The following is a 55,821-nucleotide window of genomic DNA, read 5'->3' as shown; positions in this document are numbered from 1 at the left end:
ACCCGTCGGTCCGGCCGGACCTGCGGGGCCCTGCGGCCCCGTTCCGCTGGCGGCGCTGATCGACAGCGTGCCCGCGCCCGGCGTGAGCGTGATGTTGCTTCCCGCCACGAGCGTCAGATCCCCACCCTGGCCGTTCAGGCTGTTCACGACGCCGAGAGGCGAGTAGTAGCCGTTCGTATCGAGGACGAGGTCGCCGCCCGACACGCCGAATGCCACCGAGATCGCTCCGGACGCGCTCAGCGGAACGACGGCCGCGTTCGCGACGACGTCGTTCGCGACGAAGTTGAGCGTCGAGACCGCCGGGAACGCGCCGCCCTCGGGGTACAGCGTCAGGAACCCGGGGCCGACGGGGTTCACCGCGGTCGCGTTCAGCGAGATCGCCTTCGCGTCCGCCGGGATGCCGCAGACGCCGACGAGCGTGTAAGTCCGCACCGTCGCGGCCGGAAGAAATCCGCCCGTGAGCGGAGCGCCGTTGCCGCGCGTGTCGACGAGGCGGCACGGCGTGACGGCCACGAACGGGAGCGGGGCGCCCGGCCCCGCCGCGAGCGCCCGGCGGCCTCCCGCGGCATGCGCAGCGGCGGGCGGCGCGAAGTAAGAGGGCGCGGACCAGTTCGCCGGCCCCTGCTCGAGCGCATCGGCGGCGCGGGCCGCGGGAACGGCGGTCAGAGCGAGAGTGAACAGAACGATGGTCGTGATCGTGCTTTTGAGGGCCACAATTTCTCCTGAAGGGGCGCGGAAGACCGCAGCCCTGCGCCCCTGCGGACCCACTTTGCAAGACACGGTCCACGGCAGGAGACGCTCGGATTCAGTCACTTACGCGCCATCAGCGGGAAATGCGGGCAAACTTTTGTAGTAGTGGAATCCGGAGCGACACATTTTTCCCGGAGTCTCAGGGCTCACGTCGCCGGGGGCGCATGATGCAGGGCGAGGGCCAACCCGATCGGCCCCGTTCGCCCCCCTCCTTCAACCATGAAAACATTCCGGCGGCGCAGCCGCCCCCCCACCGACGAGCCGATTCGAGGCGAACTCCTCAGCCTCGAGGGCCTCGACGAGCGGGCGAAGAGCCTCGCGGGAACGTTCACCCTCGCGCGGGATCCGAAGGCCGGCAAGCACGAGGTGCTCCCGCGGCTCGCGGAGAACCTGCGCGTTCTCCGCGCGGCCTACAGGTCCCTCGCGGGCGACGCCGCGCGCGGCGCGCCGCTTCCGCCCGCGGCCGAGTGGCTGCTGGACAACTTCCACCTCATCGAGTCCGAAGCCCGCGCTGTCCGCCACGACCTGCCTCTCGCGTACTACGAGAAGCTCCCTAAGCTCGCGGCCCGCGAGCTCTCCGGCCAGGCGCGCCTCTATGCAATGGCGCTCGCGCTGATCCGCCACAGCGACGGACGCCTCGACGCGGAGCGCCTGACGCGGTTCGTCCTCGCGTACCAGGCCGTCGCGCCGCTGACGATCGGCGAGCTCTGGGCTTGGCCCAGCATGCTGAAGCTCGCGCTCCTCGAGAACCTCCGGCGGATCGCCGAGGCTCTCATCGCGGGAAGCGACGCGCGACGCGAGGCCGACGAGATTCTCGCGAGGCTGGAGGCGGGAGAGCCCGCCCCTCTTCCGCGGGAGCCGCTCCACACCGCCTTCGTGACGCAGCTCCGCCAGCGGATGCACGAGGCCGACCCGCGCGTTTCGGCGCTGCACGCCGAGGTGGAAGGGGTGCTCGCCAGGAGCGGGACGACCTCCGAGGACGCCGTGCGCGTCGAGCATCAGCGGCAGGCGACGGACCAGGCCTCCACGGGAAACTCGATCACGAGCCTGGAGCTCTGCTCGACGCTCGACTGGAGCCGGTTCGTGGAGCGCGTCAGCATGGTGGAGCAGGTGCTCCGGCGCGACCCGGCGGGCGTCCATCCGCGGATGGACTTCTCCAGCCGCGACCGCTATCGCCAGGCCGTCGAAAAGCTCGCGGATCCTACGGGTGAGGCCCAGGTGCGCGTCGCGCTCCGCGCCGTCGAGAGCGCCCGGCAGGCCGCGGAGCAGAAGGGGAACGACAACCGCGCGGCGCACGTGGGCTATCACCTGATCGGGCCCGGGCGCCAGGGACTCGAGATCGACGTCGCGTTCCATCCGGGCCGCCTCATGAGGCTCCGTCGTTTCGCCTTCCGCCACGCGATCGTGGGCTGGCTCTCGGGAATCGGCTTCCTCACGGCGCTCGGCGTCGTGGCGGCGATGGAGTTCGTGCGCGCGCAGGGGCGCGAGGACATGGCCTTCACGGCAGGTCTCCTCGCGCTCCTCCCGGCCAGCCAGCTCGCCGTCCTGATCGTCCAGCGTCTCGTGAACGCGTTCGTGGCGCCGCGCCGGCTCGTGCGCCTCGACTTTTCATCGGGCGTCCCCGAGAACGCCCGGACGATGGTGGTCGTCCCGACGCTCCTCGGAAGCGTCGCCGGCGTGGAGCGGCTCATCGCGCACCTCGAGGTGCAGGCGCTCGGGAACCTCGATCCGAACATCCACTTCGCGATCCTGAGCGACCTGCGAGACGCGCCCGCCGCGGAAATGGAAGGGGACGCCGAGATCGTCGCGGCGGCGCGCCGGGGAATCGAGGAGCTCAATCGCCGTTACCCGGCCGCGGACGACCGCTTCTTCCTCTTCCATCGCGACCGGAAGTGGAATCCCAAAGAAGCGGTCTTCATGGGGTGGGAGCGCAAGCGCGGGAAACTCGAGGAGTTCAACCGGCTTCTCCGAGGGGGAGCCGCGGGAGCGTTCCCCGTGCAGGTCGGGAACGTCTCGATCCTGCCGTCGGTGACGTACGTGCTGACGCTCGACACGGACACCCGCCTCCCCCGCAACGCGGCGCAGACGCTCATCGGCATCCTCGCGCACCCGCTGAACCGCCCGGTGTTCGACCGCTCCATCGGCCGCGTGGTGGAGGGGTACGGCATCCTGCAGCCGCGCGTCTCCGTGATGCACGCGAGCGCGGCCGGGTCCCTCTTCGCGCGCGTCTACGCGGGGCACACGGGCGTCGACCCGTACACGACGGCGGTCTCCGACGCCTACCAGGACCTCTTCGGGGAAGGGATCTTCACGGGCAAGGGGCTCTACGACGTCGACGCGTTCCGCGCGTCGCTCGAGGCCCGCGTGCCGGAGAACGCGCTCCTCTCGCACGATCTCTTCGAAGGGCTCCACGCGCGGACGGCCCTCGTCTCGGACGTGGAGCTCGTGGACGACTTCCCGTCGAACGTCCTCGCGCACGCGCGCCGCCAGCATCGCTGGATGCGCGGCGACTGGCAGATCCTCGCGTGGCTTCTTCCCGTGGTCCCGACGCGCCGGGGGTTCGCGAAGAACGGGCTGCCGCTCGTCAGCCAGTGGAAGATTCTCGACAACCTCCGGCGAAGCCTCGTGGCGCCGGCGCTCCTCCTCCTCTTCGCCGCGGCGTGGACGATTCTCCCCGGCAACCCGCTGGTCTTCACGCTCGGCGGCCTCGCCGTCGCGGGCTTTCCGCTCGCCGACTCCCTCCTGAGGCTCCCCCGGCGGTCCCGCGACGACCAGCCCATGCGCGTCTACGTCCGTGGCGTCCTCGAGGAGATCGCCACGTCCCTCGCACAGGCGTTTCTCACGCTCGCGCTCCTTCCCTTTCACGCCTGGGAGACGGTTCACGCGGTCGGCCTGACGCTCGTCCGCCTCGTCGTCACCGGGCGACGCCTTCTGGACTGGGAGACCGCAGCGGCCCAGGCGAAGAAGACCGCCGGCCTCCTCGAGGGGGGAGCCCGCGCCTTCTTCGTCGAGATGGCGGCGAGCCCGGCCGCCGCCGCGGCGATCCTGCTCGCGGTGGCCACGCTTCGCCCGGCAGCTCTCCCGCTCGCGCTGCCCTTCCTCGTCCTCTGGACGCTGGCGCCGCTCCTCGCCTACTGGCTCAGCCACCCCGCGCCCTCGCGGCGGCTGGAGCTCACGGCCGAGGACCGCGAACGGCTCCGGGAGATCGCGGAACGGACGTGGAAATACTTCGACACGCTCGTCGGGCCGGAGGACAACTTTCTGCCTCCCGACAACCTGCAGGAGATGCCCGAGCCACGGGTGGCGCACCGGACCTCGCCGACGAACATCGGGATGGGGCTCCTCTCGATGCTCGCCGCGCGCGACCTCGGATTCCTCTCTCTCGAGGCGATGCTCGAGCGGGTCGAGCGGATGCTCGGCACGATGGAGGGCCTCGAGCGGCACGAGGGGCACCTCCTCAACTGGTACGACACCCGGACTCTCGCCCCGCTCCTGCCGCGGTACGTCTCCACCGTCGACAGCGGCAACCTCGCCGGGGCGCTCGTCGCGCTCGCCGAGGGGTGCCGCCGGCTCGCGCGTGAGAACGCGGAGCTCGCGCCGCGCCTCGACGACCTCGCGCGCCGCGCCGGCGCATTTGCGGACGGGATGCGCTTCGGATTTCTCCTCCACCCCGAGCGGCAGCTCTTCTCCATCGGCTACCGCCTCCCCGACGCGGCCGGGCCGGGCCGGCGCGACTTCGCCTCCTACGACCTCCTCGCGTCGGAGGCGCGCCTCGCGAGCTTCTTCGCGATCGCGAAGGGAGACGTCCCCCAGAGCCACTGGTTCCACCTCGGGCGGCTCGTCGTGAGCGTGGACGGCGTCCCCACGCTCGTCTCGTGGAGCGCCACGATGTTCGAGTACCTCATGCCGCTGCTCCTGATGCGGACGTACCCGGGAACGCTTCTCGACCAGACCTGCCGGATGGTGGTGAAGCGGCAGATCGACTACGCGCGGTCGCGCGGCGTGCCGTGGGGGATCTCGGAGTCGGCGTACCGCGAGGTGGACCGCGCGGGGGCCTACCAGTACAAGGCGTTCGGGGTGCCCGGGCTCGGCCTGAAGCGCGGGCTCGCGGACGAGCTCGTCGTCGCCCCGTACGCGACGGCGCTCGCCGCGCTCCTCGACCCGGCGGAGGCGGCGAAGAACTTCGGCCACCTTGCGGACGAGGGGGCGGAAGGCGAGCTCGGCTACTACGACGCGATCGACTACACGCCCCGGAAGGACGCCGAGCCCGAGACGGCCCTCACTCCGTCGGGCGGGGTCGTCATCCGCTCGTATCTCGCGCACCACCAGGGGATGACGCTCGTGGCCCTCGCGAACGTCCTCCTCGACGACCCCATGGTGGAGCGGTTCCACGCGGATCCCCGCGTGAAGGCGACGGAGCTGCTCCTGCAGGAGCGCGTGCCGCGCGAGGCGCCGGTCATCCAGCCTCGCCCTCCGGAGGAGACCCGCACGGCTCCGGCGCCCGCCCGCCCGCCGCGTCGCTATCGCTCCGCGCACACCCCGTACCCGCGGGCCCAGATCCTCTCGAACGGCGCCTACGTCGCGATCGTCACGAACGCCGGCGGCGGCGCGAGCCTGTGGCGCGACCGCGCGGTGACGCGCTGGCGCGAGGACCCGACGTGCGACCCCGGGAGCCAGTTCGTCTACCTGCGCGACGTCCACTCGGGCGCCGTCTGGTCCGCGGCCTGGCAGCCGGTGGGAAAAGAGCCGCTCGACTACAACGTCGAGCTCCTCGCGGAGAAGGTCGTCATCCGCCGCCGCGACGACGAGATCGAGACGCGCCTCGAGGTGGCCGTCTCGCCCGAGGACGACGCCGAGGTCCGGCGCGTCTCGCTGACGAACCTCGGCGACCGGCCGCGGGAGATCGAGCTCACGAGCTTCGTCGAGCTCGCGCTCGGCACGCTCGCGGAGGACGCCGCCCACCCCGCCTTCGGAAAGCTCTTCGTCGAGACCGAGTGGATCGCCGAGTCGACCGCTCTTTTGGCGCGGCGCCGGCCCCGCTCGGCGGAGGAGCCCGCTCTTCTCGCCTTCCACGTCCTCTCCATCGACGGCCGCCCGCAGGCGCCGGTGGAGTGGGAGACCGACCGGATGCGCTTCCTGGGGCGCGGCCGCGGGCCGGAGCAGCCGGAAGCGCTCGAGGGGCGCGCCCTCTCCGGAACGACGGGCGCGGTCCTCGACCCGGTCCTCAGCATAAGAACGCGCCTCAGGATCGCCCCCGGCGGTTTCGCGCGGCTCTCGTTCACGACCGGGATCGCGACCGACCCGGAGGCGGCGCGGCGCCTCGCGCAGAAGTACCACGACCCGGGCGTCGCGGCGCGAACCTTCGCCCTCGCGTACACGCACGCGCAGGTCTCCCTCCGGCACCTGGGCATCTCCCCCGAGGAGGCGCAGCTCTTCGAGCGGCTCGCCTCGCGCGTCTTCTTCTCGGACGCGTCACTCCGGGAGCGCGAGGCGGTCCTTCTCACGAGCACGCTCGGCCCGGGCGGGCTCTGGGGACACGGCATCTCGGGCGATCTGCCCATCGTCCTCGTCCGGGTCGTGGAGGCCGACGACATCCCGCTCGTGCGCCAGGTGCTCCTCGCGCAGGACCACTGGCGCCTCAAGGGACTGAGGTCCGACGTCGTGATCCTGAACGAACACCCGGCGACCTACCGCAACGAGCTGCACGAGCAGCTCGCCGCGGTCGTGGACGGAGGCCCGTGGGCCGGCTGGAAGGGGCGCCCCTCGGGCATCTTCCTCCTGCGCGGCGACACGATGCCCGAGGCCGAGCGCGTCCTCCTCGCGACCGTCGCCCGCGCGGTGCTCGATGGCCGGAGCGGGGAGCTCGAGCAGCAGATGGACCTGACGGAGCCGGAGGCGTTCGCCCCGCCGGCGGAACCGCAGCTCCTCCCCGACGACGCGAAGAACGACGCGCTCGAACCGCCCCCGCTCGTCATGCAGAACGGCCTCGGCGGCTTCACCCGTGACGGCCGCGAGTACGTCGTGATTCTCGCGGGGGCCAAGGAAACGCCGCTCCCCTGGAGCAACGTGATCGCGAACCCCGCCTTCGGCACCCTCGTGACGGCGACGGGGGCGGCGACCACCTGGTCGGAAAACAGCCGGGAGAACCGGCTGACTCCGTTCGCGAACGACCCCGTGACCGACCCCACGGGCGAGGCCGTGTTCCTGCGGGACGAGGAGAGCGGCGTCGTCCGGGGCGCGACGCCGGGGCCGCTCCGGCGGACCGGACGCGAGGCCCGCTGGGTGATCCGCCACGGCGCCGGAGTCACGCGCTTCGCGCGGCGGGCCGACGGCGTCGAGCAGGAGCTCGCGGTGTTCGTCGCGCGCGCCGAACCGGTGAAGCTGTCGATCCTCACGCTCACGAACGTCTCGGACCGGACGCGCCGCTTCAGCGTCTTCGCGTACAACGACTGGGCGCTCGGGCCCCCGCGTCCGGGGAGCCCCCGCTTCGTCGTGACGGAGCGCGACGCGGCGAGCGGCGCCGTCCTCGCGCGCGACGTGTACGACGCGGGGCGCGCCCGGGTCGCCTTCGCCGCCGCGAGCGGCGTCGTTCTCTCGGCCACGGCCGACCGCCGCGAGTTCCTCGGACGGAACGGCTCGCTCGCCCGCGCCGCGGGGCTGCGCCGTCCCCGGCTGTCCGGCCGCGTCGGGGCCGGACTCGACCCCTGCGCCGCGATCCAGGTGGCGGCCGACCTCGAGCCGGGCGAGACGCGCCGGATCGTCCTCCTCCTCGGGCAGGGAAAGGACGCCGCTGAGGCCCGCGCGCTCGTCGCGAAATACGCGGGCGCGGGCGGGCCCGACGCCGCCGCGGACGAGCTGCGCGCCGTGGAAGCGTTCTGGGACCGGACGCTCTCGGCCGTGAGGGTCTCGACGCCCGACGACTCCTTCGACCTCCTCGTGAACCGCTGGCTTCTCTACCAGGACCTCGCCTGCCGGCTCTGGGCGCGCTCGGGCTACTACCAGTCGAGTGGCGCGTACGGCTTCCGCGACCAGCTCCAGGACGTGCTCGCCCTCCTCTTCGTGCGGCCGGACCTGACGCGCGAGCACCTCCTGCGCGCCGCCGGCCGGCAATTCGCCGAGGGCGACGTCCAGCACTGGTGGAACGCGTCGACCGGAGAAGGGATCCGGACCCGCTGCTCGGACGATCTTCTCTGGCTGCCGTACGCGGCCGCCGCGTACGTCGCCGCGACCTCGGATCGCGCAATTCTCGACGAGGTCGTCCCGTTCCTCTCGGGCCCGCCCCTCGCCGCCGGAGAGAGCGAGGCGTTCGGCACGCCGTCCGTCTCGGCGGAAACCGGGACGCTCTTCGAGCACGGCATCCGCGCCATCGACCGCGGCCTGACGGCGGGCGCGCACGGGCTGCCGCTCATCGGGGGCTGCGACTGGAACGACGGCTACAACCGGGTCGGGCACGAAGGGCGGGGAGAGAGCGTCTTCGACGGGTGGCTGCTCTGCGACGTGCTCCGCTCCTTCACGGCCCTCTGCGAAGAGCGCGGAGACGGAGCGCGGGCGAAGCGGTACCGCGACGCACGCGTCCTCCTCGCGACGATGCTCGAGCAGGCCTGGGACGGCGACTGGTACCGGCGCGCCTATTTCGACGACGGACGGCCTCTCGGCTCGCATCAGAACGAGGAGGGGCGGATCGACTCCGTCGCGCAGACGTGGGCGGTCCTCTCGGGCGCCGGACGGAAGGAGCGCGCGGAGCGCGCGATGGACTCCGTGCGGGCGCACCTCGTGCACCGCGAGCCGCAGGTCGTCCTTCTCCTCACGCCGCCGTTCGACCGCACGCCGGTGGACCCCGGCTACATCAAGGGATACATACCGGGCGTTCGCGAGAACGGCGGGCAGTACACGCACGCCGCGGCGTGGGTCGTCCTCGCGATGGCGCGCCTCGGGCACGGCGACGAGGCGGTCGAGCTGTTCCACATGCTCAACCCCGTGAACCACTCCCGCACCCGGGCCGACGTGGAGCGCTACAAGACCGAGCCGTGGGTGCTCGCGGGCGACGTCTACGATCACCCGGCGCACCGCGGACGCGGCGGGTGGACCTGGTACACGGGCTCGGCCGGCTGGATGTACCGCGTCGCCGTGGAGGGGATCTTCGGGCTCGAGCGGCGCGGCGCGGTCTTCTCCGTGGACCCCTGCATCGCGTCCTCGTGGCCGTCCTGCTCGCTCGAGTGGACGTTCGGCCGGACGCGCTACACGATCGTCGTGGAGAACCCGGAGCGCTCCTGCCGGGGCGTCGCCAGCGCCACGCTGGACGGCGCGCCGGTCGCGCCCGACGCCGTCCCCCTCGTGGACGACGGCGCCGAGCACCGGGTGCTCGTCAGGCTCGGGGCGAGATAGGCGCGTCGCCCGTCGGCCGCGACTACTTTGCGTCGACCGGGCGGCGCGACGAGATCAGGCTCGGGTAGGCGGCGCTGAAGAACGCGAAGAGCTCGGCGACCTTCGCGTTCTCGCCCTGCTGCCAGCCGACGTCGCGGAACCGGTACTCCTCGTTTCGCGTCTTCACGACCCACTCGAAGCACTCGTTGCCGCCGGACTTTTTCAGGCAGGTGAGCTCCTGCTCGGTCGCCTGCGCCGCCGGCAGGAGGACGTTCTTCCCGGCATCCCGGGAGTCCACCCAGCGAATCGACCCGTCCTTGAACTCGAGGACTCCCGCGTCCCACCGGCTCTTGAGCAGCACCAGCCCGGAGTTCCGGCGCGTGAGGCCGTCCCAGCGGCGGGCGTCGTTTACTCCGGCGATCGCCTGCGGTGCAACCGCGGCCGCGCCGGCTTCCGATCGCCGCCGGGTGATCGACGTGATGAGGGTCTCGGGCACGCCCGCGCTCCGGAGGCGCACGACGTCGTCGGCGGTCAGGTCCCGGGCGAGATCCGAGTGGGCGACGTACTTGCTGATGAACTCCTCGGACAGATTGGCTCTCCAGAGCCGGGTGATGTCGTCGACCAGCGCGGAGTTCGCCGAGACGGCCGCCGGCGCGGCGACGGGCTCCGGCTGCTGGGCGTTGCTCCGCCCCCCGATGGACACGGTGGCGACGAGAGCGAGGGCGAGAACGGGTGTTTTCATTTGACGTCCTATTTCTTGATGGCGTTGCCGAGATTCGCGAGGGCCTCGCCGACCTTGCGGCGCGCCTTGCCGAGCCCCTCCTCGATCGCGCCCTCGGCGCGCTGGAGTGAGCCTTCCCGTTCCATCTTCCTGTCGCCGGAGAGAATTCCGACGGCTTCCTTGACGCTTCCCTTGACTTTCTTCACTTTTCCGCCGACTTCCTGCTGTCTCATGGTCGTTCTCCTGTGTTTTCTTCCGTGAAGGGACTACGCACTTCGTATGCCACGCGGAACGCTCTCAACCCTTGGGGCGCGCGAAGAGCAGAGCCCCGCCGGCCACGATCGCGCCGACGCCGACCCAGAGCGGCACGTTGACGGTCTCCTTCTCCTTGACCGCCAGCTCGATCGGTCCGATCTTGGTCTGATGCGTTTTTTTCGTGTAGGTGAAGCCCCCGTAGACGATGGCCAGGACGCCGGCCACGATCAGCGCGAGGGCGATGCCTTTGAGGTTGTTCATGCAGGTTCCTCCTTCAGGGGGACGACCGGGTCATTCGGCAAGGCTTGCCGATCCGATCGGCAATCCGTGCCGGGGACGAAGCGTCAGGACGAAGCCCCGGCGGCACGAGGGGCCCTAGGCTCCCAGCTTCACGGTGATGCGGCGGACCTTGTCGGTGCCGGTCTCGTCGGTGACCGTGACGCGCTTGCCCACCATCACCGCGCCGTCGACGGAATAGACGACGTCCTTGTCGTCGAGGCTGAAGTCGTGCATCTTCTTCTCGCCCGTCATCACTTCGATCTTCTTGCCGGCGGTGAAGACGGTGACCGTTCCGACGATCGTCTCGGTCTTCGAGGCGACGGCGCCGGCGGGCGAATCGACCTTGGTCTCGCTCTTGGCCTCGAGCGTCGCGCCGACCTGCTTGGTCTCGTTCGTGGTCGTGACGGTCCCTCCGGACGTCTGCGTCGTCGACTCGCTCTTCTTCGTCACGGTGTCGGACGACTGGCTGCAGGCCGTGGCGAGGGCGAGGAGTGAAGCGGATGCGAGGAATGCGAGCTGGCGGTGAATCATGTTTCTGGTCCTCCGTCTCGAGAGTGCAGAAGCCGTGCCAGCCCCGCACCGCGCCCTCGACTGGCATGAGGAGTGCTCTTGGGAGGGCGTGATCGAACCCCTCAACTCCCTCCTGCGTGTCGAGCTCGCCGCGGTGGCCGGATATCAGAAGGCTCTCGGCGTGTTGCGTAAGAAGGCCGCGGCCGACGGCAACCACATCCTGCGGCTCGCCTCCGATCACCAGCGAACCGTCACGGCTCTCCACGGATCCGTTCAGGCCCGGGGCGGGGTGCCCGTGGCCGCGGCCGACCCCTGGGAGGGCTCGGGCGTCGCGGCGCTCACGGGCAACGGCTCGCTGCAGGGGATGGATGACCGCGAGTTCGTGGGCGCGCTCCTCGAAGCCGAGCAGCGCGGCCTCGCGGAGTACGAGGCCGCGCTGCCCTCGCTCGACGAGGACGCCCGGGAGCTCGTCGAGCTCGAGCTGATCCCGCGGCAGCGGAGGCACGTCGAAGCGCTCTCCGCTCTGCTCGTCGGCCTCGCCGCCTGACCGGCCGCCCTCCGCGCAGCGAGCCGCACCCGTTGCCGCCTGTGCTAGCTTGGTCGACCTCCGACATGACCGCCTCGACGCCTCCCGACCCTGCCGGCGAGCCCGCTCGAATCCTGCACGTGCTGCGTCATGCCCTCGCGGACCCGCTCTCGGCCGCCGCGCTGAAGCTCGACCTCGTGGAGCGGCGGCTTCTCTCGCCGTCCGGAGCCGATCCCTCATGGGCGGTGGAAAAGGTTCGCGCGGTGCAGGCCGACCTCGGTGCGACGACCCGGCTCCTCGACCTGCTGCTGCGCCTCGCGGCGATCGCCGGCGAGCAGCCGGAAGAGACGACTCTCCGCGACGTTTGCCTCCGCGCGGGCGTTCCGATCGACGCGGCGGCCGCGGCCTCTCTGCGTCTGCCCTTGCGAGCCGTCGGGCTGGCCGACGCGATCCGGGGCGTCGCGGCCTTCGTGGCGGGGCCCGGCGCCGCCGCGCCGGCCGGACGGGAAGAATGCGAAGGCGGCCGGGTGACCCTGACCCTCGCGGGACCGCGCGGGACGGCTGACGGTCGTCAGGCGCGGCTCCTCGACCTCCCTCACGGGAGCGAGGACGCGGAAGCATTGTTCGTGGCCCGCGCGGTGGTCGCGGCCGACGGCGGCCTCCTCGAGCTGACCGGGCGCGAGGGACGTCTCTCGGCGCTCTTCTCGTGGCCTCTCCGGGCTGAAGGCGACGCCGGACGGAGGGACGACGCGTGAAAGTCCTCGTGGTGGAAGACGAGCCGCGCGTGAGGGCCTCGCTCGTCGAGCTCGTCGAGGAGCTCGGATACGTCTCCTTCGCCGCGGGCTCGGTGGCGGATGCGCGCGACTCCCTCTCGCGCGAGACGCCCGACGTCTGCATCACGGACCTCGGTCTGCCGGACGGGAGCGGGCTCGACGTCGTGCGCGCGGCGAAGGCCGTCCGGGCGGACTGCGCCGTCCTCGTCCTGACGGGCAAGGGCTCCATCCTCGCCGCCGTCGAGGCGATGAGGGCCGGCGCCCACGACTTCCTGCTCAAGCCGCTCAAGCCCGCGTTCCTCGCCTCGTCTCTCGCGCGCCTCGCGGAGAGTTGGACTCCGCACCCCGCGGCGCATCTCGAGCCCGCGACTCCGGGCCGGCTCGGGGAGATGGTCGGCCGGTCGGCCGCGATGCGGGAGGTCTTCCGCCTGATCGCCCGCGTCGCGGGCTCCGAGGCGCCCGTCATGATCACCGGGGAGAGCGGCACGGGCAAGGAAGTCGCCGCCCGAACCGTGCACGCCCTCTCGCGCCGCGCCCGGGGACCGTTCGTCGCGGTCAACTGCGGCGCGATCTCGCCGCACCTCGTCGAGAGCGAGCTCTTCGGGCACGAGAAGGGCTCGTTCACGGGCGCCGAGCGGCGCCGGGCCGGCACGTTCGAGATGGCGCACGGAGGGACCCTCTTCCTGGACGAGGTCACCGAGATGCCGCCCGATCTCCAGGTCAAGTTCCTCCGCGTTCTCGACACGCGCGCCTTCCGCCGGGTCGGCGGCAACGAGGAGCTGGACGTGGACGTGCGGCTCGTGGCGAGCTCGAACCGCGACCTCGCCGAGGCGGTGAAGAACGGGTCGTTCCGATCCGACCTCTTCTACCGGCTCAACGTCTTTCCGCTCTGGATGCCTCCGTTGCGCCTGCGCAAGGAGGACATCCCGGCTCTCGCGAGCCACTTCCTGTCGCAGGTCGAGCTGAAGGAAGGGCGCGGGTTCACGGCTCTCGAGGAGGGGGCGCTCGAGGCGCTGGGCGGACACGACTGGCCCGGCAACGTGCGCGAGCTGAAGAACGCCGTGCATCGGGCATACGTCCTGAGCGACCCGCCCACCGTTCCGCCCGAGGTCGTCGAGGCGGTACTGGCTGCGCCGCACGCGGCCGAGCGAGCGCCGGCGGCGGACGCGAACGCGGAAGCGTGGCCCGAGGTGCCGGTGCGTGTCGGAGAAAAGCTCGAGGCGGTCGAGCGCAAGCTGCTGATCGCCACCCTAAAGGCCGTGAACGGTGACCGCCGGGCGGCGGCGGAGATTCTCGGCATCAGCCTGAAGACCGTCTACAACAGGCTCAAGCAGTACGACCTCGACCACCAGGCGCCTCCAGGAGGACGAGCTCGAGGCTCTTGAGCTGAATCGGCTTGGTGAGGTGATGGTCGAAGCCGGCCTCGCGCGACCGGGCCAGATCCTCCGGCTGGGCCCAGCCGGAGAGAGCCACGAGGAAGACTCCCTTGAGCGCCGGATCCGCCCGGAGGCGGCGCGCCACCTCGTGGCCGTCGAATCCCGGCAGGCCGATGTCGAGGATCGCGGCGTCCGGGCGGAGCCGCTTCGCGGCGTCGACGGCGGAGGGGCCGTCGTGGGCGACGTGCGTCTCGTGCCCTTCGAGGGCCAGCAGCTCGGCGAGTGTGAGCGCCGCGTCGACGTTGTCGTCGACGACGAGAATCCGGCGGGGCGGCGGCGGCGCACCCGGCGAAGCCTGCGCCGCCGAAGGTGCGGCGGAGTCCTCGGCCGCGCACGCGAGGCGGAGCGTGAAGACGCTGCCCTTGCCCTCGCCCTCGCTCGCGGCGGTCAGCCTGCCGCCGTGCAGCTCGGCGAGGCTCTTCGCGAGCGCGAGGCCGATCCCGAGCCCTCCGTAGACCGGCTCGTGCGCGCGGTGCCCCTGCCCGAACATCGTGAAGACGTGCGCGAGGTGCACCGCCGGGATCCCGATGCCGGAATCCACGACCGACACGACGACGTCTCCGCCTTCGCGCACGGCCTCGAGACGGATTCGCCCGCCCGGCTCGGTGTACTTGGCGGCGTTCGAGACGAGGTTCGCCACGACCTGCGCGAGCCGCATCGGATCAGCGTGCAGGAACACCGGTGACTCGGGTACGCGCAGCTCGAATTGCTGCTTGCGGCGGAGAAGGAGAGGTCCGGCCGTCTCGAGCGCGCTCTCGATGACGGCCGCCAGCGACACGCGCTCGCGGCGCAGCTCCAGTTTTCCATGCGTGATGCGGGAGAGGTCGAGAAGGTCGTCGATCAGCCGCACCATGTGCGCGACCTGCCGCTCGATCACGCGCCGGGCGCGGTCGCGCCGGATCTCGTCCTCCGGCGTATCGCCCGTCCGGGCGAGGATCTCGGTCGCGCTCGTGAGCGGCGCCAGCGGGTTGCGGAGCTCGTGCGCCAGGGTCGCGAAGAACGCGTCCTTCGAGCGGTCCGCATCGCGCAGGGCGCGCTCGGCCAGGCGGCGCTCGGCCACCTCGGCCGCCAGCGCTTCGTTCATGGTCTCGAGCGCGTCCGCCCGCTCGGCGACACGCGCCTCCAGCTCGTCGCGGACGCGGCGGAGCCTGGCCGCGCGCCGCGACGCCTCCAGCGCATATCGGATCGAGCGCTCGAGTCGGGGCGCGTCGAGGCGGCCCTTCACGAGGTAGTCGGCGGCCCCGTTCTCCATCGCCGCGACGTCGAGCGAGCGGTCCGCCTCGCCCATCACGATCACCGGCGCGCCGTCTCCCGCCTCGCGGTACGCGCGCAGGAGGTCGAGGCCGCTCCGCTTGCCGAGCCGTCCGTCCACGAGGAAGGCGTCGTGCCGTCCGGCCGTCATCGCGGCGAGCCCTTCTTCGAACGTCCCGACCCACTCGAGCGAGACGGTGCCCGGCAGCTCCTTCACGAGGGCGCGAAGCCAGAGCCCGTCCTCTTCGCTGCTGATCAGGAGAGCGCGGAGAGGCTGGACTTCCTTCGGATTCGACATCGTTCGTCTCAGGCTACGGCACGAGTCGATCACAGGCAAACCCTGCCTCGTCTCGGGTCAAGGGGCGGAAAGAACGGGCGGGGCGCCGCGCGACCGCGACGCCTCTCCGCCCGCGAGCTTCAGTTGTAGATGACCTTCTCGTAAGACCAGTGACCCGGCGTGTAGCGCGTACCGCCCTTCACGTGCCTGTAGCTGGCCTTGACCCAGTGGGCGTGCCTGCGCGGCTTTTCGGCCCAGCGGCCGTCGCTCCAGGCCCACGCCTCGCCGGAGTGATGCCAGTAGCCCTTGATGTACGTGTGGTTCGGGCCCGGGCTCACGACTCTCTCTTCGTGCCGGCGCGGGGGCGGGGCCTCCGTGACGATGCGCACGTGCAGGTCGGGCATCGGGGGCATCGGGAGCGATCCCATCCCGGGCGGCATCGGGGGATGAGGCTGCGCCGAAGCAGTCCTCGCGAAGGACACACCAGCCGCGAACACGAGCATCGCGGCCGCTATCGTGAAATTCCTGGCATTTCTCATGCCGACGACTCTGCAAGTGGCGGGCCACGAGCGCCGGAGCGAGGTTGGTTCGGACGTGGCAAGGAGATTGCGGTGCAAGGCGCCATGAGCAGATCACAGACCCTCACGGAGAGAAGCGAGACCGGCACCGGGGCCACCACCATGAAGGCCCTCGTCTTTCACGGCCCCGGCCGGCGAGCCTGGGAAGACAAGCCGCGGCCGGCGATCCAGGCCGCCACGGACGCCATCGTCCGGATCACGACGTCCACGATCTGCGGCACCGACCTCCACATCCTCAAGGGCGACGTCCCCGCCGTCACCGACGGGAGAATCCTCGGTCACGAGGGCGTGGGTGTCGTCGAGGAGCCGGGAGCGGCCGTGACGCTCTTCCGCAAGGGGGACGCCGTCCTGATCTCCTGCGTCACCGCATGCGGCAAATGTGCGTTCTGCCGGAAGGGGATGACCTCGCACTGCGAGACCGGCGGCTGGATCCTCGGCAACACGATCGACGGGACCCAGGCCGACTACGTCCGTATCCCGCACGCCGACACGAGCCTCTACGCGCTCCCGCCCGGGGCCGACGAAGAGGCGTACACGATGCTCAGCGACATCCTCCCCACCGGCTTCGAATGCGGGGTTCTGAACGGCCAGGTGAAGCCGGGCGACACCGTGGCCATCGTCGGCGCCGGGCCCATCGGCCTCGCGGCGCTCCTCACGGCGCAGTTCTATTCGCCGGCCGAGCTCGTGATGATCGACCTCGACCCGAACCGTCTCGAGGTGGCGCGTTCCTTCGGCGCCACACGCGTCGTGGACTCGACGGACGGCAAGGCCGTCGAGAAGGTCATGTCCCTCACGGGCGGGAAGGGAGTCGACGTGGCCATCGAGGCCGTGGGCGTCCCCGCGACGTTCGACATCTGCCAGTCGATCCTGGCGCCGGGCGGGCGTCTCGCGAACGTCGGCGTACACGGCAAGCCGGTCACGCTGCACCTCGAGAAGCTCTGGGACCGGAACATCACCCTGACCACCCGCCTCGTGGACACGGTCACGACCCCGATGCTTCTCAAGGTCGTGGAGTCCGGCCGCCTCGACCCCCGGAAGCTCGTGACCCACCGCTTCGCGCTGGCGGACGTCATGAAGGCCTACGACACGTTCGGCGACGCTGCGAAGCAGCGCGCCCTGAAGGTCGTCCTCAAGAACACTCTTTCCACGACCGGCGCGTGAAAGGAATCTCCCATGACAATGTCTCTCACGACACTCCTGCTCCTCATCGTGATCGCGGCGGTCTGCGGCGCGATCGGCAAGGCCATCGCGGGGAGCGCCCGCGGCGGGCTGGTCGTCTCGACGGCCCTCGGCTTCGTCGGGGCCCTTGTGGGTCCCTGGGTCGCCCGGGCGCTCAAGCTTCCCGAGCCTTTCATGGTCGTCATCGGCGGGCATCCGTTCCCGGTTCTCTGGTCCATCATCGGCGCCGCCCTTTTCGTGGCGGTCATTCACCTCTTCTCCCGTCGGTAGGACGTACACGAGTCGGGCACTTTCTACACGGCGCGCTCCCCCGATCCGTCCCCGACGCATCTCCGCGGGTTGAAGACGCCCGAGACACCCTGCCGGCGCTGGCAGGGAACTTGCGCTCCGAGACCGGCAGGAGACTCAAATCATGAAGCACTCAGTTCCGGTCCTCGCGGCGACCCTCTCTCTCATGGCTACTCGGGGCGTCGCCCGCGAGCGCCGCAGCCAAGTCCACGGCGCCTTCCTCCGAAGTGACCGAGGCGCTCAACGCCATCTCCGTCAAGACCACGCTCATCGACAAGCTCGGCACCGATGCTCTTGGGATCGCGGTCTCCGTGTCCGGCGAGACGGCAACCCTCACCGGCGAAGTGACGAAGTCGCCCAGCCAGGGGCTCGCCGAGGAAGTCGCCCTTTCGGTCGCGGGCATCAAGAAGGTCGACAACAAGGTCACCGTGAAGAACGCCGAAGGAGCCGTCGCCGCGAGCGAGGCCTCGGTGAAGAACGTCTCGCTCGAGATGAAGGTGAAGAGCATCCTCCTGACCGAGATCGGCGCGAACGCGCTCAAGATCGAGGTCGAGGCCGTCGACGGCGTCGTGAGCCTGCGCGGCAAGCTCGACGACTCCAACACCTCGAAGGCCGCCGTCAAGAAGACCCGCTCGATCAAGGGCGTCAAGAAGGTCGTCGATCTTCTGAGCTGATTCCTCCCACCTCGGAACGAAAGAAAGGAATACACCATGCTCTGGACAATCTGCCTGATCCTCCTGGTCCTCTGGGCCCTCGGAATGGTGACCTCCACGACGATGGGCGGCCTCATCCACGTGCTGCTCGTCGTGGCGATCGTCGTCCTTCTCATTCGCGTCATCCAGGGACGACGAGTCATTGCCCTTCGACCGAGAACGCAAGAAGAGGCCTGAAATGACAAGCTGCCTCACCCTCGGAGCCTTCGCGGCGCTTCTCGTCGCCACCGCCCCCGCGGCCCTCGCGCAGAGCGAGCGCGAGAACTCGACCTTCACCGTGACGGAACCCGTCGACGTCGGGAGCTTCACGCTGCAGCCGGGCACGTACCTCATCAAGGTCGTGATGCTCGAATCCAACCGCAACCTGGTCCAGGTCACGAACGAGGATCAGACGAAGGTCTTCGCCAGCGTCCTCGCCACGCCGCACGCGATCGTGGCGAACGAAGCGGCGCCCACCAGCCGCTACGTCTACTACGCGACCGCGCCCGGCCAGCGCAAGGCGCTGCGGACGTGGTACGCACGCGACACGACGAACGGCCAGGACATCGTCTATTCGAAGCAGCGCGCGATGGAAATCGCCGTCGTCGCCAAGGCTCCCGTCATCGCGATTTCGGACGACGTCAAGGAGACGGAGTACAAGACCGCGACCCTCACGGTCGTCACGCCGGAGCAGCAGGTCAAGCCCTACGAGGCGCCTGCGCCCGTGGTCATGCTCGCGGAGGCCCCTCCCGTCCGGCATCTGCCTGCGACGGCGAGCCACGTCCCGCTCCTTGGCGCGCTCGGTCTCTTGTCCCTGGGCGGCGGTCTCGGGCTCCGGATTCTTTCGACCCGCGTGTCGTGAGTTCCGGCGTCGTCGCGAAGCGGCTCCGCGCTTTGCACTGATCACGGAGGAGCTGGCATGGAGTCCGCGAGCAGACCGCTCCACCTCTTCTGCCTGCTCCTCCTTCTCGCCTGCCCCGCGGGCGCGGAGGACGTCGCTCCCGGCACGCCCATCGTCGCCGTGCGCATCGACCGGCACGACGTCTTCGATCTGGACGATCCCTCCACGTCGGCGTGGCCGTATCGCTGGGTCGACGCCGTGCACATCATGACCCGCGAGTCGTTCATCCGCGCCCTGCTGCTCTTCAAGGCGGGCGACCGCCTCGACCCCATTCAGCTGGCCGAGAGCGAGATCATCCTCAGAGGCACGGGCTTCCTCAATCCCGTGCACATCTCGGCGCACCCCGTCCCCGGCGGGGCCGAGGTCCTCGTCGAGACCCACGACCAGTGGACCCTGGGCATCAACGCGAGCTTCGGCATGTCCGGCGATCGCCGCACCGTCAGTTTCGGCGTCAAGGAGGACAACGTCCTGGGCCTGGGGAAGGCCGTCCACGTCGACGTCACGTCGGACCCCGAACGGACGTCCTCGACGTTCCGTTACCGGGACATCACGTTCTTCGGCAGCCGCTGGCAGCTCGAGCTCGAGCACGCGTCTTCCTCCGACGGGTCGGCGGACCACTTCCTGTTCGAGTACCCGTTCTTCTCCCTGACGACGCCGCGGGCCGGCGGCGTCGACTGGAGGCGGGTTGAGTCCGTGGCCTATCTGTGGTCCGCCGGAGAGAGGCGCGTCCAGGGCGAGGTCAACGGTCGCAGCTGGCAGGTCTGGGGCGGGATCCGCCTGCCGGGCGGCGCCATCCGTACGAATCGTCTCCTCGTCGGAGCGTTCGGCGACCGAGCCCTCTTCCAGGACTGGCAGAGCCTGTACGGCCCGCCATACCCGCAACCGCTGGACCGAAACCTGGTCGGCCCGCAGATGGGCTGGAATCACGAGACGTTCCGCTGGAAGCTCGTGCAGGGGTTCCGCGCTTGGCTCCGGCAGGAGGACCTGCCGCTCGGTCCCAACTGGACGGTCACGACCGGTCTCTCCCTGCCCTTCTTCGGCGGCGACAGCGTGCGGCTCCGGTACCACCTGGCGTTCGAGTCGGGCCAGTTCTCCGGGCGCACCTACACCTGGCAGCGCGTGGACCTCTCGGGGCGATTCGAGAGCGGCGGCTTCGCCAACGCGATCACGCACCTCGAGGCCGGGGGCGCCATCACCGGATCGGCGGGCCTCAGGGTTCGCCTCGCCGCAGACCTCGGCCACAACCTCGACGGAGAGCGGCAGCTCACCCTCGGAGCCGACACGGGCCTGCGCGGTTACGACCCGAACACGTTCGACGGCACGTCGCGGGTCGTTGCCAACGTGGAGTGGCGGCACCGCATCACGGGCGAGCTGCTCCACATCGCCGCCTTGGGCGTCACGGCGTTTGCCGACGCCGGGAAATCGTGGGCCGCCCGTGTCGGGCCGTCGACCGAGGGCTGGCGCAGCGACATCGGGGCGGGAATCCTCGTGGAGCTGACCCGCGCGTCGAACGTGAAGATCCTCCGCTTCGAGGTGGCGCTCCCCGATCGCGGAGGAAAGCCGATCTACCTCGTCACGACCGACTCGCTCTTCTGAACGGGAGCCGCCGGGGAGACGTCGGCCCGGAAGCGAGCGATCCCACCCACGCCGAGCGAGAGGTCCGGCCAGCCCGAGGACGCCGAGTGCGAGCAGCCACGCGAACCGGCGGAGCGAAATTCCCTGAGACCCTGCTTCCGCAAAGGCGCGCCCGGGGGCCGACGGTGGAGGGCCAGCCGACGGGACGCGGGACGTACGCCCCGCCGGAAGAGGACCGCCGCACCGCCGGCCGAGATCGTAGAACGGGCTCACCAAGGCTCCCGGCACTCAGGCGGTTCAAAGACCAAGACGTTTGAATATTTGTCCACGGCTGCCATCCGATGACTCTGTCCGCAATCCGCGGGCCACCCTTGTCTCCGCTTCAAACCCCGCTGTAATTCGTACCGCACCAGGCCTGGCGACGGAGACGGAACGTGTCACCGGCAGTCGCCTGCGCCTGTTCCGCGCGGCTCCCTGGCTGGCACGGCCCCTGCTCCCTATCTTTCCGGAAGACGGCCGAACGTATCGGCACGCCGTCGCAGAAAGGAACACCCCATGAAAAAGCAGGAACTCCACGGGAAAGTGAAGAAGGTGAAGGGGAAAGCCAAAGAGACCGTCGGGAAGCTCACCGGCAACAAGAAGATGGAGAACGAGGGCTCCCTGCAGCGCGCCGCGGGCGCCGTGCAGGAGGGGTTCGGCAAGGCCGGCCGGATGCTCGGCGACGCCGTGACGAGTCTCGGCAACGCCATCAAGAGGTAGCGGACTAACGACAGGAAGAAGACGTCATGCCAGAGTTTGGCTCCCCTTTTTCCGGACTGGCGCACGGCAAGAAACTCACGGATGCGGAACTGGTTCGTGCCATTCGCTTCATGGTCGCCGCGGAGTACGAAGCGATCCAGATGTACACGCAGCTGGCCGAGTCGACCGACAACAAGCTCGCCATCGAAGTCCTCGAAGACATCGCGGACGAGGAACGTGTCCACGCCGGCGAGTTTCTGAGACTGCTCCACGAGCTCGCCCCCGAAGAGAAGACGTTCTATGCCCAGGGGGCGAAAGAGGTCGAAGATGAGATCAAGAAACTGAAATAGTTGGCGTGCCGAAGGGCGCGTGAGGAACACCGCCGGCACCCTAAGTACGACGGCCGCGCTTCCCGTCACGCTCGTCTCCGCCTCCTCGGAATCGTCCTGCTGCTTCAACCGCTGGCGGCCGGCGTCGCGCCCTGCCGAAGTGACGGGCTCGTCCCGCCCAGGCGAGTTTTCGGCCAGGTGGACGGACGATTAGACTCGGCGCGAAAGAGAGAACGCCATGCGCCGTCGGACACGGATTGCGCTCGCCCTGTCGGTCGTCATCGCCGCGCGGGCCTCCGCGCAGCAGCCCACGCCTCCCGCCGCGGCTCCCCTGATCACGGCCGTGAAGGCGGGGCGGCTCGTGGACCCCGAGAGCGGAAGGATCTCCACGAACCAGGTCATCCTCGTCGAGGGCGAGAAGATCAAGGCCGTCGGCGCCGGCCTCGCGATCCCCGCGGGCGCGACCGTGATCGACCTCTCGGACCTCACGGTGCTGCCCGGGCTCGTGGACACGCACACGCACCTCGGCCTCACGTACAAGGACGTCCCCGAGCACGACTATTACTACCTGACGTACGTGATGGACTCGACGCCGCTCCGCGCGATCCAGGCGGCGTCGAACGGGATCCAGCTCCTCAATTCCGGCTTCACGGTCGTGCGCGACCTCGGGAACAACGCGCTCTACACGGACACGGCGCACCGCGTCGCGATCGACCAGGGCTGGATCCCGGGCCCGACGATGATCAACTCGGGCCTCATCATCGGCGGCAAGGGCGGGCAGTTCTGGCCGACGCCCGAGATGGCGAAGCAGCACGGGATCGTCTACCCGGAGTATCTCGACGCCGACACGCCCGACGAGATCGTGAAGGCCGTGCGCGAGAACATGCTGTTCGGCGCGAAGGTCATCAAGATCTGCGTGGACTGCAAGCCGTGGGGCTACACGGTGGACGAGATGAAGCTCTTCGTCACCGAAGCGGCCAAGGGCGGACTCAAGGTGGCGGGCCACGTCCAGACTCCCGAGGGCGCAACGCGCGCGATCGAGGCCGGGCTCTGGTCGATCGAGCACGGGATGGCGCTGACGGAGGCGCACCACAAGGCGATGGCGCAGAAGGGCATCTTCCTCGCCTCCACGGACACGCCCTTCACCCCGTACCACGGGACGAAGGACGGCATGGAGAAGAACGCCGCGCAGCTCAAGAGCGCGTGGAAGAACGGCGTCAAGGTCACCTTCTCGACGGACATGGATTACTACAAGACCGGCAACGACATGAACCGCGGCGAGCTGACGATCAACTTCCTCCTCACGTGGAAGGCCGCGGGGATCCCGGCGCCCGAGATCCTGAAGGCGATGACGACGACGGGCCACGCGTGCGCCCAGGTCGAGAAGGAGCGCGGCGCGATCAAGCCCGGCCTCGCGGCCGACTTCATCGCGGTGCGCGGGAACCCGCTCGAGGACGTCGACACGCTGCGCGATGTGCGGTTCGTCATGAAAGACGGGCTCGTCTTCAAGCAGGGCGGCGTCATGACGCCCGAGAAGTTCTTCCACGCCGGCCCCTCGAAGGGGTGGCGGAAGCGCTGAACGCGGAAAGCGGGCCCGAAGGCGCGTTGAAAACCGGCGCCGCCCGAGCCCGCCCCGGCCGACGTGAGGGTTACTTCAGTTCGACTTCGTTCACGAGCACGCTGCGGAGCGTCGTCTGCATTTCCCGGCGCCGGGCGTTGGCGGCGTCGCGCTTCTCGCGCGAGCCATAGTGCTTGTCCAGGAACTCGCCCTGCTCCTTCGTGAACGCCTCGTTAGGATCCAACGCCGCCCAGTTCGCGTAGTGGACCGCGATCGCGTAGTTCCAGTCCTCCGGACTCGCCGGAGTCGGGTTCGTCAGGATCTTGTACTCCTTGATGCGCGCCTTGCTCTTGGAGAACTCCAGCGAAGACTTCGCGTGCTCGCGAAGGTCCTTCATCATGTCGTTCATCTTCCCGGGCTTCACGTGGTAGTAGGTCATTCTCCAGATCCCGGCGGGATTGGTCTGCTGCTCCTGCGCCTGGGCTGGCGCAGCGAAGAGCGAGACGAGGACGATCGCGAGAGACACGAACAGACGTCGAACCATCGGGTGGTCTCCTTTTTTCGGATTTACTTGAGACGCAGTCTTGTTCTCCCAACCTAGGCCCGAATACCAAGCGTGTCAACGGCAAATGAGCCAGAGCGGGATTCGACTCGACGAGAAAACCGAGGGACTACGAATAGAATCCCGGCAGGAGCCTTCCTGACATTCCCTGTCGTTTGCAGCCTGGGCTTCGCCGTCTCGGCAACGGTCACGGTCGCGGCCCACGCTCTCGGCCGCCGGTCCCTCGTATACGTCTTCAAGCCTCTCGCCACGGCCCTTCTGCTCCTCCTCGTCGCCACCGGGCCCTCCGGCTTCTCCTCTCCTTACGCGACGGCGATCCTCGGCGGCCTCTTCTTCTCCCTCCTCGGCGACATCTTCCTCATGTTTCCGGCCGACCGCTTTCGGTCGGGCCTTTTCAGCTTCCTTCTCGCGCACGCCTGCTACGTCCTCGCGTTCACGCGGGACAGCCCGTTCGCCACGCCGCCGCTGCCCTTCGTCCTCTGCCTCGCCGCCGGCGGCGCCGTCCTGCCCGCGCTCTGGTCCGGCATCCCCCGGCGCCTGCGCCCGCACGTCGTCGCCTACGTCGCGCTGCTTCTCGTGATGGCCGGCCAGGCCGCCAGCCGGGCCGCGCACCTTCACGCGGCTTCAGCGCTTCAGGCCTTTCTCGGCGCCGCCCTCTTCGTCCTCTCGGACTCTCTCCTCGCCTGGAATCGATTCCGGCGTCCATTCCCGGCCGCGCAGGCTCTCATCCACGCCACGTACTTCCCGGCGCAGTGGCTGATCGCGATCTCGACGACCGCGGCCTGAGCGCTACCTCCGCCTGAGGCTGACGGCCATGCCGCCGCCGCCGAGCGCCAGCATGATGACGGCCTGAACGAGCGTCCGCGGCGACATCTCGGGGCCGGAGAGCGACCGCACGAGGAACGCCGCGCCGACGAGGAGCAGCAGCGCGTAGACGCCCACCATGACCTTCCGGGCCTTCTCGTTCGTGGCGGGAGTGTCCGCCGCGAAGACGCGGTCATACGCGACGAGGCCGATCATCGCCGCGACGTCGAGGACGACGAAGACGAGCCAGAACCCGCGCGTAGCCGCCTCGGTCCCGCCCTGCCCCACGAGCGGCTTCAGCCACGCGGCATACATCGCGCCGCCGAGGCTCGAGCCGATGAGCGAGCCGATCACGCCGTAGAGGAACGCGTAGCCCATGTAGACGGCTTTCTTGTCCTGGGGCGCGACGAGCCCGACGTAGCTGTAGTACTTCGGGTGCGCGGTCATCTCGCCGATCGAGAAGACGGCGAGGCCGAGGATGAAGACCCAGACGTTGCGCGAGAGGGCGAGGCAGAGGAAGCCGACGGCGCCGAAGGCGATCCCCGAGACCATGGTCGGAAGCGCCCGCACGTTCTTCACGACCCGGCTGACGACGATCTGCAAGAGGATGATCGTGCCGGCGTTGATGACCGTCACGTGCTCCGGAGTCGAACTTGAGCGTGATGCCGAACGAGGCGAAGAGCCTGTCGACCGGCGTCCCGTCGACGAAGTCGCGCAGGTACCAGAGGACCGACCCGAAGTTCTGGAAGTAGAGAATCCAGAAGCCCGAGTAAACGACGATCATCAGCATGAAGCGCGCGTCCCCGAGGACGAGGGCGGCTCCGCGGACCACGTCGCCGAAGCTCTTCGTGTTCTCCGGCCGCGGCGGCTCCTTGTAGGCGAAGAGCGCCGGCAGGAGCATGAGCGCGCAGTAGGCCGAAGAGGCCATGAACACCCAGCGCCAGGAGAAACCCTTGAGGACGCTGACGACGAGCGGAGCGAGGAACGCCCCGACGTTGATCATCCAGTAGTAGACCCCGAAGCCGAAGCCGGAGTTCTCGTCGTTCGTCGAGCGCGCGATCGTCCCCGAGATGATCGGCTTGAAGAGGCCGCCGCCCGTCGCCATGAGGAGGAGGGCCGCGAAGACGACGCCGTAGGAGGTGACGTATCCCGCCGCGAAGTACCCGGTCGAGAGCATCGCGAACGCGAAGAGCAGCATCCGCCGGTAGCCGTACCGGTCCGCCAGCGCGCCGCCGGCGATGGGCACGACGTAGTTGCAGGCGTAGATCAGGCTCTGCAGGAATCCGACCGACTGCTCCGGGAACCCGAGGCCGCCCTTCGCCGCGGGGTTCGAGAGGTAAACCGCGAGAACGGAGTTCAGCCCGTAGTAGGCCGCCCGCTCGAACAGCTCCATGACGTTCGCGACCCAGAAGACCGACGGAAACGTCTTGAGGATCGGAGTCTTGCGTTCTTCCATGGGACGGAATGATAGCCATGGGTCGCTCCTGCCGGTCGGGGTCGTACCCGGTGGCGTGACCGGAGCACCCCGGCTTCAAGGGCCGCTGCAATCCTTACCGAACCGGCGATGGCGACGACGAGGGAAAGTGCTCTCGACGGTCGTTTCCACCTGTTTCGCACGGTAACTCGACCGGCACGGCTCGTGCTCTGTGTCTCTCGAGAAGGGAGGGATAAACCATGGAAACCATCCTCATCATCGTCGTGTTGCTCTTCCTGTTCGGAGGCGGCGGCTATTACTGGAACAGCAGGCGCGGGTAAAGACGGAGGCGGCACGGGTGCCGGGCATGTGGCCGGAGAAGTGAGATCCGGAGTCGTCCCGTCTGGGCCGCCGACGGACGATCAGGGCGCGCCATTCGAATCCGAACGCGACCAGACCAGCCAGAACATCGAGACCGTCCTGGATTTCTATGCGCGTGAAGAGCAGAAGATGTCGCCCTCGCAGCGGCTTCTCGAGCGCATCAGCCACCTCGTCGGGCAGCCTCTCTTTCTCGGCTTCATACTGGCCTTCGTCGCGCTCTGGGTCGTCGTCAATGTTGCATTGCGCGGGCTCGGCATGGTTCAAATCGACCCGGCGCCGTTCTTCTGGCTGCAGGGGATCGTCGGCCTGGGGGCGTTGTTGACCGCGACCGTGGTCCTGTCCAGGCAGAACAGGCTCGCCAGGCTCGAAGAACAGCGGGCGCACCTGGACCTGAAGGTGACTCTCCTGACCGAGCAGAAGGCCGCGAAACTCATCGCCCTGCTGGAAGAGTTGAGACGCGACCTGCCCAACGTCGGCAATCGCCATGATCCCGAGGCGGTTGCGCTTCGACAGTCCATGAATCCCGATCTGGTGCGTGCCGCACTGGATGAGCGCGGCGTGCCGGACAAGCGATCGAAGCCTCTCGAAAAAGCCACAGAGGACCTCGGCGGCGACGGATGATAATGAGTCCATGAACCTCCTGAGCGCGCGTCTCCATGGGTTTCTCGATCTCGTCACCGTAGGCGTCTTCCTTCTCGCGCCGTTCTTCTTCGGTCTCGGCGGGTACGTGGCCGCCGTCGCCTGGGGGCTCGCAGTCGTCCATCTCCTGATGACGCTTCTGACGCGCTTTCCGCTCGGCCTCGTCAAGGTGATCCCGTTTCCGGTCCATGGCGCGGTCGAGCTCGTCGCCGGCGTCGTCCTCGTGCTCGCGATGCCGCGCATGCTCGGCGCGAGCGCCGGCTCGCCCGCGCGAACGTTTTTCGTCGGTGCGGGCGTGGCCATCCTCGTCGTCTGGCTGCTGACGCGCTACCGGGAGTCTCCGCGGACTTGACGGGCGGGACGATGCGGAAGCCAGCGACGTCGGGGGCCGGCCCGACCGAGCCCGCTCACGACGCGCCACGCGGCCGCAGAAAATGGGTCACGCACGGCCTGTCCAACCGCTTCGTGTACGAGGGGCTCAGGTTCGGCACCCGCTGGCTGCCTCTGCCGGTCCTCCACGGCATCTCGCTCGTCGTGAACAGCCTTGCGATGATCCTCATGCGCGAAACGCTCGAGGGCACCCGCGCGAACTTCCGCATCGCGCTCGGCGTTTCGGAGACCGCGGCGCGCCGCCTGGCGCGTCGCCTGTTTTTCGAGTACGGCAGGTCCGTGATCGACGTCTGGCGGCTGCGGAGCGAGGCCTTCGTCCCGAAGATCACGTCGTTCGACGCGGACGCCGCCATGCTGGCCAGGGTAAGCCGGAACGGCCGGGGCTTTCTCCTGGTGACCGGGCACGTCGGAAACTGGGAGATGGGCGCCGTGACGCTGCGCGGGCACGAGTTGACGCCGGCGGTCGTCGGCCAGCCGGAGCTCGACCCGGATGTCGAGGAAATGCGCCTGAGCCTGAGGGCTCGCCTCGGCGTCGAGTCGATCGACATCGGCTCCTCGATGGCCACGGCGTTCCGGGTGCGCTCGGCGGTGGAGGCGAGGCGCGCCGTGGCGCTGCTGGTCGACCGCGCCTATCCGGAGGACCAGGTGGTCGTCTCCTACTTCGGCCGCGCCACGCCTTTTCTGCGTTCGCCGGCCCTCCTCGCTCGCTTCTGCAAGTGCGAGATCCTCCCGGGTTTCTTTCTGCGCAACCCCGACGGCTCGTACTTCAACGTCTGGGGTGCGCCGCTTGCCGCCGACGAATCGCTCTCCCCCGAGGAGGACGCGCGCCGCATCATGAGCCGCGTAGCCGCCGACCTGGAGGGCGTCGTACGCGCCCACCCGACGCAGTGGTTCAACTTCTACCGGTTCTGGAAGGACGGGAGCGATTCCGGGCGCGTCCACGCGCCATAGACCCAGCTTCCGCAGCATCGGCTGCAGATGGGGAGCGGCTCTCTCGCGAGCTTCTCGCGAAAGAGCCGGGCGCGCTCCCCGCTCCAGACCTCCCGGAACGGCGTCTTCCGCACGTTGCCGATGACGTAGTCGGGAAAGTCTCCGCAGAAGCAGACCTCGCCGTCCGGCTCGACCTGGGCGAAGTACCAGGCCACGGGACAGAGGTCGTGGCCAAAGGTCTTGCTCGCGTCGGCGAAGTAGTCGGGCAGGCTTGCCGCGGGCACGTCGGGCACGAACGAAATCCAGGGGCGGCCTCGCGTGGAGTCGAGGAAGCGCCGGCGCCGAAGACCCTTCAGGAGCTTCGCGAGCTGGGTCAGCTGACGCCCTTTCGTGGACGCGAAGTCCTCGCCGTCGAACTCGAATCCCTTCCAGGAGCTGCCCGTGACGCCGAAGGTCTCGGTCATCACCTTCTCGTACGCCGCGCCGGTGTCCTTGGACACGAACCAGCGAAGCCCGACGTTGACCGTGTCGAGCGGGAGCTTCTGGAGAGCTTCCAGCGCCGGCCCGACGTCCTCGAGGTTGAGTTCTGTGATCGGCAGGATCGCGAGAAGCATCGGGACGGCCGAGCCGAGCTCGGCGCGCACGCGGGCCACGGCTTTCACGCCGGCCGCGGCGCGCTCAAAACTGCCGGCCTGCCCCCGGATCCGGTCGTGAACGCCGGGCGTGCCGTCGATGGAGACCATGATCGAGTCGATGCCGACCTCGACGAGGTCGCGGGCCATCTCCTCGAGCCGCCAGCCGTTCGTGATGATCGAGCACGTCAAGCCGCGCCCCTTGATCTCCCGGATGAGCGGCAGGATGTCGGGGTACAGCAGCGGCTCGCCGCCGAACAGGCTGATGATGGGTTGCGAGGGTGCGAGCTCGTCCAGGAGGCGGACGTAGTCGGCGAGTGCCATCTGGCGGCTCAGCCCGATCAGCTCACGGATCCGGTTCCTCTCCCGTTCGCCGTCGGACACCCCCACGTCGGCGCCCGCGCGGTAGATTCCCGTGTCTCCCCACTGTCCGCACATCTTGCAACGGAGGTTGCAGAGGTTCGTGACGCGGAGCTGGACGAACGTCGGCATCGGGAGGTTGCCGGCGCCGGGCGCGGAAAGGTGCCTCGTGACCTCGCGGCGTCCCCGAGCCATGCGGCCGAGGTGCCGGCGCGCGAAACCCGCGAGCTTCAGTCCGCGCGAGAAGCTCATGGCGCCTTCTCCGGCTCCCGTGTCCCCATCGCCCGCTCGAAGGCGCCCCGCCCATGCACGCCGTGATTATCCACACGTCGCCGAGAAGCCTCACGGCTGCCGGGTCAGCGTGGTCACCGTGCTCGCGCTGCCTCCGGCGCGAAAGAAGATCGTCCCGGTGGCGGCAATGGTCTGGGCGTTCGGCCCCGGCGGCGTGATCGTCCCTGAACACGTCGCGCGGCTCACGTTCGCGTTCGGGATGTTCTCCGCGGTCAGCGTGAACGTCCCGTCCGGCAGCACGGTCATGGTGACGTCGCCGTAGAAGCTCGAGTGCGTCGTGAACGTTCCGCCGGCCGGCGTGAAGATGTTCGCGTAGATCTCGGGCGGCGGCGGCGCGCCGCCGAACACGTTGCCGCCCATGCCGGAGGTGCCGGAGTAGGTCTGGGTGTAGGCGTCGCCGGTGATCGTGATCGAGGCGCTGCCCGTGCTGCCGAACGTGGTGTTCCGCCACGTGCCGGCGAACGTGGCGCTCACCGCAGTCGGCGTGTCCAGCGCGACGAAGGCGCCGTCGCCGCTCCGCTCCCCGGGATTCCCGCCGTCGTTCACGACGGCGTAGACGATGAAGCCGTTCTGGCCGCCCGTCCGGGTGACACGCGCGTAGGCCTGGGTGACGCCGGGGGCGTACTGGTTCAGGATGGCGCCGATCTGCTTGAAGCCGCGCCGTGCGAGAGTCGTCGCCGGATCCCCTTCGATCGTGGCGACCTTGCTGCCGCTGGCGCCGTCGAAGATCTCGACGCGAAGCGTGATGGGGTTCGCATCGACCTCTCCGGTCGAGATCAGCGCGAGATTCGTCCGGTTCTCCGCGTTCTGCTGAAGGCCGTAGAGCCAGGCCTCCGTCGTGACCGCGGTGCCGAACGGACGCGCGGCGTAGAAGAGTCCGTATCGGCCGCCGCCACCGGGATTCGACGTGCGGGCGCCGAGAAAGAGCCCGCCCACGTCGCCGCCGGCGACCGTGGCGAAGAGCGACCCCGTGTACGTGGGGCCCGCGGGGCCGATCCCGGGGACGCCGTTGTCCCGCAGGAGCTGCACGTACGCGGGCAGGATCCTCTGCTGTCCCGGGGCGACGGTCAGCGTGAACGTGGCCGTCTTGTCGGCCGTGCTCACGATATCGGAGACGTAGGCGAGCGCGACCTGCTTCGAGGTGTTCGAGAAGTTCGTGAGGACGATCTCGGTGGAAAAGCTGCTCGTCTCGACCACGACGGGGAGCGTGAGGCCCGCGCGGCTCAGGAGCGAGCTCTCCACGAGCGGTGTCACGAAAGAGCCGTCGGACGTCACGTTGTCGTTGATGACCGCGTAGGCGTAGTAGGGCCCGGTCCCGGAGACCCGTTCTGCCCGGATGAAGCCGTTCGCGGCGCCCGCGGCGATGTCGGTGAGCCGATACTGCTTGAAGCCGCCCGGCGAGAGCGTGTCCTCGACCGAGCCCGTCGCCGCCGAACCGTCTCCCGAGAGGAACGTCAGGCGGATCCGGACGTCCGCGTCTCCGGCGTTCTGAACGGCCACGTTCGTCCGGTCGGCCGCGTTCTCGCGCAGGGCGCAGAGATACGCGATCCCGGTGAGGAGCTGCGGTCCGGCCACGCCGGCATACGCGAGCCCCGCGCGGCCCGTGGGCGAAGCCGGCGGCACGAGGGTCGTCGTCCGGGCCGTGACGGCGCCCGCCGAAGCGGACGAGAGACCCGAGAACGCGACCCTCAGCGTGCCGACTCGGTTTCCGCTGTCGGGAAGCGGCACGCCGCGCGTGCGGAGATACGAAATCGCATCGGCGATCACCCGCTGCTCGCCGGCCGCAAGCGTGTCGGCGCCGGAGCCGCTTCCGCCGCCGGAGGCGGCGACGTATGTGTAGACGATGGACGCGGGCGTCGTGCCGCGGTTCGTGAGGACTAACTCCGACGTGAAGAAGGCGCCCTGCAGGCCCGACGACGACAGGACGACCGGGACGAAAAGCGTCGAGGAGTCGGGGGCGAGCTCGACGCTTGCCGTCGCCTTCGAGCCGTCCTCGGATCGAAGGCCCCCGATCCCGACGCAGCCCAAGGCGGGCAGCGCGACAGCCGCGACGAGAAACGACGCACGGTGGCGAGGCCGCATGACGGATCCTCCCGGAGACAGAGTCTCACCGAGTGCGTCACCGAAGAAAAACGAAAACTGCCGTCAACTTAGTGCCGTGGGCCTTGGGGATGACGAAGCCGCGGGCGGGGCCTATCCTTCGAGGCAACGGGGGAAGCCATGTTGCTGGCGCTCGTCGTCGCGACCGCGCTCGAAGCCGCCACACCGCATACGGTTGAGCTGACGCCGGCGGGGAACGCGGGCGCGCCCGTCAGCGCCGCCCGGCGCAGCCTCTCGGATGTCGGGCGCGAGCTGCGGGAAGGCCGGAAGGCGACGGGAGGGTTCTCGGCGTTCGAGACGACCGTGCCGCGCGAGCCCGTCGATCTGCGTTTCGTCCAGTGGGAGGAAGAAAAGTCTCGAAGCGAGCCCGAGGTCGATCCCGAGCCGCAGCCGCCCGGCATCGTCTCGAACGAGATCTATGGAGGATGGGGCGGCGGCGGCTGGTACCCGGTCCCGCCCCGGCGCCGCCCGCCGCACGTGAGCCACCACGGATCGTCGGGAAACCGCCGGCCGGCGCATGCGACCCCGCGGCCCGCCGCCGTTCCTGCGGCCGCGCCGGTGCACTCCGGTTCGACGCGGCCTACGGGACGAGTGCCATAGTGAACGTCCCGTTTTCGGATCCGGAGGGGCGGAGCGTCGCGGTGTAGGTCCCCCGAATCGGGGTTCGTGCGCCGCTCAGGATCCGGGGGCCGTAGGGGGATTCTCAGATTCATCTCCTGGTGAAACGATTCGCCGGCTTGATGTGGGCGCTCGTCACGACGGGTTGCGCGACGTCCACGACCGAACGCCTTCAGCTGCCCCCGCTCGAAACGGTCGCGCACGTCGATCTCGCGCGCTACCTCGGAACCTGGTACGAGATCGCCAGCTTCCCGCAGAGCTTCCAGCGCGGCTGCACGGCCACGACGGCAACCTACACGCTCCGCTCCGACGGGGACATCGACGTACGGAACCGCTGTCGCAAGGGCTCGCTCGACGGCGAAGAGAAGACGGCGCTCGGACGGGCCCGCGTGGTCGACCGCCCCACGAACGCGAAGCTCGAGGTGAGCTTCTTCCGCCCCTTCTGGGGCGACTACTGGATCATCTACCTGGACGAGGACTACTCGTCCGCGGTCGTCGGTCACCCGGGCCGCGACTACCTTTGGATCCTGAGTCGAACGCCGACGATGGCCGAAGCGACCTACGCGGTCATCGTTTCACGCCTCAAGGCCCAGGGTTACGAAACATCACGCCTCGTGCGCACTCTTCAGGCGACCGCACCGGCCTCCGCACCGACCTCGGCTCGCCCGCCCGATCCGGGCTGACCACGGCACGCTGTGATCAGGAGCGGAGCCGGGCGACGGCCGACCCGCCGAGAAGCCGCGAGAGGAACCCGCCTCGGCAACCGAAGCCCATCGAGAACATCGCGCGCCCGCCTCGCTCGACGTCGACCCGAAGGCGGTGTGTCTCGAGCGCGCGCGTGAGGGAGCGCAGTCCTCTCCTCTCGCGGGCGCGAAATCCCATCCGCACGAGCGGCAGCCAACGGACGCCCGTTGCGTCCAGGACGAGATGCGTCCCGCGGCCGAGGAGGCGCAGCGTACCCGCCGGTCCGGCCAGCGCCACGTCGCCCTCGACGAGCAGACCCGGGTTCAAGGCTTCGGCGCCGCGGTCTCGCGTGTCCGGATGACGACGCGGCCGTTCAGCGTCCACTGCGCGTGCTCGGCGTCCCTGCCCGTCCTGCTCGGGACGTGCACCTGCAGGTTTTCGAAGTCGTAGGCGATTTCCGCGCCACGGCCCGTCAGCTTCTCGAAGAGACCGATCGCGAGGTCCGGCCAGGTCCTGGTGTCGGGATCCACGTAGGGGTTCGTCATGAATTTCTCCTGACGCCTCCTCTACGCCTCTCGAAGGAGGGCGGATGCGGGGTTTGGAGATCGGCGCCCGGAGAGCCCTGATAGTCTCGCCGCGCCAGATGAGCGAGAGGACCGTCCCAGCGCCGCGGCCGGCCGATGCGGCGCCGACGCAGGACCTCGATCTCGTCGATCGCATCAAACGCGGCGATTCCAGCGCTCTCGACGCCCTCTACGAGCGCTACTCCTCGCCCGTTTACTCACTCGTCTGGAAGATCCTCCAGAAGCCCGAGGAGGCCGAGGACGTCGCCCTCGACGTCTTCTGGCAGGTCTGGCGGCAGGCGGACCGTTACGACCCCTCTCGCGGCGCGCCCGCGGCGTGGATCTTCACGGTCGCGCGGTCGCGCGCGATCGACCGCCTCCGCGCGCGGCGCCGCCGCGAGGACCGGACGATCTCCTTCGACGATCCCGCCGTGAACCTCGATCCCATGGACGAGACGGCGGCTCCGGACCTCGTCGCCTCGTTCCGTCAGACGCGCGACACCGTGCGCGTCTCGATGGAGACGCTTTCGGCCGTCCAGCGCGAGGCGATCGAGCTCGCGTTCTTCAAGGGCCTCACGCACGTCGAGATCGCCCAGCAGCTCGGCCAACCCCTGGGCACGATCAAGACGCGGATCCGGCAGGGCCTCATCAAGCTGAGGAAAACCCTCGACTAGCGGCGAAACTCGCGGCCGAGCCGGGCCGCCGCCGCGAGCCCGGATCGGACCGCCCGCGCGATCCCGTCCGCTCCGCCCTCCGGGTTTCGCGCCTCGGGCGGGCCAAACGCATCCCCGCACAGGATGACGGGAGCGCCGGAGGAGGCGAAGGCCGGAGCGAGTTCGGCCGCGGGGGACTCTGCGCGCGCGAAGCGCCATCTTTTCAGCTCGCTCTCGGCGACCACCGCCCCGCTCAGCGACGCAAGCTCGCGGCGCGCGGCGGCGAGGAGCGCATCAACGACGTCGGCATCCGGCCAGTCGAATGCGTCCCGCGCGAACGCTCCGCGCGCATAGACCGAGAGGCGCGACGGCCCTGTCCCGGCCGGCGCCGCGTTCTCGAGAATTCGCGACACGGCTCCGCCGCCCTGCAGTCTGATGAGACCGTCTCCGGGAAAGCCGTCCACTCGTCGGTCGAGCCGGAGGAGAAGAACGAGGCCGGGCTCGTAGGTCACCCGCCGAAGCTCGCTCAGGAGCGATTCCGGAGCCTCGGACGTCAGTCCGCCCGCGTCGAGAAGAGCCAGCGCCTGCGGGACGGGACAGGTGACGATCGCCGCCGACGCCGTCAGGGAACGTCCGTCCTCGAGGTTTACCTCGAGCCCGCCTCCCCGGCGTCGCAGGGCGACGGCACGCACGCCCGTCTGGACGTCGAGACCTTCGGCGAGTTTCTTGGGAAGGCGTGTCGTGGGCCCCGCGATGCGCCAGCGAGCGGGTCCTTCCCCGGAGACTCGCGCGACGATCCCCTCGGCCTCCCAGGTGGAGACGAGAGATCCGACGGGTCCGTCGGCGGCGGCGAAGCGCAGCGCGCCGTGGTCGTAGGCCTCGCCGTCCGAGAGGCGGCGCGTCGCGATCCGGCCGCCGACGCCGCGCCCCTTGTCGATCGCGACGATGGAAACCCCGAGACCTTCGAGCGCGCGGGCCGCCGTGAGCCCGGCGACTCCGGCTCCGACGATCAGAACCCGCGAGGCTGGCGCGTCGGACACTGCCTCTTTACGCCAGACCCGGGGAGCATGGATCTGATCGAGAACGTCCAGCGGGGCAGACCGTTCGTAAAGACCTCATGACGAGATTCGAGGAAAAAGTCGCCGTGATCGCGGGCGGGAGCGGTGGAATCGGTATCGAAGTGGCCCGCGGGATCGTGCGCGAGGGCGGATCGGTCCTTCTCTTCGCGCGGAACGCCGACAGGCTGGCGAGCGCGGAGGCGGACCTTCTCACGGCGTCTCCGCCCTCCCGGGTCGCGACGCTGGCCGGGGACGCGACGAACGCGGCCGACCTCGACCGCGCCGTGGCCGTCGCAAAGGAAAGATTCGGGCGGCTGGACGTGTGGGTCCATGCGGTGGGCTCGATCCTGCTGAAGTCGGTCTTCCTGACCAGCGAGGCGGAGTTCGCGCTCGAGATTTCGCGGAACCTCACATCGGCCTTCCTCGGGACCAGGGTGGCGCTCGGGCCGATGCGGTCCGCGCGCTCGGGCTCGATCGTCCTCTTCGGCTCGGCGGCGGGACAGACCGGCCTGCCGAACCACGCGGCCATCGCGGCGGCGAAAGCGGGCATCGTGGGCCTCGCGCGCGCGGCGGCAATGGACGCGGCGCGCTACGGGATCCGGATCAACGTGGTCGCCCCCGGGCTCGTGCGGACTCCGATGGCGGCTTTTCTGACGGACAACGAAGCCAGCCTCAAGGCTTCGGCGGCGATGCACGCGACCGGGCGGATCAGCGAGGCGCGCGACGTCGCCGCGGCCGTTCTCTATCTCGCATCGGACGACGCCGCCAACGTCACCGGCGCCGTTCTCCCGGTGGACGGCGGACTCTCCGCGGGCCGCCCACCTGTCCTCGCCCGCTGAGGACCCAAAGGAAAAGAGCCGGCGCAGATGCGCCGGCCCCCCTCAACAGCACGTTCTATCGCGTTACTACTTCGCGGGCGGGAGAAGCACCGCGTCGATCACATGAATGACGCCGTTCGACGTCTCGATGTCCGTCTTGACGACGTGCGCCTGGTTCACCATCACGCCCTTGTCCTTGACGGCGATCTTGACGTCCTCGCCCTCGACCGTCTTCGCGGACTTGAGCTTCACGACGTCCGCCGCCATGACCTTCCCGGCGACGACGTGGTAGGTCAGGACCTTGGTGAGCTGCGCCTTGTCGGCCAGCAGCTTCTCCAGCGTGCCCGCCGGGAGCTTCGCGAACGCCTCGTCCGTCGGCGCGAAGACCGTGAACGGGCCCGTGCCCTTCAGCGTGTCGACGAGCCCCGCGGCGCCGAGCGCCTTGGCGAGCGTCGTGAAGGACCCCGCGGCCACGGCGGTGTCCACGATGTCCTTCTTCTCGCCGGCCTGAACGGGGGCGGCAAGCGCCAGGACGATTCCGGCGGCAATGAACGACTTGATGACGGTCTTCATGGGATTCTCCTTTTTTCAGCGGCGAACTCGCGCCGTGCCCCCATTACGGCCCGCTTTCGAGGCCGGATTTCAGGCGAACGTCCGGAGTCGAAACTCCGTGCGCCCGCAAACTGCCGCGCCGTCGCGGGCGTAAAGAGGACGGGAGGCCCTCCATGAAGCTCGCCATCTTCGCCGCCGCCGCGCTCGCCGCGGGCGCCGCCTTCGCCGCGGGCGACGCCGCGCTCTACGGATTCACGATGAATACGATCGATGGCAAGCCGAAATCCCTGGGCGATTACCGCGGCAAGGCCCTTCTCATCGTCAACACGGCCTCCGAGTGCGGCTACACGCCGCAGTACGCCGGCCTCGAGAAGCTCTACGAGCGCTATCGCGACCGGGGCTTCACGGTTCTCGCCTTCCCCGCGAACGATTTCGGCGCGCAGGAACCCGGCACCGACGCGCAGATCAAGCAGTTCTGCTCGTCGAAGTACGGGACGCAGTTCGACCTCTTCTCGAAGATCTCGGTCAAGGGGAAGGGGCAGCACCCCCTGTACGCCTACCTCACGACCGTCAAGGGTTTCGAGGGAGACATCGGCTGGAACTTCAACAAGTTCCTCGTGGATCCCTCCGGCGTGGTCGTCGCGCGCTATCCGTCGGGCGTCGAGCCGACGTCCGCCGAACTCACGGCGAAGCTCGAGTCGATCCTCCCGAAAAAGTAGGCTCCGGCTCGACGGGCAAGGTGGAGCGAGGCGCCGAATCCGTTATCGTGAGGCGTGCCACGCCACGCCCGATGGGTCCGGATCTCGCACTGGGTTCTGGCCGCGAGCCTGCTGACGCTCGTGATCAGCGGGTTCGAGATCCTGATGGTCCACCCGCGGCTCTACTGGGGGGATGCGGGAAACGACCTCACGCCAGCGCTCCTCGAGCTGCCGATCAGCCGGAACTACAAGCACGGCGGATGGGACAAGCCCACGCCGTTCTCCCGGGAAGCCACGGGTCCGTTCACCGCCAGCCGCACCTACGACATCTTCAATCAGAACGGCTGGGGCCGGAGCCTGCACTTCCTGGCCGCGTGGTGCCTCGTGCTGCCGGGCGCCCTGTACGTCCTGGGCGGCCTCCTCGGTGGTCACTTCCGCTCGCACATCTGGCCGAAGGCCAGGGAGCTCGCACCACATCTCGTCTGGCGGGACGTCGTCGATCACCTGCATCTCCGGGTTCCGGCCGCCCGCGAAGGCTCGCAATACGGCCTGCTGCAGAAATGCGCTTACTCATGGGTGGTTTTCGTGGCGGGTCCGCTGATGGTGGCGACCGGCCTGACGATGTCGCCGGCGGTGACCGCCGCATTCCCCGTCCTGCTGCGGGTGTTCGGCGGCTACCAGTCCGCCCGCACGATCCACTTCTTCACCTTCGCCGCGCTCCTGCTCTTCGCGGTCGTGCACGTCGCGATGGTCGTCAAGTCCGGATTCCGACGCCAGATCCGGGCCATGACGGTGGGGGAATGACGTGAAGACCAGCGGTCTCATCACGCGCCGCGGGGCGATCCTCGCGGGACTCGGTTCCGCCGGCGGACTCGTGCTGGCGCGCTTCCCGAAGGATCTGCCGCCCACGTACGGCAACCTGCTGCGCATGGGCGACACCTTCACGTACGGCGTGCATCGCGCGCTGTTGCCGGGGCAGGCTCTCGCGAAGGAGTACGGCCTCCACGACGTCACGTCGTTCCCCGCCACGGGCACGACCGATCCCGCCGTCACCGTGAAATCCGAGATCGGTGAGGCGTACCGCCGTTTACAGAGCGGAGCGTTCGCCGACTGGCGGCTCCCGGTCGAGGGCAGCGTGGCCCGGCCGCGCGCGTTCTCGCTCGCGGAGCTGAAACAGCTCCCGTCCCGGACGCAGATCACGCGGCATACGTGCGAAGAGGGCTGGACCGCCATCGGCCAGTGGACGGGCGTGCCGCTGGGTCTCGTGCTCGAAGCGGCGGGCATCCTGCCGGCCGCACGGTTCGTCGTCTTCCATTCGTACGACGACTGGGTCGACAGCATCGACCTGCTCGACGCCCTGCATCCGCAGACCATCCTGGCTTACGGCATGAACGGGCGTGACCTCCCGATCCCGCACGGCGCGCCCGTGCGCCTGCGCGTGGAGAGGCAGATCGGCTACAAGAGCATGAAGTACCTGAAGCGCATCGTCGTGACGGACACGTTCGACGACGGCGGCAAGAAGGGGAACATCCAGAATGGGTGGGCCTGGTACAACGGGATCTGACCGCGCCGTCATCGCGACTCCGGACCCATGGCTGTCACGGCGGTCCGGGCCAGCTCCGTCAGCTCGGCGAGCGCCTTCGGGATGGCGCGCGCGAGGACCGGCAGGTCGGTCGCATGCTCGTCGTCGCCGAGGAGTCCGACGTCGATCGTGCCGTCGTAGCTCATCATCGCCGCGGAGACCGTCGTGAACCTCGCAATCGGCACGATGGGATGGCAGGCGAGGAGCTTCCGGCCGAGGGCGTAGAGGGTGTTCTGCGGGCCGGGAATGTTCGTGACGGCGAGGTTGAACCACGGAAGGAACGGCCCGAGACGCGCCGCGAGCGAGGCGAGCGGCGGGGGAACGAACCCCGCGATCCGGTGCAGCGTGATGCTGCCGAGGACCTCCCGCCCCTCCTTGAGGCGCGTCGTCCGCCGCGACACGATCCGGAGCCGCTCCGCCGGGTCGGGCTCCGCCACCGGGAGGGAACAGAAAACGAACGAGATCTGGTTGCCTAGCGCACCGCGCCCTTCCGGTCGCCGGAAGCTGACCGGGATGACGGCGCGCAGGTCCCGGATCGGTTTCTCGCCCCGTTCGAGCAGAAGCTCGCGGAGCGCTCCCGCCATCACGGCCAGAAGGACGTCGTTCACCGTCCCCCCGAGCGCGGATCGGATCCGTTTCACCTCTCCGAGGTCGAGGGTCAGCATCTCCCAGCGGCGGCCAGCCGAGACCAGCCGGGTGAGAGAGGAGGAAGGGGCCGGACCGATGGCTCCCATCCGGAGAAGCGGACCGACGCCTCCGAGGAACTCTCTCAGCGCGCCCCTCCTTCCGGGGCCGGGTGCGGCTGCTTCGCTCGCAAGGCGGGCGGGTGGCCGCTGGCGGCCGAGAAGAGAAGCAGACAGAAGCCCGGCCCGGCTCGGGGCCGGACGAGTTTTCCGGGGCCGGGGCGCGGGGACCGGAGCACTCTGTTCATCCTCGTCCAGCAGCGCGAAGGTGACGTCCACGCCCGAGAGTCCGTCCATCAGACAGTGGTGTGTCTTCGTCACGATGGCGAACCCACCGTCCGGAAGCCCCTCGACGAGCCACATCTCCCAGAGCGGTCGCTCGCGGTCGAGGGGGCGGGCGAAGAGCTCGCCGACGAGATCGAGGAACTGCTGTCGGCTCCCCGGCTGCGGAAGCGTCACGGACCGGACGTGCCACGAGACGTCGAACCCGGGATCGTCGACCCAGACGGGTCGTCCGAGGTTGAAGGGGACGAACGCGAGTCGCTGGCCGTAACGGGAAATCCGGTCCATCCGGGACGCGATCAGGTCCGCGAGCTCCTTCTGTTGAAGGGGCGTGCCCTCGAAGACACAAACCGACCCGACGTGCATCGGCGCCGTCGGCCCTTCGAAGTCGAGATACTTCGCGTCGAGGGGCGTCAGTCGCTCGTACCAGACCTCCGGATCCGGAGCGCCGGCTTCGGCGGACGTCGACATCTCCCCTATTCTGGACGCGAGCGTAGGATTCCGGCGGAATGCTGGTTCTGGCCAGACGCGGGCTGACGGTTTCGGCCCTGGTCGCTCTCTTCGTCTTTCTCAGGATCGACTTGCTGCGGGAGCCTGCGATCTGGCTCGGCTGGAACAGCGACAGCGCGATCTTCGGCCTGATGGCGAAGCGGATGCGCGACGGGGCCGGCTTCGACGTCTACTTCTGGGGTCAGAACTACCTCGGCCCGCTGACGTCCGCGCTCGCGGCCCTTCTTCGCGGGGCCCTTCTCGATCCGCTCGGCCTGGGGCCCGAAGCGGGCCCGCTCGCCCTCCGCCTTTCGAGCATGGTGCAGGTGGCCTTCGGAATCGCGGTCTCGTTCCTCGCGATCGAGCGCCTCTTCGGGTATGCCGTGGCCGTCTTTGCGGGGGTGTGGCTCGCGGTGAGCCCGTCGTTCCTCGTGCAGTTCTCGGTCGTTCCGATGGGACCGGAGATGGCGTTCGCTCTCGGGTCGGTCCTCTTCTTCCTGACCGCCGACTCGCTGACCCGCTCGCCCGCGTTTCTCGATCGTCCCGCAGGACGGTTCGCCTTCGGCGCCGTCGCGGGCGCGGGCTGGTGGGTCAACCAGACGATCGCGCTCGTCCTCGTGCCGTGCTCCCTGGTTCTTCTCCTTCGTTCCCGGACGTATGCCGGATTCCTGGAGCGGATCCGGGGTGATTCCCCGGGCACTCTCGGTGCCGACGTCCGAGGTGCGCTTCCCTTCGCTGCCGGCTTCGCGATCGGCTACTTCCCCGCCTGGCCGGGCGGCCTCCTGGGCTGGTACCCGCGGCACTACATGTTCGTGACCCCGTACTTCCCGGAGGCCGGCTGGCTCCCGCGGCTCGGGACGTTCCTCACGACGGACCTGCGCCGGCTCTTCGGGCTCGAGAGCGGCGTCGCCGGGGCGGCCGTCTTCGGAATCGCTCTCCTCGGCGTCGCCTTCGTCCTCTTCCGCCATCGCCGGATGCTCCTCTCGCTCCTGCTCCTCGCGCCCTCGCGCCACGGCGGGATCGAGCTCGTTGCGGCCATCGTCGCGGCAGGCGCCTATTTCTTCACGCTTACGGGACGCATTCCCGTCCAGCTCCGTTACCTCGCCCCCGTCCTGCCGGCGGCGCTCGCGCTCGTCGGAGCCGCGGCTCTCGAAGCAGTCGCTCTCGTTCGGCCGAGGCTTCCGCGCCTCCTCGCCGGACTTCTGGCATGGGGCCTCGCGCTCGCGGGCTTCGCCCTCGTCGCGCGAAACGCCGCGGGAACGGTCCGCGAGATCCTCGCCGCTCCCGATCCGCGGCCGCTGCTTCGGGAGATCGAAGCCCGCGGTTACGCCGTCTGCCACGCGGACTACTGGGTCGCCTACAACCTCCAGTTCCTGAGCGACGAGCGCGTTCGATTCATCCCGTGGCACAGCTTCGACCGCAGCCGGCTTCAGTCCGCCCGCCTGCGCGAAGAGCCGGGGCCGCACGGCCTCGTCCTTCCGGACGGCACCGTCCGCGACTGGACCGCGGCCGACGCGGCCGACGAGGGAGGCCCCGCGAGGCGGCGCCGGTGAACGCCTACCGGTCGATGGGCAGGGTGTCCTTGTCAGCCTTGACCCGGCGTTGAAGCCGGGGCCGGCCGAGAAAGCGGGCCCTTCGGCTCCCAGTCGATGACGTGCCAGGATTCGTCATAGATGTCCTCTCCGGTGATTCCCGCCACCGGGCCGAACCACGGCCGCGGCGCGACGACCTGTTTGTCCGGGTGCTCGCCCAGAATCGCGGCCATCGCCGAATACGAGCTGTTACCGATGATGAAGTGTTTGCAGCGCTTCATCATCCGAAAATCCTCCAGGTAGCTTCTGCCTTCGGCGTACTCGAAGCCGTCACCGAACATTCTTCTGGCTTCAGAAACGTCGTCGCTGAAGACGAGAACCCTCTCGTCGCGACCCAGTCGCGCGAGCGCCTTCGCGTAGTAGTCCATCGGCAGCCGCGGGTGATAGCCGTTTTCAACCGCGTAGTCACCTCTCCGGACGTGCAACGCGACGAAGCCATTCAGGGGAGGCTCGTCCTTCATGCGCAGGAAATGCCTCACCTCGTCGAGACAGTGCTCGAAATAGCGGCTCGATTGCAGGTATCCATGGAGGCTCGCACCTTCCGACAAGACCACGTCGTGGTAACCCCAGCCGACGGATCTCTCGGGTAGCGGCGGCCCCTCGTAGCGGGGCAGCTGATGAACGAGATGCTTGTATACGTCGATATCGATGTCCTTCTCGACCGTGAGGCCGTCGAAATTGCGCCAGAGCGGAAAGGCGTACTCGAGGCCGTTCCGCCGAGCGATTCCGATCGTGGATGCGACCTGAAAAGCGCTGTTTCCCAGGCGGCCCAGCCGTCCCAGCCGGGAAAACGTAACGATTCGGCTCATCGACGACGGATTGTAGGGTGCAACATCCGGGACTACCGGGCGCTGGAGATCGAAAGGCGGAATCAGGTCCCACCAGATGAACGATCACGAAGACCAGCTCGGCCCGCTCCTGAAGCGCGTCTTCGGGCACGACGCATTCCGTCCCTTCCAAGAGGCCGTCTGCCGGACCGTGACGGAGGGGCGGGACGCACTTCTCGTGATGCCTACGGGAGCGGGCAAGTCGCTCTGCTATCAGCTCCCCGGGCTGGCCCGCTCCGGCACCACGCTCGTCATCTCGCCCCTGATCGCCTTGATGGAGGACCAGGTCACGAGGCTCCGCGCGCTCTCTCTCGCCGCAGAGCGGATCCATTCCGGCATCGACCGCGTCGTCTCGCGCCAGGTCTGCCGCTATTACCTCGACGGCAAGCTCGACTTCCTCTTCATCGCGCCCGAGCGGCTCTCGGTGCCCGGCTTCCCGGAGATGCTCGCCCGGCGCACGCCTGCGCTCGTGGCGGTGGACGAGGCGCATTGCATCTCCCACTGGGGGCACGATTTCAGACCCGACTACCGGCTGCTGGGCGGACGACTCCCTCTGCTGCGCCCCGCGCCGGTCATCGCCCTCACGGCCACCGCCACGCCCCGCGTGCAGGACGACATCGTCCGGCAGCTGGGAATGACGCAAGCCGGCCGCTTCATCCACGGCTTCCGCCGCACGAACATCGCGGTCGAAGTGGTCGAGGCGCCCCCGAGCCGGCGCGCCGAGCTGGTGCGTGACGTGCTCGCCGACCCGGCGCACCGCCCCGCCATCGTCTACACGCCCACCCGCCGCGAGGCGGAGTCGCTTGCCGAGGAGCTCGAGAGCAAGCTGAAGGCAGTCGCGTACCACGCGGGAATGACGGCGTCACAGCGGGACGACGTGCAACGGCGCTTCCTGGAAGGGCGCGCCGAGGTCATCGTCGCGACGATCGCGTTCGGGATGGGGATCGACAAGGCGAACGTGAGGACCGTCGTCCACACCGGCCTTCCCGCGAGCGTCGAGGGGTACTACCAGGAGATCGGGCGCGCCGGACGGGACGGCCTCGCGTCGCGGGCGATCCTCCTCCACTCGTACGGCGACACGCGGACGCACGAGTTCTTCCTCGCGCGCGACTATCCCGAGACGCGTGTTCTCGACAAGGACGACGAGGAGCAGCGCGAGCATCGAAAGATGCAGATCGACCTCATGCGCCGCTTCGCGGAGGGCTCGGCGTGCCGGATGCTCCAGCTCGTGAGGCACTTCGGCGACCAGGAGGACTCGGGCGCGCCATGCGGCATCTGCGATTCGTGCGCGCCCTCGGGCAGCGTCGCCACGACGCTGCGCGCGCCGACTGCAATGGAGGAAGCGGCGCTGAGGCGCGCGCTCGAGCTGCTCCGCAGCCGGGACGGGCAGACCACCGGGCAGCTCCACCGCGGGGTGGTGGAGCAGTTCCCCGCCATGGACCGACGGCTCTTCGAGGATCTCCTCGGCGCTCTGGCGCGCGGAGGCCTGGTCACGATCGAGGACGACCAGTTCGAGAAAGACGGCCAGACGATCCGCTTCCGCCGCGCGTACCTGACCGGGACGGGACGCCGGCCCGAAGCGGTGATCGAGGCGAGCATCCCCGTGGCGCCCGTTTCCGTCAGCAAGCGAAAGCGCCGGAAGAAGGCGCTGCGCCGGCCTTCCGCATCCTGAGCGACCGCACGCTGCTCGACATCGCTGCGAAGAGACCGCACGACGACACGGAACTGCTCGAGATAGGCGGAATCGGCCCGCTTCGCCTCGAGAAATACGGGGCTCAAATCCTGAGGATCGTTAAGGATTCGCCGTAGTCATCCGGGGAGACCCGGACGCACCATTGACACCGAGAGCCAGGCTCCCTATTCCTATGGTCAGGGAGTTCCGGAGGGGAGAAGGGATGCGGAGCATTCTCGTCGCCACAGCGGCCTTCGCCGTTCTCTGCGCATCTCCCGCTCTTGAATCCACGCCGCCCGACCCGGCGAGCCCGAGCCAGCCGACCCCGGCTCAGGCAGCACAGCCCTGCTATCAGTCCATCGTTGCCCTGAACACACAGGCTTCGTTGATCGCGAACGCCGCGAGGCAATTGGCGAGCGAACGCACCTCGGCACAGCGCGCGGGCGAGAGGGACATGTCCGCACGCAAGGCGCGCTTCAGTGCGTTTCAAGCGAGTGTCGAGCAGTTGAGCGCGTCGACCCAGCGGTTTCAGGCAGACTGGACGCGATGGCGCAAGGAGTGCGTGACACCGGCTTCCTACAACGGTTTGGTGAAGCAGAGGGTGTTGGACACCAAGAGGGCCATCTCGGAATCTCTGGACATGAGAGCCATGACGGGGTTCGCGACGGGGTTCGAGCCGATCTCCGCTATGTCCTGCGTTTCTTGCTACAGCCCGTCGCTTCCGCACTGTGACCCAATAGAATGCGCCCAGTGTTGCACGAAGTGCCCGCCCGACCCCGATCCCTTCGCCTCGTGCGCGATTCAATGCAAGCAGAATTACCTTTTTTGCATGCTCTCGGCGATTGTGAAGATGGTGTCGGAATCCGTCCCCCATCTCGAATAGAGGCCCAATTTTGGCTGGCTGAGCGCGCCACAGCACGCGGTGCCTCGAGCGGATTCGAACGCTCGCCGGTGCGTCCCGGCGATCAGCGTTTCCCGCCGGCGCTTCCCGTCCCGAGCAGCGCGTCCCTCAGATCCGTCGCGATCTTCTTCACGGGCGCCCGCTCGAGGTTGGCGAGGACGACGACGAGAAAGTCGTCGTCTATTCCGCGGAGGATGTACGACCCGTAGCCGTTGATGTCCCCGATGTGCTCGGCGATCCTCTTTCCGTCCCGGGTGCTGACGTCCCAGCCGAGCGCATATCCTCCCGGGCCCGGTTCGAACATGACCCGGCGAGAGGCCGCGTCGAGGACGGGGCCCGCCCGAAGCGCTCGGTGCCAGAGCAGGAGATCGTTCAGGGTGGAATAGTCTGATCCCGCTCCGGCCGGGATACTCATGTCGATGTACGAGGCGTGTTCGAGGCGACCGTCGCGCCTGGCGTAGCCCGCCGCGCGCCGCGAGAGTATCCGCTCGTGAAACGCGTAGCCGGAGTGCGTCATCCCAAGAGGCTCGAAGAGCCGGGAAGCCATGAACGCGTCGTAGGGCCTTCCGGAGACGCGTTCGATGATCAGGGCCGCGATGAGGAATCCGGAGTTGCTGTAGGAGTAGGTTTCCCCCGGTCGTGAGGAGAGCGGCTCCCGCGCGAGCCGGCCATAGGTCTTCTCGAGCGTCGTCGGAAGCGTGATGCTCGCGGGAAAGTCCGCCAGACGCACGAGATCGACGATTCCCGATGTGCACTGAAGAAGATGTCGAATCGTGATGACGCGCCAGGCGTCCGGACACGCCTCCAGGAAGCGGCACGCGCGGTCGTCGAGCGAGAGTGTTCCCTCCTGCACAAGAAGAAGAATGCCGGCGGCCGTGAACTGTTTCGTGAGCGACCCAATCAGGAATATGCCCTCGGGGTCGTTCGGAATCTCGTGCTCAGCGTTGGCGAGCCCCCATCCCCGGCGAAGCAGGACCCGTCCGTCCCTCTCCACGAGAACGACTCCAGAGAACGAACCGTTTCGGGCCTCGCGGTCCGGGATGCCCGCCAGATCGTGCGCATCGGGAGACGGCTCCGCGGCACTCGCCGCGAGCGAAAGAACCGCGACGGCTGCGACGAGAGTCCGGGGACCGAACAGGCGTTTCACCATGCAGGGAGATACGGCCTTCATCTGAACTTGTTCCCCAACCGTAGAATCGGGCGCATGACCGTATCCGCGACCCCGAACCGTGCGGCGGCGTTCCTGGCGATGCATCGACGCGGCGCCGGCTTCATCCTGCCAAATGCCTGGGACGGTGGCTCGGCACGGATCCTGGAACAGGCCGGGTTCGCCGCGATCGCCACCACCAGCGCCGGGATCGCCTTCAGCCGTGGCGCCGCCGACGGCACCATGGAGGGGCCGGAGATGCTCGACTGCATCGCGCGGATCGTGTCGGCCGTCGCGTGCCCGGTGAGCGCCGACCTGGAGTCCGGTTACGGCGCGACCGCCGACCACGTTGCCGCAACGGTCGCCGCTGCGGTCGAGCTCGGGGTGGTCGGAGGCAACCTCGAGGACGTGACTCGGCCTGGAGAACTGCTCCCGGTCGAGGCTGCCTGCGAACGTCTCGAGGCGGCGCGGTCCGCCGCACCGGCAGGTTCGTTCGTGCTGAACGCACGCACCGACGCCTACATGATCAGGCGCCCGGACGCCTTCGCCGAGACGGTGCGCCGGGCCGAGAGATATCTGGCTGCCGGAGCCGACTGCATCTTCGTTCCCGGCGTCAGCGCTGCCGAGGAGATCGGCAGACTGACCGCCGCGATCGGCGCGCCGGTAAACGTCGTCGCCGGGCTGGTCGAGCCGGTGCTGGACGCCGCCACCCTGCGCTCGCTGGGCGTCGCCAGGATCAGCGTTGGCGGCACCCTCACTCGCGCCGTCCTCGCACTGATCGAAAAGGCCGCCCGGGAGATGGCCGACCACGGCACCTTCGGCTTCGCCCAGGGCGCCATCCCGTACGCCGAGCTGCAGCAGCGCTTCAGCCGCTGAGCTGACGACGTCCAGAAGCGAAGAACCCCGCGAGGTCGTCACGGGGTTCGGGTCAACCGCGAACCTCATTGAAGTTCGCGGGGGAAAAGAGTGGCTCCGCAGGTAAGACTCGAACTTACAACATCCCGGTTAACAGCCGGGTGCTCTACCATTGAGCTACTGCGGAATGTGAAAGAGCCGGGGACCTTCACACGGAGGGACCGCGCGAAGGCCGCGCATCGTACGGTTCGCGCCTCTCTGCGTCAAGCCACCGGGATTCAGCGGGTTAACCTCTTCCGGTGACGGACGTTCCGGCCTCCTCCCACACCGGGCGCTTCGCGCCCTCCCCCACGGGGCCGCTGCACCTCGGCAGCCTCGTCGCGGCGCTCGGGTCGTGGCTCTTCGCGCGCGCAAGGGGCGGGCGCTGGCTCGTGCGCATGGAAGACCTCGACACGCCGCGCGTCGTCCCCGGCGCGGCGGACGACATCCTCCGGACGCTCGAGCGCTTCGGCCTGACGTGGGATGGGGACGTCGTCGCTCAATCCTCGCGGATCGCGCTTTATGACAGGGCCTTTGAAGATCTTCTTAGAAGGAGAGAAATCTACGGCTGCGCGTGCTCGCGCACCGATCTTCTCCGCTCCGCCTCGGCGCCGGTGCGCGGCGAGGCGGGCGATGCGGCCGACGGCGCAGCATTGATCTACCCCGGCACGTGCCGCTCAGGGCTGCCGCCCGGAAGGGCCGCCCGCGCCTTCCGCTTCCGCGTGCCCCCTGGCCTCTTCACCTTCAAAGATCTTCTCTTCGGTCCTCTTTCCGAAGATGTCTCCGTCGCCGTCGGCGATTTCGTCGTGAAGCGCGCGGACGGGCCGTACGCGTACCAGCTCGCCGTCGTCGTGGACGACGCGGCGCAGGGCGTCACCGAGGTCGTGCGCGGCGCGGACCTTCTCGACTCCACGGCACGGCAGATCGCACTCCAGCGCGCGCTCGGTCTCCCGACGCCCTCGTACGCGCACCTGCCGCTCGTCGTCGGGCCGGACGGGAAGAAGCTCGGCAAAAGAGACGGCGCGCTCGCGCTCGAGACACTCGACGAGGCGCGCGTCCGCGCCGCCTTCGCCTTCGCGCTCAGCGCGCTGGGGCAGGAGCCGGCGGAGTCGCCCCGGGAAGCGGCTCTTCGTTTCGACCCGTCGCGCATTCCGCGAGAGCCTCGGCCAGCACCGGGATGAGCACGGCGAGCGGCACGACGAGGATGCGGTCCCACGACCACCGCACGTGCCACGCGGGGTCGAAACGGCTGAACGCGAACGAGCCGAGGAGAACCGCGGAGTAGAGCGCGGCCCACGCGAGAACCGTCCGCCGCCGCCGGAGCGTTCGGGGCGCCAGCGCGAGAAGTCCAGCCGCCGCGAGAGCGAGACCCGCGGCAGGCGCCGCTTCCGCGGCGAGCGCGGCGAGAGCCGCGGCGGCCTTCTCGAACGAGAACGCCGGGAGCGCGAACGCCGTCGGCAGCGGCCGCGGCGCGAGATGCCGGACGACGAGCGCCCACGGAAGCGCGGCGAAGAGGAGAGAGGAGAAGCCGACGAGGAGCGCCGCGCGAAAGCGGCGCGCGAGGGCGAGGACGGCGGCGGCGGCGAGAGCCGCGACGAGGCCCTCCGGCTTCGTCCACGCCGCGAGCGTGAGGAAGATCGAGAGGCGCAAGGTGGCGCCCGCGTCCTCTCCGGCGCGCCCGGCCTCGCCCGCCGCCGCGAGGATGAAGACGAGGAGGAGCCCCTCGGCGTAGCCCGGATACGTCCGCCAGTACGGGAGGAGCGACACGGCGGCGCCCGCGAGCAGCGCGAACGGCAGCGCGACGTTCCACTTCAACGCCGCGCGCACCGCGAGGAGCGACGCGGCGAGCGCGAGCAGCGGCCACAGCGGCGTCGCGACGAGGTCGTCGTACGGAAGGCGCGCCCGGGTCGCCACCGTGAGGAGCAGCGGCCAGAGCGGCGGGTACTCGGGATGGGAGAACGCGCCGGCGGATCCACGCGAAAGAGCGACGCGAGGGAGCCCGACCGGTGGAGCGCGCGCGCCTTGAGCCCCCAGATCGCCGTGTAGTCGTTGAGGGCGAAGGGCTCGCGCATCGCAAAGACGCCCGCCGTGAAGACGCCGAGGACGAGGAGCAGGAGCGCCGCCGCGCCGACGAGGCGGGAGGCGGAGCGCCTCACGGCGCTCCCCCGGGAGGGACCGCCGCGAGCGCGAACCCTTCGCGGCCCGTTTCCCCGCGGGCGAGCGCCACGCGCCGCGGTGCGAGGACGAACGCCGCCTTGCGGCGCATCTCCTCGGCGGCCGCGTCCGGCAGCGCCGGAGGCACCGTGAGGACGACGTCCGCGCCGAGCGACAGGGACCGGTCGCGCCCGAGGAGCGCGACGCCGAAGTTCGGCTCGCGCCGGAAGAGGCGCGAGTTCAGGAGCCGCGCCTGCGTCGACGCGCGCCAGAACTTCCCCATCACGGAGAACGAGACGTCGAGCGGCGCGACGGCTTCCCACGCGCGCCACGCGAGGACGAGAAGGACCGCCGCGGCGAGGAGGGCCGCGGCCCCGCGCCTCAGGGCAGGCGTCATCCGCGGCCGAGGGCGCGGCGCAGAGCGCCGATTCGCGCGGCGAGCGGGCCGGGGTCGGGCGCGAAGAGGGCGACGCGGAAGGCCTCCACTTCCTCGGCGAGCACCTCGGCGGCCCACGGCGCATCCGGGTTCTGCGTCTGGATGGCCCGCGTCAGCGCGGGATCCTGGTCGAGGAGGGACGCGACGAGGTCGAGCAGGCGGCGGAAGGACGTCGTCGCGCGGCCGTCCACGTCGAACGCGTCCACCTTCAGGCGCACGAGCGCTCCCGCGCACGCGAGCGCCACGACGTGCGCGAGGCCCATCGTGCGGGCCGCCCACGGGTCGTGCTCGGTCACGGGCATCCGGCGGATCCGGAGGCCCTCGCCCGAGAAGAGGCGCGTCACGCGCGCGGCCGCGGCCGCGTCGCCGCAGTCGAGGACGAGGAAGTCGTTGCCGCGGAAGACAGCCGTGGGCCCGAACATCGGGTGCGTCGACGCGATCGCGACGCCCGCCTTTCGGGCGCGCCCGAAGAGCGGGAGAAGCGGAGTCTTGAGGCTCGCGATGTCGAAGACGAGGCCGCGCGGCGCGCGCTCGAGGACCGCCTCGAGCGCCGCGGGCGACGCGTCGAGGGACGCGGCGACACAGACGACGTCGGCGGACGCGGCGGCTCCGAGATCCGCCGAGGCGTAGCCCGGAACGCGCCCCGCGGGGTCGGCGATCAGGACGCGGTAGCCCTTCTTCCGGAAGTGCGGCGCGAGCCGGCGGCCCATGCGCCCGGCGCCGCCGACGAGTAGAAGAGTGCGTTTCACGGCTTTACGCGGACGAATCTCTTACCCATTCGAAGAAAGACTCCGGCCGGTGCGTCGAGGCGCAGCACGTGCGCGGGCGCGTCGATCTTCGTCCACGTCTGTCCGTCTTCCGAGACCGACACGGCGCCCTCCTTGACCTTCTGGCGCGCGACGTTCTTGCTCGGCGCGAGACCCGTGGCGACGAGCAGATCGCCAATTCCCCTTTCAAAGGAATTCTCTTCTCCGGGGAACAGGGCGCCGAGGCTCAGCTCCTCGGCCGAGACCGCTCCCCCCGCCCCCGCGAAGCGGCGCTCGAATTCCTCCTGCGCCGCGAACGCGGCCGCCTCGCCGTGGAAGTCCGAGACGATCTGGAGGCCCAGGTCCATCTTCAGCTTCTTCGGGTGCAGCGTCCCGGTCGCGACGGCGGCCCTCATCTCCTCGATCTCGGCGGGCCGGCGATCCGTGAGGAGCGTCCAGTACGCCCACATCGCCGTGTCCGAGACGGACATGACCTTGCCGAAGATCTCGTTCGGGGGCTCCGTGACGCCGATCGCGTTGTTGAGCGACTTCGACATCTTCTCGACGCCGTCCGTCCCGACGAGGAGCGGCAGCGTGAGGACGCACTGCGGCTCCTTGCCCCACGTGCGCATGAGCTCCCCTCCCGACGAGGAGGTTGAAGAGCTGGTCCGTGCCGCCGAGCTCGACGTCCGCGTCCAGCGCGACGGAGTCGTAGCCCTGACAGAGCGGATAGAGGAGCTCGTGGACGGCGATCGGCTTCTGCTCCTTGAACCGCTTCGCGAAGTCGTCGCGCTCGAGAAGCTGCGCGACCGTGTACTTCGCGCAGAGGCGGACGAGCCCCTCGGCCCCGAGCGCCGAGAGCCATTCGGAGTTGAACATCACGCGCGTCTTCACGGGGTCGAGGATCTTGAAGACCTGGGCCTTGTACGTCTCGGCGTTCGCGAGGATCTCGTCCTTCGTGAGCTGGGGGCGCGTGGCCTTCTTGCCCGTGGGGTCGCCGATCATTCCCGTGAAGTCGCCGATCAGGAACACGACCTCGTGGCCGAGCTCCTGGAAGTGGCGCATCTTGCGGAAGACGACGGTGTGGCCGAGGTGGAGGTCGGGCGCGGACGGGTCGAACCCGACCTTCACGCGCAGCGGCTTGCCCGTCTTCAGGGAGCGGGCGAGCTTCTTTTCGAGCTCCTCCCTCTTCTCGCAGGCCTCGACGCCCTTGAGGAGGAGGTCCATCTGTTCGGGGACCGGCGGAAAGCTGCTCACAGGGGCGCGATTGTAGTCACTTCGAGACGCCGCGCTTACCCGCGACCCAGTCGTCCCACTGCCCCATCGCCTTCATCTGCTCGTCGAGCTTCGTGTCCTTCAGGAGTTTGTCGACCTCGGCCTTCGACTGGCGCGGCGCGCGGGCGTCGGAGTTCGCGAGACCCCACACGAGCGCCGAGGCGATCGCGACGTTCGCGCGCGCCTCGCGCGCGTCCACCATGTCGAACGTGTCCGACTCGGCGTGGTAGTCGGGCAGGTACGGCGCCCAGTCCTGGTTCGCGACGAAGTTCGGGACGCCCGAGAGAAGAAAGTCGAAGTTGTCGGTCCCGTCCACGCCCTCGAGCGTGTGCGGCACGCCCACGAGGCCCGCGACGCCGGCGAGCGCCGCGTCGGCGGGCTTGCGAAGGTCCTCGCGCCCGTTCAGGTAGAAGTTCGTCGTGCGGCCCGAGCCGACGTCGAAGATCACGACCGCGGCGATGTTCCCCATCTCCTTCGCGTGCGCGCGCACGTACTCGGCCGAGCCCCACATGCCGAGCTCCTCGGCGTTGAACGCGACGAAACGGATCGTCCGCTTCGGCTTGAGCCCCAGCTCCCTGATCCCGCGCAGGACGTCCACGAGCAGCGCCACGTTCACGCCGTTGTCGTTCGCGCCCGTCCCGAGGTCCCACGAGTCGAGGTGCGCGCCGAGGAGGACGACCTCGTCCGGCTTCTCCGCCCCCTTGATCTCGGCGACGACGTTCTGCGATTCGTAGGCCGGCCCGGTCTTGTTCGCCACGTCGAGGCGCACGGTGACGTCGCCCGCCTCGGCGAGGCGCAGGAGACGCGCGGCGTGCTCGCGCGAGACCATCGCGGCCGGCAGCGGCGCCAGCTCGCGGCCGAGGCCGACCGGGTGGCGATAGAGGAGGCCGCGCGGCCGGGTGGACTGCAGGAGGACCGCGGCCGCGCCGGCCTTCTTCGCGGCGTCGAAGATCGCGCCGTTGCGCATGTACTCACCGAAGAGGTCGTCGGCCGTCTTCATCTCCTTCGACCGGACGACGGCGATCGCGCCCTTCGCCTTCGCGCCGAGGCGCGCGTAGTCCGCGTCGGTCCCCTCGCCGGCGTCCACCGCCTTCGCGGTGATCGCGCCGGGCGTGGAGGGCGCCGCGGGGCACGCGACGACGCGCAGAGAGACGCTCTCCGGAGAGACGATCGCGAGCTCCGCCGTGCCGGGCAGCCACAGGAAGGGCACCGGGAACGCCTCGTTCCGGACGGCGTCCGCGCCGGCCGCCTTGAATTTCGCGGCGGCCCACGCCACGGCGCGCGTGTTCGCGCGCGACCCGACGGGCCGGCCGCCGATCGTGTCGCAGAGCTCCCGCGTGTCGGAGATCAGCGGCGTATCCCCGACGGCGCGGCCGGCGAGGCGGGCGGCGGCGTCCGGGGAGGCGGCGAGGGCGGGAGCGGACAGGCCGACGGCGAGGAGGGACGCGGCGAGACGGTTTCTCATGCGCGCATTCTGCCCCGCCGGAGTCGCCTCAGGCGAGGATCGCGTTCAGGCGGGCGAAGAGGAACTCGAGGGCGACGGCGTTCTCTCCGCCCTCCGGGATGATGAGGTCCGCGTAGCGCTTCGAGGGCTCGACGAACTCGAGGTGCATCGGCCGCACCGTGTTCTCGTACTGCGAGACGACGCTGTCCACCGTGCGTCCGCGCTCGGCGATGTCGCGGCGGATGCGCCGGATGAGCCGCACGTCGGAGTCCGTGTCGACGAAGATCTTCACGTCGAAGAGCTTCCGGAGCTCGGGCTCGACGTAGATGAGGATGCCGTCCACGAGGATGACCTTGCGCGGCTCGACGCGCTTCGTTTCGGCCGCGCGGCGGTGGACCTTGAAATCGTAAACGGGCATCTCGACGACCATGCCCTGCTTGAGCGCCTTGAGGTGCCGCTCGAGCAGCTCGGTCTCGAGCGAGTCCGGGTGGTCGAAGTTCTTGCCGTCGAGGATGTCCTTCGGGAGGTCGACGAAGTCGCGATAGTAGGCGTCGTGGGAGAGAAACGCGATGCGCTCCTCCCCCACGCGGTTCACGATCGCGCGGGCGACGGTCGTCTTGCCCGAGCCGGTGCCGCCCGCGATCCCGATGACGAACGGCGTCACGCGGTCACTTGAACGCGTCGAGCATTTCCTTCGCGGCGGCCGCGTCGGCGCCCTTCGGCTCCAGCTTGAGGTACTCACCGAGATGCTTCTTCATGTCCGCGATCTTGTTGAGGTTCACGTCGCACATCCCGAGAAGGTAATGCGCCTTCGCGTGGTCGGGCTTGGCCTCCACGACCTTCGCGAGAAGCGGCTCGGCGTCCTTGAACTTGCCCTTGTTGTAGAGCTCGACCGCCTGGTTGTAGATGACGTCGGGCTGGTCGGGGTTCGCCGCGATGTACTTCTTCTCGTACTCGGCGAACTTCGCCTTGTCGCCCTTGTTGCGGTACGCCTCCATGAGCATGCCGATGAGCGGCGGGTTGTCGTTCTCGAGGGAAAGCGACTTCTCACCCATCGCGATCACGCCGTCCCAGTCCTTCTTCTTGAGCGCGATCTTCGCGGCGAGGTCGTAGCCGTTCGCCTTGTCGGGCCCGGCCTTCACGGCCTCCTGCGCCTTCGCCCACGCCACGTCGAGGTTGTCGGCCTGGTAGGCCTCGACCGAGGCGTTGTAGGCGGTCACGAAGGGATCGTCGACCGCCTTGACGACGCCCGTCTCGATCGCCTGCTGCTGCGTGAGGAGCTGGACGTCGAGCACCTGGGACTCGCCGATCGGGACCTTCTTGTCCTGCTCGACGCCGATGTACCCCTGCTTCTCGAACTTGTAGTGGTACGGAATCGTCGAGTCGTTGAGGATCGTCCCCCACTTGCCGTCCTTGTCGGTCTTCAGCTCGACCTTGAAGTTGGTGAGGGACTTCGTCGTGATCGTGATCTTGACGTCGGCGAGCGCGACGCCCTTGCCGTCCGTCGCCCTGCCCGTGATGCGACCCTGCTGCCCAGCGAGAGCGGCGCCCGCGGCGAGAAGCAGCGCGAGCGAAGCGCCCAGCGCGATGCGCGAGAGTTTCGTGGTCATGCGTCCTCCGAGTCCCGTCCGATTCTATCGCCCGGACGGCGGCACATCCGCCCAGGCCGGGCGACGTTTTCGGGCCACTTTCGCACCAAACCGGGCTGGACGGGACTAGTCTTCCTGCTTCATGCGCCGCCGCCTGATCCTCGGCCTCCTCGCCGCCCTCGCCGCGGCCGCCGTCCTCTTCGCCCTCGGCTTTTTTGCCGGGAAATCGGCCTCCCGCGGGCCGGGCGCCGCGCCCGTCGTGACCGCGGTGAAGAAAATCGCCCGTCTCGCAACCGTCCAGATGGAGATCTCGGACGTCCTCAGGGTCGAGGAGGTCCGGACGATCCTCGTCTTCGACGTGCCGAAGAACGCGACGCTGCGCCTGAGGGGCCGCGTCATGGGCGGTTTCGACCTCGACAAGGGCTTCGACGTCTCGGCCGACGAGACGCGCCGGATCGTGAAGGTTCGCCTCCCGGCCGCGCAGATCCTCTCCGTCGACGACCGGCTGGAATGGTTCGACGAGAAGTCGGGCTTCCTCAACCCGATCACGCCCGACGACCGCACGCGCTGGACGACGTGGGCGCGGGCCGCTCTCGCGAAGTCCGCGAAGGACGCCGGCCTCTTCGACGCCGCCGCGCGCCACGCGGCGGGCCTCTTCTCGGACGCGGCCGCTGCGTTCGGCTGGACGGCCGAGGTCACGGTCGCGGGCGCGGCCGTGAAGAGTGCGCCCGCGCCGAAGCCCTGAGCCCTACATTCTCTTGACGGGCAGCGCGCCGTTGACGTCGCGGAGCGTGTTCGTCGCGATCAGGATCACGTCGATCAGCCACCAGATCCCGCAGCCGCCGAGCGTGAACAGCTTCAGGAGGCCGAGACCGACCTGGCCGAGGTAGAAGCGGTCGACGCCGAACGTCCCGAGGAAGATCGAGAGCAGGAGTGCCACGAGCCAGTCGCGCTCGCCGGGCGCGAGCGGCGCCTGCTGCG

At 69.2% G+C, this 55,821-nt stretch carries 54 protein-coding genes, 1 tRNA gene and 2 pseudogenes (2 of these 57 only partly in view); 30 read left to right on the top strand and 27 right to left on the bottom strand.

Annotated elements, in window-relative coordinates:
• Positions 1–714, bottom strand: partial view of a hypothetical protein gene (locus IPL89_02050; GenBank protein MBK9061973.1) — the 5' end (the start) only. It extends 774 nt beyond the left edge of the window; the window shows 714 of its 1,488 coding nt (coding positions 1–714); its start codon is at positions 712–714; its stop codon lies beyond the left edge, outside the window.
• A 255-nt stretch (positions 715–969) separates the two neighbouring features.
• Between IPL89_02050 and IPL89_02045 the strand changes: the two genes are divergently transcribed.
• Positions 970–9,135 (top strand): carbohydrate-binding protein, encoded by an 8,166-nt coding sequence (locus IPL89_02045; GenBank protein ID MBK9061972.1) that lies wholly within the window; start codon positions 970–972, stop codon positions 9,133–9,135.
• 22 nt (positions 9,136–9,157) lie between these two features.
• On the opposite strand, the gene IPL89_02040 is transcribed toward IPL89_02045, so the two are convergent.
• From IPL89_02040 to IPL89_02025, 4 genes are all read right to left on the bottom strand, one after another.
• A complete protein-coding gene (locus IPL89_02040) occupies positions 9,158–9,856 on the bottom strand; it encodes a hypothetical protein (protein MBK9061971.1) in 699 nt (232 codons plus the stop codon).
• An 8-nt stretch (positions 9,857–9,864) separates the two neighbouring features.
• Positions 9,865–10,068: a CsbD family protein gene (locus IPL89_02035; protein ID MBK9061970.1), complete on the bottom strand. Its 204-nt coding sequence runs from the start codon at positions 10,066–10,068 to the stop codon at positions 9,865–9,867.
• A gap of 64 nt (positions 10,069–10,132) precedes the next feature.
• The gene (locus tag IPL89_02030; protein ID MBK9061969.1) at positions 10,133–10,351 is read right to left on the bottom strand and encodes a hypothetical protein; all 219 of its coding nucleotides are present in this window, start codon (positions 10,349–10,351) and stop codon (positions 10,133–10,135) included.
• Positions 10,352–10,465: 114 nt separating this feature from the next.
• On the bottom strand, positions 10,466–10,900 hold the full coding sequence (locus IPL89_02025) for a hypothetical protein (GenBank protein ID MBK9061968.1): 435 nt from the start codon (positions 10,898–10,900) through the stop codon (positions 10,466–10,468).
• An 88-nt stretch (positions 10,901–10,988) separates the two neighbouring features.
• On the opposite strand from IPL89_02025, the gene IPL89_02020 reads away from it, so the two are divergent.
• The 3 genes from IPL89_02020 to IPL89_02010 all read left to right on the top strand — a co-directional run bounded on the left by IPL89_02020 (position 10,989) and on the right by IPL89_02010 (position 13,563).
• The gene (locus IPL89_02020; protein ID MBK9061967.1) at positions 10,989–11,426 is read left to right on the top strand and encodes a ferritin-like domain-containing protein; all 438 of its coding nucleotides are present in this window, start codon (positions 10,989–10,991) and stop codon (positions 11,424–11,426) included.
• Between the two features lie 119 nt (positions 11,427–11,545).
• Positions 11,546–12,160, top strand: coding sequence for a hypothetical protein (locus IPL89_02015; protein MBK9061966.1), 615 nt, complete (start codon positions 11,546–11,548; stop codon positions 12,158–12,160).
• Positions 12,157–13,563, top strand: coding sequence for a sigma-54-dependent Fis family transcriptional regulator (locus IPL89_02010; GenBank protein MBK9061965.1), 1,407 nt, complete (start codon positions 12,157–12,159; stop codon positions 13,561–13,563). The genes IPL89_02015 and IPL89_02010 overlap by 4 nt, the downstream gene beginning before the upstream one ends.
• On the opposite strand, the gene IPL89_02005 is transcribed toward IPL89_02010, so the two are convergent.
• Entirely contained in the window at positions 13,505–15,163 is a 1,659-nt protein-coding gene (locus tag IPL89_02005; protein MBK9061964.1) for a response regulator, read from the bottom strand. The two genes, IPL89_02010 and IPL89_02005, sit on opposite strands and share 59 nt — an antisense overlap.
• A gap of 119 nt (positions 15,164–15,282) precedes the next feature.
• Positions 15,283–15,555, bottom strand: a complete 273-nt coding sequence (locus IPL89_02000) for a YXWGXW repeat-containing protein (GenBank protein MBK9061963.1) — start codon at positions 15,553–15,555, stop codon at positions 15,283–15,285.
• 267 nt (positions 15,556–15,822) lie between these two features.
• Here IPL89_02000 and IPL89_01995 point away from each other — a divergent pair, with 267 nt between their 5' ends.
• The 9 genes from IPL89_01995 (at position 15,823) to IPL89_01955 (ending at position 23,001) form a co-directional block, all read left to right on the top strand.
• The gene (locus IPL89_01995) at positions 15,823–16,881 is read left to right on the top strand and encodes a zinc-dependent alcohol dehydrogenase family protein (protein MBK9061962.1); all 1,059 of its coding nucleotides are present in this window, start codon (positions 15,823–15,825) and stop codon (positions 16,879–16,881) included.
• 18 nt (positions 16,882–16,899) lie between these two features.
• On the top strand, positions 16,900–17,169 hold the full coding sequence (locus IPL89_01990) for a GlsB/YeaQ/YmgE family stress response membrane protein (GenBank protein MBK9061961.1): 270 nt from the start codon (positions 16,900–16,902) through the stop codon (positions 17,167–17,169).
• Between the two features lie 245 nt (positions 17,170–17,414).
• Complete coding sequence (locus IPL89_01985; protein ID MBK9061960.1) at positions 17,415–17,861, top strand: BON domain-containing protein; 447 nt, start codon at positions 17,415–17,417, stop codon at positions 17,859–17,861.
• Positions 17,862–17,897: 36 nt separating this feature from the next.
• A complete protein-coding gene (locus IPL89_01980; protein MBK9061959.1) occupies positions 17,898–18,077 on the top strand; it encodes a lmo0937 family membrane protein in 180 nt (59 codons plus the stop codon).
• Position 18,078: 1 nt separating this feature from the next.
• Positions 18,079–18,741: a hypothetical protein gene (locus IPL89_01975; protein MBK9061958.1), complete on the top strand. Its 663-nt coding sequence runs from the start codon at positions 18,079–18,081 to the stop codon at positions 18,739–18,741.
• Positions 18,742–18,798: 57 nt separating this feature from the next.
• Entirely contained in the window at positions 18,799–20,376 is a 1,578-nt protein-coding gene (locus IPL89_01970; protein ID MBK9061957.1) for a hypothetical protein, read from the top strand.
• 534 nt (positions 20,377–20,910) lie between these two features.
• Positions 20,911–21,114: a CsbD family protein gene (locus IPL89_01965; GenBank protein MBK9061956.1), complete on the top strand. Its 204-nt coding sequence runs from the start codon at positions 20,911–20,913 to the stop codon at positions 21,112–21,114.
• A 26-nt stretch (positions 21,115–21,140) separates the two neighbouring features.
• Positions 21,141–21,443, top strand: coding sequence for a rubrerythrin (locus tag IPL89_01960; protein ID MBK9061955.1), 303 nt, complete (start codon positions 21,141–21,143; stop codon positions 21,441–21,443).
• A 217-nt stretch (positions 21,444–21,660) separates the two neighbouring features.
• The gene (locus IPL89_01955; protein MBK9061954.1) at positions 21,661–23,001 is read left to right on the top strand and encodes an amidohydrolase family protein; all 1,341 of its coding nucleotides are present in this window, start codon (positions 21,661–21,663) and stop codon (positions 22,999–23,001) included.
• 70 nt (positions 23,002–23,071) lie between these two features.
• On the opposite strand, the gene IPL89_01950 is transcribed toward IPL89_01955, so the two are convergent.
• Positions 23,072–23,524 (bottom strand): hypothetical protein, encoded by a 453-nt coding sequence (locus tag IPL89_01950; GenBank protein ID MBK9061953.1) that lies wholly within the window; start codon positions 23,522–23,524, stop codon positions 23,072–23,074.
• A gap of 72 nt (positions 23,525–23,596) precedes the next feature.
• Between IPL89_01950 and IPL89_01945 the strand changes: the two genes are divergently transcribed.
• Positions 23,597–24,328: a lysoplasmalogenase gene (locus IPL89_01945; protein ID MBK9061952.1), complete on the top strand. Its 732-nt coding sequence runs from the start codon at positions 23,597–23,599 to the stop codon at positions 24,326–24,328.
• Positions 24,329–24,331: 3 nt separating this feature from the next.
• On the opposite strand, the pseudogene IPL89_01940 reads toward IPL89_01945, so the two are convergent.
• Positions 24,332–25,802, bottom strand: a pseudogene (locus IPL89_01940) (MFS transporter).
• 339 nt (positions 25,803–26,141) lie between these two features.
• On the opposite strand from IPL89_01940, the gene IPL89_01935 reads away from it, so the two are divergent.
• Genes IPL89_01935 through IPL89_01925 form a run of 3 tightly spaced genes read left to right on the top strand, consistent with a single transcriptional unit; the run spans position 26,142 to position 28,121 of the window.
• Positions 26,142–26,762, top strand: coding sequence for a DUF1003 domain-containing protein (locus IPL89_01935; GenBank protein MBK9061951.1), 621 nt, complete (start codon positions 26,142–26,144; stop codon positions 26,760–26,762).
• Between the two features lie 10 nt (positions 26,763–26,772).
• Complete coding sequence (locus IPL89_01930) at positions 26,773–27,132, top strand: hypothetical protein (protein MBK9061950.1); 360 nt, start codon at positions 26,773–26,775, stop codon at positions 27,130–27,132.
• 11 nt (positions 27,133–27,143) lie between these two features.
• Positions 27,144–28,121: a lysophospholipid acyltransferase family protein gene (locus IPL89_01925; protein MBK9061949.1), complete on the top strand. Its 978-nt coding sequence runs from the start codon at positions 27,144–27,146 to the stop codon at positions 28,119–28,121.
• Here IPL89_01925 and IPL89_01920 read toward each other — a convergent pair.
• Both IPL89_01920 and IPL89_01915 read right to left on the bottom strand, forming a co-directional pair.
• Complete coding sequence (locus IPL89_01920; GenBank protein ID MBK9061948.1) at positions 28,070–29,344, bottom strand: radical SAM protein; 1,275 nt, start codon at positions 29,342–29,344, stop codon at positions 28,070–28,072. The genes IPL89_01925 and IPL89_01920 overlap by 52 nt on opposite strands.
• Before the next feature lie 90 nt (positions 29,345–29,434).
• Positions 29,435–31,465, bottom strand: a complete 2,031-nt coding sequence (locus IPL89_01915) for a hypothetical protein (GenBank protein ID MBK9061947.1) — start codon at positions 31,463–31,465, stop codon at positions 29,435–29,437.
• Between the two features lie 138 nt (positions 31,466–31,603).
• On the opposite strand from IPL89_01915, the gene IPL89_01910 reads away from it, so the two are divergent.
• Together IPL89_01910 and IPL89_01905 are read left to right on the top strand one after the other, a co-directional pair.
• Complete coding sequence (locus IPL89_01910) at positions 31,604–32,083, top strand: hypothetical protein (protein MBK9061946.1); 480 nt, start codon at positions 31,604–31,606, stop codon at positions 32,081–32,083.
• A 119-nt stretch (positions 32,084–32,202) separates the two neighbouring features.
• On the top strand, positions 32,203–32,784 hold the full coding sequence (locus tag IPL89_01905; protein ID MBK9061945.1) for a lipocalin family protein: 582 nt from the start codon (positions 32,203–32,205) through the stop codon (positions 32,782–32,784).
• A 16-nt stretch (positions 32,785–32,800) separates the two neighbouring features.
• Here the strand turns inward: IPL89_01905 and IPL89_01900 are convergent, their stop codons facing one another.
• The gene (locus tag IPL89_01900; protein MBK9061944.1) at positions 32,801–33,112 is read right to left on the bottom strand and encodes a hypothetical protein; all 312 of its coding nucleotides are present in this window, start codon (positions 33,110–33,112) and stop codon (positions 32,801–32,803) included.
• A complete protein-coding gene (locus tag IPL89_01895; protein MBK9061943.1) occupies positions 33,109–33,330 on the bottom strand; it encodes a hypothetical protein in 222 nt (73 codons plus the stop codon). Before IPL89_01895 ends, IPL89_01900 begins: the two co-directional genes overlap by 4 nt.
• 98 nt (positions 33,331–33,428) lie before the next feature.
• On the opposite strand from IPL89_01895, the gene IPL89_01890 reads away from it, so the two are divergent.
• A complete protein-coding gene (locus IPL89_01890; protein ID MBK9061942.1) occupies positions 33,429–34,022 on the top strand; it encodes a sigma-70 family RNA polymerase sigma factor in 594 nt (197 codons plus the stop codon).
• Here IPL89_01890 and IPL89_01885 read toward each other — a convergent pair.
• Positions 34,019–35,041, bottom strand: coding sequence for an FAD-dependent oxidoreductase (locus IPL89_01885; protein MBK9061941.1), 1,023 nt, complete (start codon positions 35,039–35,041; stop codon positions 34,019–34,021). The genes IPL89_01890 and IPL89_01885 overlap by 4 nt on opposite strands.
• Positions 35,042–35,118: 77 nt before the next feature.
• Between IPL89_01885 and IPL89_01880 the strand changes: the two genes are divergently transcribed.
• A complete protein-coding gene (locus IPL89_01880) occupies positions 35,119–35,898 on the top strand; it encodes an SDR family oxidoreductase (GenBank protein ID MBK9061940.1) in 780 nt (259 codons plus the stop codon).
• A 66-nt stretch (positions 35,899–35,964) separates the two neighbouring features.
• On the opposite strand, the gene IPL89_01875 is transcribed toward IPL89_01880, so the two are convergent.
• On the bottom strand, positions 35,965–36,450 hold the full coding sequence (locus IPL89_01875) for a fasciclin domain-containing protein (GenBank protein MBK9061939.1): 486 nt from the start codon (positions 36,448–36,450) through the stop codon (positions 35,965–35,967).
• Between the two features lie 152 nt (positions 36,451–36,602).
• Here IPL89_01875 and IPL89_01870 point away from each other — a divergent pair, with 152 nt between their 5' ends.
• The 3 genes from IPL89_01870 (at position 36,603) to IPL89_01860 (ending at position 38,691) form a co-directional block, all read left to right on the top strand.
• Complete coding sequence (locus IPL89_01870) at positions 36,603–37,148, top strand: glutathione peroxidase (protein ID MBK9061938.1); 546 nt, start codon at positions 36,603–36,605, stop codon at positions 37,146–37,148.
• A 54-nt stretch (positions 37,149–37,202) separates the two neighbouring features.
• Complete coding sequence (locus IPL89_01865; GenBank protein ID MBK9061937.1) at positions 37,203–37,931, top strand: cytochrome b/b6 domain-containing protein; 729 nt, start codon at positions 37,203–37,205, stop codon at positions 37,929–37,931.
• Between the two features lie 124 nt (positions 37,932–38,055).
• Positions 38,056–38,691 (top strand): molybdopterin-dependent oxidoreductase, encoded by a 636-nt coding sequence (locus IPL89_01860; protein MBK9061936.1) that lies wholly within the window; start codon positions 38,056–38,058, stop codon positions 38,689–38,691.
• Between the two features lie 8 nt (positions 38,692–38,699).
• Here IPL89_01860 and IPL89_01855 read toward each other — a convergent pair whose 3' ends face one another.
• Positions 38,700–40,145 carry a wax ester/triacylglycerol synthase family O-acyltransferase gene (locus IPL89_01855; GenBank protein MBK9061935.1) on the bottom strand — a complete coding sequence of 482 codons (1,446 nt, stop codon included), beginning with the start codon at positions 40,143–40,145 and terminating at the stop codon, positions 38,700–38,702.
• A 38-nt stretch (positions 40,146–40,183) separates the two neighbouring features.
• Between IPL89_01855 and IPL89_01850 the strand changes: the two genes are divergently transcribed.
• Positions 40,184–41,716: a hypothetical protein gene (locus IPL89_01850; protein MBK9061934.1), complete on the top strand. Its 1,533-nt coding sequence runs from the start codon at positions 40,184–40,186 to the stop codon at positions 41,714–41,716.
• A gap of 32 nt (positions 41,717–41,748) precedes the next feature.
• Here the strand turns inward: IPL89_01850 and IPL89_01845 are convergent, their stop codons facing one another.
• Positions 41,749–42,564, bottom strand: a complete 816-nt coding sequence (locus tag IPL89_01845) for an alpha-1,2-fucosyltransferase (protein ID MBK9061933.1) — start codon at positions 42,562–42,564, stop codon at positions 41,749–41,751.
• 76 nt (positions 42,565–42,640) lie between these two features.
• On the opposite strand from IPL89_01845, the gene IPL89_01840 reads away from it, so the two are divergent.
• Both IPL89_01840 and IPL89_01835 read left to right on the top strand, forming a co-directional pair.
• On the top strand, positions 42,641–44,254 hold the full coding sequence (locus tag IPL89_01840) for an ATP-dependent DNA helicase RecQ (protein ID MBK9061932.1): 1,614 nt from the start codon (positions 42,641–42,643) through the stop codon (positions 44,252–44,254).
• The gene (locus IPL89_01835) at positions 44,248–44,391 is read left to right on the top strand and encodes an HRDC domain-containing protein (protein ID MBK9061931.1); all 144 of its coding nucleotides are present in this window, start codon (positions 44,248–44,250) and stop codon (positions 44,389–44,391) included. Before IPL89_01840 ends, IPL89_01835 begins: the two co-directional genes overlap by 7 nt.
• An 828-nt stretch (positions 44,392–45,219) precedes the next feature.
• On the opposite strand, the gene IPL89_01830 is transcribed toward IPL89_01835, so the two are convergent.
• Entirely contained in the window at positions 45,220–46,305 is a 1,086-nt protein-coding gene (locus IPL89_01830) for a beta-lactamase family protein (protein MBK9061930.1), read from the bottom strand.
• A 54-nt stretch (positions 46,306–46,359) separates the two neighbouring features.
• Between IPL89_01830 and IPL89_01825 the strand changes: the two genes are divergently transcribed.
• Positions 46,360–47,178 (top strand): isocitrate lyase/phosphoenolpyruvate mutase family protein, encoded by an 819-nt coding sequence (locus IPL89_01825; GenBank protein ID MBK9061929.1) that lies wholly within the window; start codon positions 46,360–46,362, stop codon positions 47,176–47,178.
• A gap of 91 nt (positions 47,179–47,269) precedes the next feature.
• Here the strand turns inward: IPL89_01825 and IPL89_01820 are convergent.
• Positions 47,270–47,344, bottom strand: a tRNA-Asn gene (locus IPL89_01820).
• A gap of 112 nt (positions 47,345–47,456) precedes the next feature.
• Here IPL89_01820 and gluQRS point away from each other — a divergent pair.
• Positions 47,457–48,377: a tRNA glutamyl-Q(34) synthetase GluQRS gene (gene gluQRS / locus IPL89_01815; GenBank protein MBK9061928.1), complete on the top strand. Its 921-nt coding sequence runs from the start codon at positions 47,457–47,459 to the stop codon at positions 48,375–48,377.
• Here the strand turns inward: gluQRS and IPL89_01810 are convergent.
• From IPL89_01810 to IPL89_01780, 7 genes and pseudogenes are all read right to left on the bottom strand, one after another.
• On the bottom strand, positions 48,277–49,110 hold the full coding sequence (locus IPL89_01810) for a hypothetical protein (protein MBK9061927.1): 834 nt from the start codon (positions 49,108–49,110) through the stop codon (positions 48,277–48,279). The genes gluQRS and IPL89_01810 overlap by 101 nt on opposite strands.
• A 238-nt stretch (positions 49,111–49,348) precedes the next feature.
• Positions 49,349–49,747, bottom strand: a complete 399-nt coding sequence (locus tag IPL89_01805; GenBank protein MBK9061926.1) for a hypothetical protein — start codon at positions 49,745–49,747, stop codon at positions 49,349–49,351.
• Positions 49,744–50,535 (bottom strand): prephenate dehydrogenase/arogenate dehydrogenase family protein, encoded by a 792-nt coding sequence (locus tag IPL89_01800; protein ID MBK9061925.1) that lies wholly within the window; start codon positions 50,533–50,535, stop codon positions 49,744–49,746. Before IPL89_01800 ends, IPL89_01805 begins: the two co-directional genes overlap by 4 nt.
• Positions 50,532–51,759 (bottom strand): annotated as a pseudogene (locus IPL89_01795) (tyrosine--tRNA ligase). The gene IPL89_01800 and the pseudogene IPL89_01795 overlap by 4 nt, the downstream one beginning before the upstream one ends.
• Positions 51,760–51,805: 46 nt before the next feature.
• Complete coding sequence (locus IPL89_01790) at positions 51,806–53,272, bottom strand: M20/M25/M40 family metallo-hydrolase (protein MBK9061924.1); 1,467 nt, start codon at positions 53,270–53,272, stop codon at positions 51,806–51,808.
• Between the two features lie 28 nt (positions 53,273–53,300).
• On the bottom strand, positions 53,301–53,915 hold the full coding sequence (udk, locus tag IPL89_01785; protein ID MBK9061923.1) for a uridine kinase: 615 nt from the start codon (positions 53,913–53,915) through the stop codon (positions 53,301–53,303).
• A 4-nt stretch (positions 53,916–53,919) separates the two neighbouring features.
• Positions 53,920–54,861 (bottom strand): tetratricopeptide repeat protein, encoded by a 942-nt coding sequence (locus IPL89_01780; protein ID MBK9061922.1) that lies wholly within the window; start codon positions 54,859–54,861, stop codon positions 53,920–53,922.
• A 121-nt stretch (positions 54,862–54,982) separates the two neighbouring features.
• On the opposite strand from IPL89_01780, the gene IPL89_01775 reads away from it, so the two are divergent.
• Positions 54,983–55,585, top strand: a complete 603-nt coding sequence (locus IPL89_01775) for a DUF4230 domain-containing protein (protein ID MBK9061921.1) — start codon at positions 54,983–54,985, stop codon at positions 55,583–55,585.
• Positions 55,586–55,588: 3 nt separating this feature from the next.
• Here the strand turns inward: IPL89_01775 and IPL89_01770 are convergent, their stop codons facing one another.
• A protein-coding gene (locus IPL89_01770; protein MBK9061920.1) for an NINE protein crosses the window boundary here: on the bottom strand, positions 55,589–55,821 show its end. 244 nt of this gene lie beyond the right edge of the window; 233 of the gene's 477 nt are visible here — the last part of the coding sequence; its start codon lies off the right edge, out of view; its stop codon occupies positions 55,589–55,591.

The sequence above is a fragment of the Acidobacteriota bacterium genome, from assembly GCA_016716715.1.
In the GTDB taxonomy this organism is placed as follows: domain Bacteria; phylum Acidobacteriota; class Thermoanaerobaculia; order UBA5066; family UBA5066; genus Fen-183.
The sequence above is the reverse complement of the archived record's forward strand: the minus strand, read 5'-3'. Positions and strand labels throughout refer to the sequence as shown.

Bases quoted from the DNA above. Each gene is read 5' to 3' on its own strand.
- IPL89_02045 (MBK9061972.1), top strand. From the start codon at position 970: ATGAAAACATTCCGGCGGCGCAGCCGCCCCCCCACCGACGAGCCGATT.
- IPL89_02040 (MBK9061971.1), bottom strand. From the start codon at position 9,856: ATGAAAACACCCGTTCTCGCCCTCGCTCTCGTCGCCACCGTGTCCATC.
- IPL89_02035 (MBK9061970.1), bottom strand. From the start codon at position 10,068: ATGAGACAGCAGGAAGTCGGCGGAAAAGTGAAGAAAGTCAAGGGAAGC.
- IPL89_02030 (MBK9061969.1), bottom strand. From the start codon at position 10,351: ATGAACAACCTCAAAGGCATCGCCCTCGCGCTGATCGTGGCCGGCGTC.
- IPL89_02025 (MBK9061968.1), bottom strand. From the start codon at position 10,900: ATGATTCACCGCCAGCTCGCATTCCTCGCATCCGCTTCACTCCTCGCC.
- IPL89_02005 (MBK9061964.1), bottom strand. From the start codon at position 15,163: ATGTCGAATCCGAAGGAAGTCCAGCCTCTCCGCGCTCTCCTGATCAGC.
- IPL89_02000 (MBK9061963.1), bottom strand. From the start codon at position 15,555: ATGCCCCCGATGCCCGACCTGCACGTGCGCATCGTCACGGAGGCCCCG.
- IPL89_01995 (MBK9061962.1), top strand. From the start codon at position 15,823: ATGAAGGCCCTCGTCTTTCACGGCCCCGGCCGGCGAGCCTGGGAAGAC.
- IPL89_01990 (MBK9061961.1), top strand. From the start codon at position 16,900: ATGTCTCTCACGACACTCCTGCTCCTCATCGTGATCGCGGCGGTCTGC.
- IPL89_01980 (MBK9061959.1), top strand. From the start codon at position 17,898: ATGCTCTGGACAATCTGCCTGATCCTCCTGGTCCTCTGGGCCCTCGGA.
- IPL89_01975 (MBK9061958.1), top strand. From the start codon at position 18,079: ATGACAAGCTGCCTCACCCTCGGAGCCTTCGCGGCGCTTCTCGTCGCC.
- IPL89_01970 (MBK9061957.1), top strand. From the start codon at position 18,799: ATGGAGTCCGCGAGCAGACCGCTCCACCTCTTCTGCCTGCTCCTCCTT.
- IPL89_01965 (MBK9061956.1), top strand. From the start codon at position 20,911: ATGAAAAAGCAGGAACTCCACGGGAAAGTGAAGAAGGTGAAGGGGAAA.
- IPL89_01960 (MBK9061955.1), top strand. From the start codon at position 21,141: ATGCCAGAGTTTGGCTCCCCTTTTTCCGGACTGGCGCACGGCAAGAAA.
- IPL89_01955 (MBK9061954.1), top strand. From the start codon at position 21,661: ATGCGCCGTCGGACACGGATTGCGCTCGCCCTGTCGGTCGTCATCGCC.
- IPL89_01950 (MBK9061953.1), bottom strand. From the start codon at position 23,524: ATGGTTCGACGTCTGTTCGTGTCTCTCGCGATCGTCCTCGTCTCGCTC.
- IPL89_01930 (MBK9061950.1), top strand. From the start codon at position 26,773: ATGAACCTCCTGAGCGCGCGTCTCCATGGGTTTCTCGATCTCGTCACC.
- IPL89_01925 (MBK9061949.1), top strand. From the start codon at position 27,144: ATGCGGAAGCCAGCGACGTCGGGGGCCGGCCCGACCGAGCCCGCTCAC.
- IPL89_01920 (MBK9061948.1), bottom strand. From the start codon at position 29,344: ATGAGCTTCTCGCGCGGACTGAAGCTCGCGGGTTTCGCGCGCCGGCAC.
- IPL89_01915 (MBK9061947.1), bottom strand. From the start codon at position 31,465: ATGCGGCCTCGCCACCGTGCGTCGTTTCTCGTCGCGGCTGTCGCGCTG.
- IPL89_01910 (MBK9061946.1), top strand. From the start codon at position 31,604: ATGTTGCTGGCGCTCGTCGTCGCGACCGCGCTCGAAGCCGCCACACCG.
- IPL89_01895 (MBK9061943.1), bottom strand. From the start codon at position 33,330: ATGACGAACCCCTACGTGGATCCCGACACCAGGACCTGGCCGGACCTC.
- IPL89_01890 (MBK9061942.1), top strand. From the start codon at position 33,429: ATGAGCGAGAGGACCGTCCCAGCGCCGCGGCCGGCCGATGCGGCGCCG.
- IPL89_01880 (MBK9061940.1), top strand. From the start codon at position 35,119: ATGACGAGATTCGAGGAAAAAGTCGCCGTGATCGCGGGCGGGAGCGGT.
- IPL89_01875 (MBK9061939.1), bottom strand. From the start codon at position 36,450: ATGAAGACCGTCATCAAGTCGTTCATTGCCGCCGGAATCGTCCTGGCG.
- IPL89_01870 (MBK9061938.1), top strand. From the start codon at position 36,603: ATGAAGCTCGCCATCTTCGCCGCCGCCGCGCTCGCCGCGGGCGCCGCC.
- IPL89_01860 (MBK9061936.1), top strand. From the start codon at position 38,056: ATGGGCGACACCTTCACGTACGGCGTGCATCGCGCGCTGTTGCCGGGG.
- IPL89_01855 (MBK9061935.1), bottom strand. From the start codon at position 40,145: ATGTCGACGTCCGCCGAAGCCGGCGCTCCGGATCCGGAGGTCTGGTAC.
- IPL89_01850 (MBK9061934.1), top strand. From the start codon at position 40,184: ATGCTGGTTCTGGCCAGACGCGGGCTGACGGTTTCGGCCCTGGTCGCT.
- IPL89_01845 (MBK9061933.1), bottom strand. From the start codon at position 42,564: ATGAGCCGAATCGTTACGTTTTCCCGGCTGGGACGGCTGGGCCGCCTG.
- IPL89_01840 (MBK9061932.1), top strand. From the start codon at position 42,641: ATGAACGATCACGAAGACCAGCTCGGCCCGCTCCTGAAGCGCGTCTTC.
- IPL89_01830 (MBK9061930.1), bottom strand. From the start codon at position 46,305: ATGGTGAAACGCCTGTTCGGTCCCCGGACTCTCGTCGCAGCCGTCGCG.
- IPL89_01825 (MBK9061929.1), top strand. From the start codon at position 46,360: ATGACCGTATCCGCGACCCCGAACCGTGCGGCGGCGTTCCTGGCGATG.
- IPL89_01805 (MBK9061926.1), bottom strand. From the start codon at position 49,747: ATGACGCCTGCCCTGAGGCGCGGGGCCGCGGCCCTCCTCGCCGCGGCG.
- IPL89_01790 (MBK9061924.1), bottom strand. From the start codon at position 53,272: ATGAGAAACCGTCTCGCCGCGTCCCTCCTCGCCGTCGGCCTGTCCGCT.
- IPL89_01780 (MBK9061922.1), bottom strand. From the start codon at position 54,861: ATGACCACGAAACTCTCGCGCATCGCGCTGGGCGCTTCGCTCGCGCTG.
- IPL89_01775 (MBK9061921.1), top strand. From the start codon at position 54,983: ATGCGCCGCCGCCTGATCCTCGGCCTCCTCGCCGCCCTCGCCGCGGCC.